The following is a 56,415-nucleotide window of genomic DNA, read 5'->3' as shown; positions in this document are numbered from 1 at the left end:
TCATGCAGTCCCGCCACCCTGCGGGCGGGTCAGTCCCGGGGCAGGTACCGGGCGACGAGCTCGGCCGCCAGGCCGGTGTAGCCGGCGGGGGTCAGCGCCAGCAGCCGCTCCCGCTCGGCGTCGGGCAGCCCGAGGCCGGCGACGAACTGGCGCATCGTCTCGCCGTCGACCCGCCGTCCCCGGGTGAGCTCCTTGACCCGCTCGTACGGCTCGTCCATCCCGGGGGTGCCGGCGATCCCAGCAGCGCGCATGACCGACTGCACGGCCTCCCCGAGCACCTCCCAGTTCGCGTCCAGGTCCCTGGCGGTGGCGGCCGGGTCGGCGTCCAGGCCGGCGAGCCCGCGACGGACGTTGTCGAGGGCCACCAGCGAGTGCCCGAACGCCGAGCCGATGTTGCGCTGCATCGAGGAGTCGCTGAGGTCCCGCTGCAGCCGCGAGGTGACCAGTGTCGAGGCCAGGACGTCGAGCAGGGCCGTGGACACCTCGAGGTTCGCCTCGGCGTTCTCGAACCGGATCGGGTTGACCTTGTGCGGCATCGTCGAGGAGCCGATGGAGCCCTGGCTCTGCTGATCGAGTACCTGGACGAAGTAGCCCAGGGAGATGTATGTCCACACGTCGGTGCAGAGGTTGTGCAGCACCCGGTTGAACCGGGCCACGTCCGCGTAGAGCTCGGCCTGCCAGTCGTGCGACTCGATCTGGGTGGTCAGCGGGTTCCACGTGAGTCCCAGGCCCTCGACGAAACGGCGCGACACCTCGGCCCAGTCCACCGCCGGGACGGCGACGACGTGTGCCGACCAGGTGCCGGTCGCGCCGTTGACCTTCCCGAGGTACTCGGCACGCTCCACCCGGCCCAGCTGGCGGCGGAGCCGGTGCGCCAGCACGGCAAGCTCCTTGCCGAGGGTCGTCGGCGTGGCCGGCTGCCCGTGGGTGCGGGCCAGCACCGGCAGGTCGGCGAGCTCGTGCGCCATCGCCGTGACGGAGTGGACGACGGCGCGGGCGGCGGGCAGCCAGACCTGCTGGACGGCGCCGCGCACCATGAGCGCGTACGCCAGGTTGTTGATGTCCTCGCTGGTGCAGCCGAAGTGCACGAGCTCGGTGAGGTCCTCCAGCGTCGTCCCGGCCATCCGGCGCTTGAGGAGGTACTCGACCGCCTTGACGTCGTGCACGGTGACCCGTTCGATCTCGGCGACCTCGGCGACGTCAGCGGGACCGAAGCCGGCGGCGAGGCCGCGCAGCCGGGCCGTCTCCGCCTCGGTGAGCCGCCGGGCGCCGGGGACGACCTGGTGCTCGGTGAGGTGGATGAGCCACTCCACCTCCACCCGCAGCCGTTCGCGGTTGAGCGCCGCCTCCGACAGGTGCTCGACGAGCGGGGCCACGACCGGGCGGTAGCGGCCGTCCAGCGGCCCGAGCGGGACGCCGGCGTCCGCCAGCGGTGTCGGCGGTGTCGGCGGTGTCGGCGAGGGCGGCGAGGGCTCGGTCTGCACGGTCCGCATCGTCCCAGACCCGGGACTGCGCACGGTGCCGGACCGGGACGCAGGACGCGCGGTGGGCCGGGCGCGGCACGCCCGGGACCTTGGACCCCCAGCGTCCGGCGTCGTCATCGCATAGGTTGCGCAGAGTGAGAGTCGCTGTCCCCGCCGAGACGCTGCCCGGCGAGCGCCGGGTAGCCGTCACCCCTGAAACCGTGGCCCAGCTCGTCGGCGCCGGGCTGGAGGTCGTCGTCCAGCGTGGCGCAGGCCGGCACGCGTTCGTCCCGGACGACGCGTACACCGGCGCCGGTGCCGTCGTCGTCGAGGCCGTGGACGCCGCGGCCGTCGACGTCCTGCTGCACGTGCGGCCGCTGCCCCCGGCGGTCCCGCCGCGGCTGCGCGAGGGGGCCATCACGATCGGCCTGTGCTCTCCGTCCACCGAGCTGCCCACCGTGGCGGCTCTGCGGGACGCGCGCACGACGTCGTTCGCGCTCGAGCTCGTGCCGCGGATCTCCCGCGCCCAGTCGATGGACGCGCTGACCTCGCAGGCCCTCGTCGCCGGTTACCGCTGCGTCCTGGAGGCGGCCACCCGGCTGCCCCGGTTCCTGCCGCTGTTCATGACCGCCGCCGGGACGGTGCCGCCCGCCCGGGTGCTCGTGCTGGGCGCCGGTGTCGCCGGGCTGCAGGCCATCGCCACCGCTCGGCGGCTCGGCGCCGTCGTGTCGGGCTACGACGTGCGGTCCTCCTCCGCGGACGAGGTCCGCTCGATGGGGGCGACGTTCGTCGACCTGGGCCTGGACGCCCTCGAGGGCGGCGGCGGGTACGCCCGGGAGATGACCGAGGAGCGGGCCCGTGCCCAGCGCGAGGCGCTGGCACCGCACGTCGCCGACGCGGACGTCGTGATCACTACCGCCGCGGTCCCGGGACGCTCGGCCCCGCTGCTCGTCACGACGCCGATGGTGGCCGCCATGAAGCCCGGCAGCGTCGTCGTCGACCTGGCGGCGGAGTCCGGCGGCAACGTCGAGGCGTCCGTGCCCGGGCAGGACGTCGCGGTGCCGGCCACGGCCGGCGGGGGCGACGTCGTCGTCGTCGGGATGCGGGACGCCGCCAGCACGATGCCGGTGGACGCCTCCCGCCTGTACGCGAAGAACGTCGCGAACCTGTTGCTGCTCATGACGACCGACGGCGAGGTGGTGCCCGACTTCGACGACGAGGTCGTCGCCGGGGCCTGCCTCACCCACGCCGGCGAGGTCCGGCACGAGCCCACCCGCATCCTGCTCGAGGGAGGCCAGTGATGGACGGCGTCGCGCTGCTCACCATCTTCGTGCTGTCGGTGTTCGTCGGGTTCGAGGTGGTGTCCAAGGTGTCCAGCACCCTGCACACCCCGCTGATGTCCGGTGCGAACGCCATCCACGGCATCGTCCTCGTCGGCGCCATCCTCGTCGCCGGGCACGCGGACGACACCCTCACCCTCGTCGTCGCGCTCGTCGCAGTGCTGATGGCGACGGTCAACCTCGTCGGAGGCTTCGTGGTGACCGACCGGATGCTCGAGATGTTCCGGGGTCGCCCCCGAGACGGCGCTGCCCGCGGCGGGGAGGTGCAGCGGTGAACCTGCTGCCCGAGACCTGGACGGCGCTGCTCTACCTCGCCGCTGCCGTCGCGTTCATCCTCGCCCTCAAGGGCCTGTCCTCGCCGCGGACCGCGCGCCGCGGCAACCTCATCGGCGCGGCCGGCGCGGCGCTCGCGCTGGTCACCGTGTTCCTGTCCTCGGACCTGGACAACATCCTGCCCATCCTCGCCGCGATCGCGGTCGGCACGGCGCTCGCCGTGCCCGCCGCCCGCCGGGTGCCGATGACGTCGATGCCGCAGCTCGTCGCCCTGTTCAACGGGGTCGGCGGCGGGGCCGCTGCCCTGGTCGCCCTGCTCGAGCTGCCGGCGATGACGGCGTGGGGCGGCCAGCTCGCGGTGGCGTTCACCGTCCCGGTCGGTGCGGTCGCGTTCTCCGGCTCGGTCGTGACGTTCCTCAAGTTGCAGGAGGTGATGACGACCCGGCCCGTCGTCCTGCCCGGCGCCCCGGTGCTCATGGTCGCCTCCGCCCTCGGGGTCGTCGTCCTGGCCGGTGTGCTCGCCGCGACCGGGTCCACCCCGGCAGCACTGGTCCTGCTCGCCCTCGGCCTCGTCGTGGGACTCCTGCTCGTCCTGCCGGTGGGCGGCGCGGACGTGCCGATCGTCATCTCCCTGCTCAACGCGATGACCGGTCTGGCCGTCGCGGCGTCCGGGCTCGTCCTGGACAACACCGTGCTGCTCGTCGGCGGCACGCTCGTCGGCGCCAGCGGCACCATCCTCACCCGGGCGATGGCCGCGGCGATGGGCCGCTCGGTGTCCGGAATCCTCTTCGGCGCCCTGCGCGGCGGCTCCACGGCCGGGTCGACCGCGGTGTCCGACCGGCCGGTCCGCTCGTCCTCGCCGGAGGACGTCGCGATCCTGCTCGCCTACGCCCACCGGGTCGTCGTCGTCCCCGGGTACGGGCTCGCGGTGGCCCAGGCCCAGCACACGATGGCCGAGCTGGCGCAGACCCTGGAGGCCAAGGGGATCGAGGTCCTCTACGGCATCCACCCGGTCGCCGGCCGGATGCCCGGGCACATGAACGTGCTGCTCGCCGAGGCGAACGTGCCGTACGAGGCGCTCAAGGAGATGGACGAGATCAACCCGGTGTTCAAGACGACCGACGTCGTCCTCGTCGTCGGCGCGAACGACGTCGTCAACCCGGCGGCCAAGACGACCCCGGGAGCGCCGATCTACGGGATGCCGATCCTTGAGGTCGCCGACGCCCAGCAGGTGGTGTTCCTCAAGCGGTCCATGCGGCCCGGGTTCGCCGGCATCGAGAACGAGCTGCTCTACGACCCCAAGACCACGCTGCTGTTCGGCGACGCCAAGGAGTCGCTGACCAAGGTGCTGTCCGCCGTCAAGGGGATGTGAGCCCCGCCGCGGCTCTGCAGGTCACGGGACGCTGAGCGCGGCCCGCTCCGCTGCCGCCCCGTAGGAGGGGCCGAACAGCACGGCGTGCACGAGCAGCGGGTGGAGCTGGTGCAGCCCGACCCGCTCCCGCCAGCCGTCGGTCAGCGGGGCGGCCTCGTCGTAGGCGGCGAGCACCCGGTCCAGGTGCGGCAGGCCGAACAGCTGGAGCATCGCCAGGTCCGTCTCCGGGTGCCCGCCGTGGGCGGCCGGGTCGACCAGGACGGCGCCGTCCGCGGTCCAGATGACGTTGCCGGACCACAGGTCACCGTGCAGGCGGGCCGGCGGGCGGCCGTCGTCCAGCTCGCCGGAGCGCAGCCGGTCGCAGACCGTGAGGACGGCGTCCAGGCCGCGGTCGGTGAGCGAGCCGAGGGTGTGGGCTCGGCGGGCGAACGGCTCGACCCGCAGGTCGGCGTAGAAGGCACCCCAGGACGCGGACGGCCGGTGCGCCAGGGGCAGCGGCCCGATGAAGCCGTCGCCGGCCCAGTCGGCGGGTGGGCTGCCGAACGCGGGGGCGCCGGCCGCGTGCGTGCGCGCCAGGCCCCGACCCAGCGTCTCGGCAGCGGCCGCCGTCGGCGGCGCCGGGTCCAGGTGGGGCAGCTCGATGTGGTCGGGGCCGACCGAGACCGGCCTGGGGACCGGGACGCCGCCGGCGTCGGCGAGCCAGCGCAGGCCGGCCGCCTCGACGGCGAAGAACCCGGGCGGGGCGTCCGCCCGGCGCTTGGTGAACGTGCGCCCGCTCAGCTCGGCGTCCCCGGCCGGCCGCCCGTCCCCGTCGCCCGCCGGACGTGGTCCAGGATCCCCGTCACCGCGGACTCGATCTGGTCGAGCACCTCGTCGAAGTGCTCGTCGTCGCCGTAGTACGGGTCTGCCACCTCGTCGTCGTCGGCGTCGGGGTCGAAGGAGCGCAGCAGCCGGATACGGGCCCGCTGCTCGGGAGTGCGGGCCATCGCCCGCAGCGCAGCCAGGTGCCCCCGGTCCAGGGCGACGACGAGGTCGTGCTCGTCGAGATCGGACTCGGTGACCTGCCTGGCCCGGTGACCCGACGCGTCGTACCCGCGGGCGGCGAGGGCGGCCACGGCCCGCCGGTCGGCGGGCTGGCCGACGTGCCAGTCCCCGGTCCCGCTGGACCGGACGTCGAGGACGTCGCCGAGGCCCTCGCGCTCGGCGCGGCGACGCAGCACGGTCTCGGCCATCGGCGAGCGGCAGATGTTGCCGGTGCAGACGAACGTCACGCGGTAGCGGTCGGGCACCGCTCCATGCTCGCCCACTGCACCTGTCCTGCACATCCCGGGTCCTGCCGGGCCGGGTCCACATCCGCGGGTGCGGGGTTCGCGGTGATCCGTTCCCGTGCTGGCGTCGGTGACCATCGCCGAGGGCGGGGTCGCGCCGTCCGGAGAGGCCGAACCGGCTAGACGTTGTCGAGCTCGACCGGTACGCCGAAGGACTCCTCCTGCAGAAGCCTCTCGCTCTCCCGCCCGTCGTCCCGGCTGCTGAACAGAATGAGTACCTGGGTGGCGTCCTGCCCGGGGCAGGGCTGGTGCGGGATCACCTCGACACCGTCTGCCACGGCCTCGATCCGATCGACGAGCGCCGCGTGCTGGGCGAGTGCAGCCTCCACCTCTCCGGGCGGCGGGAGGTCCTCGCACGCCACAGCCGAGGAACGGCTACCGCCCGTCCAGGTATCCGTTATCCGTGGGTACGCCCACAGTGCGCCGGCCGCGAGCACAAGCCCCGAGAGCAGGGCGGTGACCTTCAATCGGTTCATGACCTCACGTCGCTGCTCAGCAGGGGTGTGCCACCCGTCTACGGACGAGCCCCAGTTCCATCACGGCGACGTCCCGACACGTGACGCCCGACACACACTGTGTCGGAGGCACGGGACCCGTGGCAAGGAGGTGCACCTGTCCTGCACATCCCGGGTCCTGCTGGGTCGGGTCCACACCCGCGGCCGCGGCGCCGGGGCGCGGTGGGTCCACGTGCCTAGCGTCGCCGCGGACGACGAGGAGGGCGGACCAGTGGGAGGGCCGGCAGTGGGGGACGGGGTGATCGTGGACGGGGTGATCGTGGACGGGGCGGGGGCCGAGGCGGGGCAGTGGCTCGCGCGCAGGGCGCTGGCCGGGCTGGACGGCGCCGCCGCCCGGTCGGTTCACGACGCGGCCCAGGAGGTCCGGTTGTGCCTGGCCGCGGTCCGGGGCCTCCGGGAGGTCCCCTGGCGCTCGGTGGCGGCCGAGGCGTTTCGCGCCGAGGTCGAGGGGCTCACCGCCGCGCTGAGCCGGGCCGCCGGCGACGTCCAGGACGCCTCCAGCGCGCTGAGAGCGCACGCCGACGCGGTCGAGGACCGGGCCAGGGAGCTCCTCGCGGTCTCCGGCCGGCCGGGTCGGACGCCGTGAGCGCCGTGCCCCGGGCGCGGATGTCCGCTGCGGCCTTCGCCGCGGTCGTCACGGCCGTCGACCACCACGCGGCGCAGGCCCGCGGCGGCTGCGGCGCGGCCGGCGCCGGGGTTCCCGGGGACCTGCCGGCGGACGTCGTCCGGGAGCTGGTTCGCAGCCGCCTCCTCGTCCGCTCCGGTGACGTCGGTCTCGCCGTCGACCCGGTGCTGGCCGGTCTGCTCGCCGTCCACCGCACCGCACCGGTCGCGGCCACCGCCGCCGTGGCCCGGGGCGGCGCGACGGTGCGCGTCGACGCCGGCCTGTGCCCCCCGGTCGCGGTGTGCGTGGCCTCGGCGACCCGGGGCGGCGACCTGCTCGACGCCGTGGAGGTGTCCGCGCCCGGTGTGGACGGCGTCGTCCCGGAGATCACCGGGCTCCTCACCGACGCCTCCGGTGGGCCGGAGGCTGTCTGGCTCGACGTCCGGTCCCGGCGTCGCCGCTGGGCCGGCCTCTGCCCGGGGGAGCCACCAGGCCTGCCGGGCCGCCGGCTGGCCGCCGCGCTGCTGGCCGCCCTCGAGGACGGTGAGCGCCGGTGACCGCCGACACCGGCGGGATCGTCGTCAGCGGCGGCGCGGGCGGGACCGCCGCGGACCTCGACGCCATGCTGCGGGCCGCAGCAGTGCTCGGGGACTGCGCCGACCGGCTGACCGCCGCCGGCGGACGCCTCACCGTCGCCGCCGGGCAGGTCCTCGACCCGGCGGCGATCGCACTGGACCCGGGCGGCTGGGTGCGAGCCGAGCAGCGGGTCGTCGCGGCCGCCGCGGACCTGGCCCGCCTCTCCGTGCGCGCTGGCGCGCTGGGCGCGGCCGTCCGGACCGCGGCGACCGGCTACCAGCGGGCCGACCGCCTCGTCGCCGAGGCCCTCGCCGCGGCCCGGGACAGGGTCGCCGGGTCCCTCGGCGAGCAGCTGCCGCGACTGGCGCTGCGCTTCCCGCTCGGCGCATTCGTGGTCGCCGGGGCCGCGGTCGCGGTGCCGGTCGCCGTCAGCACCGCGGACGTGATGGTCCCGGCCACCGTGGACCTGGTGGGGGACGTCGTCCGGGACGAGGTCGGCCCCGGTGGGCTGTCGGCCCGGCTCGCGGTCCTCGGGGGGCTCGGTGTCCGGGAGCTGCAGGACGACGGTGCGGCGGCCGGCGCCAAGGCGCTCGGCTGGCTCGCCCGGCACCCCGAGACGGCCGAGCACCTCGTCGCCGCGGCCCCGTCGTTCGCGGCCGGGGTGCTCCTGCTGCGCCGCTCCGGCACCGACCCGCGGGTGACGCTGCCCCGGCCCGAGGCGCAGGGGGCGCTGCCGCCGCAGGACGTGCCCGACCTGGCGGCGCTCGCTGCGGCCATCGGGTACGGCACCGGGCTGCTCGGCCGCGGGCCGGTCACGGTGCGACCCGCCCGGACTCCGCCGCCGCAGCCGGTGCGACCCCCGGCCGGGGTCGCCGACCTGGTCCGCGGCGCGGTGGCCCTGGCGCCGTCCCGGGACGGCTCCCTGCCCGGCGAGCCCGGCCGGATCCGGGTGCAGCGGGTCGAGCACGCCGGCACCCGGCGCGCCATCGTCTACGTGCCGGCCACCCAGACCTGGGACCTCGGGCACGGCACGAACCCGATGGACGCCACGAGCAACCTCGACGCCGTCGCCGGCATCCCCTCGGCCGCTGCCGAGGGTGTCGTCGGGGCACTGCGGTCCGCCGGCGTGGACCGTAGCGAGCCGCTGCTGCTTGTCGGGTACAGCCAGGGCGGGCTCACCTCGATGTCGCTGGCCACCGACCCCGGCTTCCGCGCCGAGTTCACCCCGACCGCCGTGCTCACCGTCGGCTCCCCGGTGGGCGCCTTCCCCGCCCCGGCGGACGTCGCGGTGCTGAGCATCGAGCACGCCGAGGACCTCATCACCGTCCTGGACGGCGCCCCGAACCCGGACGTGCCGACGTGGACGACCGTCCGCCGGGAGGTCCTCGACCCCGCCGGCGGCGACGACGTCGTCCGGGCGGCCGCCGCGACGAACCCGATGGCCGCGCACGGCGCCGACCCGTACGTGCTGACGGCCGAGCTGGCCGAGCGGACCGACCACCCCTCGGTGCGGGCCTGGACCGAGCAGGCCGAGCCGTTCCTCGACCGGGCCGGAGCGGTGACGTCGGCGAGCGACTGGGTCGCGGAGCGTCAGCCGTGACCCGGGTCGGCGCCGGGCGTCCCCGCCAGCACCCGGCGGAACGCCGTCCGGCAGGTGGCCGGGTCGAACGGCAGACCGGCCGCGGCTCGGTCCAGGACGTCGTCCGGCACGGTCGCCGCTCCGGCGACCGGCCCCGTGGCCAGTCCCGCGGCCCGCCCCGTGGCCAACCCCGTGGCCAGCTCGGCGGCCAGCTCCGTGGCCCGATCCGCCAGCCGCTGCAGGTCCGCGCGCTGGTCGTCCGCGACCTCCGCGCCGACCACGTCGCCGTGCCCCGGCACGACCGTGCGCGGCGGCCGGCCAGCCGCCCCCGCGAGCGCCCGCGCCAGCGTGACCGGCCACTCCAACGGGTACGCGTCGTCCATCGCCGGGTCGGCGCAGACCTCGACGAGGTCACCGGCGACGAGCACGCCGGCGTCGGGCACCTCGACGAGCAGGTCGTGGTCGGTGTGACCCCGGCCGTGGTACACGAGCAGCACGTGCCGGCCGCCGAGCTCGAGCCGGGTCCGCGCCGCCACCCGGTCGGTCGGGGGGACCAGCGGGGTGCTCGCGGCCTGCGCCGCCGCGACCGGGTCGCCGTCGCCGCGCAGGTACGCCACCGCGTCGGCCCGGCCGGCGTCGTCGAACCGGCCGGCCTCGTGACCGAGCACCCGGACGCCGGGGCCGGCGAACGCAGCGTTGCCGTACCAGTGGTCGAAGTGGTCGTGGGTGCAGGCCACCGTCCACGGCGCCGCGGTCAGCCGGCGGACAGCGTCCGCGAGCCGGCGACCCTGGGCCAGGGTGGCGCGGGTGTCGACGACGAGGCAGGAGTCGTCCCCCAGGACGACGGTGGCGTTGAGGTCGAGACCGGCGTGCCGGCGCACGAGCACCCCGGCCGCCACCTCGAGCCAGCCGGTGGCGTCGTCCTCGGTCCCGGGCACGTGACTGGCCGGTCCCGCTCAGACCAGCGGGCGGCCCAGGGACCGGGATCGTCCGGTGAACAGGGCCACGAGCGCCCCGTCGGACTCCCGCGTCACCCGGACCCGGGTGACCCCGTTGCGCCCGAACCGGACCTCCTCGACGGCCTCGGCGACGAGCACGTCGCCCTCGTAGGCCGGGGTCACCCAGGTGATGTCGGCGCTGGCCCCGACGGTGACCACCCCGCTGGAGTTGCACGCGAACGCGAACGCGCTGTCGCACAGGGCGAACAGCACGCCACCGTGGCAGCTGCGGTGCCCCTGCACCATGTCGGCCCGCACGGTCATCCGCAGGACGGCGCGGCCCGGGCCGACGTCGAGCAGCTCCATCCCCAGCGCCCGGCTGGCGTCGTCCGCGGCCCACATCGTCTCGGCGCTGCGTCGTGCGGTCTGCTCGGCGTCGTCCGGGTGCGCCGGGTCGGGGCCGGTCGAGCCGGCCCGGTCCTCAGAGGTCACGTAGGTTCACCCCAGCCCTCACCGACCGCGTCAGCGCCAGCCCGGCCCGGTAGCGGCCGGTCGGGAACGCGTCGTGCAGTCGCTCGATGATGGTCGCCACGGTCAGCTGACCGAGACGGTCGCCCCACTCCAGCGGCCCGGAGGGGTAGCCGGTCCCGAGCAGCATCGCCACGTCGACGTCCTCCGCGCTCGCCTCCCCGCGGGCGACGAGCTCCACCGCCTCGTTGACGAGCATCGCGACGGTACGCGCGACGACGCCGCCGGGGGAGTCCCCGACGACGCTGACCGCGGCGCCGGCCGCCTGGCACAGTCCGATCGCGGCGTCCAGGGACTCCTGCGGGGTGTCGGGGGAGGGGCTGAGCGCCACCCGCGTGCACGTCGCCGGGTCGTGCGCCCAGTCGAGCAGCACGACCGCGCCTCCCTCGCCCCACGTGGTCGTCGCGGACTCGCCCTGCTGCTCCAGGAGCATGGCGCCGCCGGGCAGCCGGATGCCGGGGTCGACGGAGATCTCGTCGTCGGACTCGTCCACGACCTCGAAGGCCACGCCGGCGGCGGCCGCGCGCGCCAGGAACGGCTCCATCACCGAGAAGCCACGGTCCTCGCCGTGCACCACCCGCTCCAGCACGGCGGGAGCGCTACGCCGCGGCGCGGTGGCGGGCTCGGCGTCCACCGCCTTGCCGTCGGCGTAACGGAACACGCCGTGACCGGTCTTGCGGCCGAGCCGGCCGGCGTCGACGAGCCGCTGCTGGAACACGGTCGGGGCGTAGCGGGGGTCGCCGAACGTCTGCTCCCACACCGACCGGGAGACGGCGAGGTTGACGTCCTGGCCGACCAGGTCGGTGAGCTCGAACGGCCCCATCGGGAAGCCTCCGGCCTCACGGAGCACGGCGTCGACGGTGGCGGGGTCGGCAACCCCCTCCTCGACCATCCGCTGCGCCTCGCCGTAGTACGGGCGGGCCACCCGGTTGACGATGAACCCCGGGGTGGACGTGCACACGACCGGCGTCTTGCCCCAGGCCCGGGCCAGCTCGGCAACGGCCTCGACGACCGCCGGCGCACAGGCGTCCCCGCGGACCACCTCGACCAGCCGCATCCGCTGCGCCGGGTTGAAGAAGTGCAGGCCGACGACCCGCTCGGGGTGGTCCAGCCCGGCCGCGATCGCGGTCACCGACAGCGAGGAGGTGTTCGTCGCCAGGACGGCGGCCGGGTCGACGAGGCGCTCGAGTGCGGCGAACAGGTCCCGCTTGACCTCGAGCCGCTCCACCACCGCCTCGACGACGACCCGGCAGCCCGCCAGGTCCTCCACCGAGAGCCCGGGGGTGAGCCGGGCGGTGACCGCGTCCGCCTCCTGCCCGGACAGCCGGCCCCTCTCGACGTCGTGGGCCAGGCGGCGTCCGACCTCCGCGACGGCCCGCTCCGCCGCCCCCGCCGCGGCGTCCACGACGGTGACCGGGTGACCCGCCCGGGCCGCGACCTCCGCGATGCCGGCCCCCATCGTGCCCGCGCCTAGGACGCCGACCGCTGCGCCGGCCGGGATCGTGTACTCGGTCACGGTGGCCGATCCTGGCACAGGCAGGCTCACTCCCCGGTGCTCCCGTCGAGACGCTCGCGCAGCAGGTCAGCGTGGCCGTTGTGCCGCGCATACTCCTCGATCATGTGCACGTAGATCCACCGCAGCGAGACCGGCTCCCCGCGGCGGGAACCGGTGGCGTTCAGATCGGGGTAGCGGCTCGCGATTTCCCGGCACACCTCGGCCTCGACCCGGTAGGCGGCGATGTCGGCCGCCGGATCGGCGGTCTCGGCATCGTCGAAGTCCCCGTCGGGATTGGCCTGCGACCAGTACCGGGGCGGGGCCTCCTCACCGGCGAGCACGCGTCGGAACCAGTGACGCTCGACGTCGGTCATGTGTCGCACCAGCCCCAGCAGGCTGAGCGTCGACGGCTCCACCGCGCGCCGCCGCAGCTGATCGTCATCCAGTCCGCTGCACTTCCACAGCAGCGTGGCCCGGTGCCAGTCCAGCCAGGCCTCCAGCATCGGCCGCTCGGCGGCCACGTACGGCGGGTCGGTACGGCTGTCGGTCGGGGGAATCACGGGCACGAGCCCGCACGCTACCGTCCGAACGGTCGGCCGGTTCTGGCTACAGTTGTTCCGTGTCGACGATGACGAGCTCGGTGGAGTCCCTGATCGACAAGCACCGCGAGGTGCTCGACCGCGCCCTGACCGCGATCGGAACCCGGGAGTACTGGTCCCGCTACCCGGAGTCTCCGTCGCCGCGGGTCTACGGGCAGGAGGCCGGTCCGGCCGGTGAGCGCGCCTACCGCGCCCACCTCGGTCAGCGGTTCGCAGCCCTCGCGGACCAGCCCCTGCTCGACGGGCGGGACGACGCGTGGGCCGGTTACGAGGTCTCCCCGTACGGGCCCGAGCTGGGCATCACCTACCCGCACTACGGCGAGGCGCAGCTCGACGAGCTGCTCGCCGCGGCATCGGCCGGGATCCCAGCCTGGCGCGACGCCGGCCCCCTGGCCCGCGCAGCGGTCTGCGTGGAGATCCTCGACCGGATCAACGCGCGCTCCTTCGAGATGGCCCACGCCGTCATGCACACCAGCGGCCAGCCGTTCGTGATGGCGTTCCAGGCCGCTGGGCCGCACGCGCAGGACCGCGCCCTCGAGGCCGTCGCCTATGCACTGTTCGAGCAGCGGCGGGTGCCCGAGGAGGTCGTCTGGGAGAAGCCGGGCAAGGACCAGCCGCTGCGGATGCTCAAGCGCTTCCACGTCGTCCCGCGCGGCGTCGGGCTCGTCATCGGCTGCAACACGTTCCCGACGTGGAACTCCTACCCCGGCCTGTTCGCGTCCCTGGCCACCGGCAACGCGGTCGTCGTCAAGCCGCACCCGCGGGCGGTGCTGCCGCTGGCGATCAGCGTCGCCGTCGCCCGGGAGGTGCTCGCCGAGGCCGGCTTCGACCCGAACCTCGTCGTCCTCGCCGCCGAGACCGACGGGGAGGGCCTGGCCAAGCCGCTCGCCCTGCACCCGAGCGTGCGCGTCGTCGACTACACCGGCGGCCCGCGCTTCGGGGCCTGGCTGGAGGAGAACGCCCGGCAGGCCGTCGTCTACACCGAGAAGGCCGGTCTCAACACGGTCGTCGTGGACTCCACCGACGACCTGGCCGGGATGACCGCGAACCTGGCGTTCTCCTTCACCCTGTACTCCGGGCAGATGTGCACCGCCCCGCAGAACGTCTACGTCCCCCGCGACGGGATCGACACCGACACTGGGCACCGGTCCTTCGACGAGGTCGCGGAGGCGATCGCGGACGCCGTCCGCAGGCTCACCGGCGACGACGCCCGCGCCGTCCAGCTGCTGGGCGCGGCCGCCAACCGGGACGTGGTCGCCCGCGCCGACGGCGCCGGCTCGCTGGGCCGGGCCGTGCTGGAGTCGCGGGCGGTCACCCACCCCGACTTCCCGGAGGCGACGGTACGCACCCCGGCTCTGGTCGCCGTGGACGCCTCCGACGAGGCCTACCTGTCGGAGTGCTTCGGGCCGGTCGCGTTCCTCATCGCCACCGACTCGACGCAGGAGTCGCTCAAGCGGTTCGTCGAGACCGCGCGTGAGCACGGCGCGATGACCGCTTCGGTGTACTCGACTCAGGAGTCCGTGCTGCAGGCCGCGGAGCAGGCCGCCCTGGACGCCGGTGCCTCGCTGTCGATGAACCTCACCGGGGCGGTGTACGTCAACCAGTCGGCGGCGTTCAGCGACTTCCACGGCACCGGGGCGAACCCGGCTGCGAACGCGACCCTCACCGACGGCCACTACGTCAGCGGCCGGTTCCGCGTCGTCCAGTCCCGCCGCCACATCTGATCAGCCGCGCCCTCCGAGGAGCGGCGCCCTCCGAGGATCGGCTCGGGTCAGTCGCGGTCGGGGAGGACGAGGTTGAGCACCATGCTGACGAACGTGACGACCACCGCCCCCAGCACCGCGCTCCAGAAGAAGTCGTCGACGGTGAAGGTCAGCGGCGTCGCCTGGGAGATCCACGACGTCAGCTCGAGCATCAGCGCGTTGACGATGAACGAGAACAGTCCCAGGGTCAGGATGTAGAGCGGCAGGGCGAGCAGCGCGACCACCGGCTTCACCACCGCGTTCACCAGTCCGAAGATGAGCCCGATGACGAGGAAGGTCAGCACCTGGTTGGCTAGGTCGGTGCCGGGGCCGGTGGCGGTGATGCCGGGGACGACGAGGGTCGCCACCCAGATCGCCAGGGCGTTGACGACGACCTTGATCAGAAAGTTCTTCATGGGCTCCTAGCCTGGCATGTCCTCCAGCTCCATCCCCTTCGTCTCCCGGACTGCTCTGGCGACGAACACGAACGAGACCGCGGCCATCACCGCGTACAAGCCGTAGGCGAACGTCAGCCCGACGTCGGCGAGGGCCGGGATCGTCGTGCTGACGGTGAAGTTCGCCAGCCTCTGCGCGGCGGCGACGACGGTGAGCGCCGCGGCCCGGGGCTCCCGGGCGTCTGCCGAAGAATGCTGGATCTGGCACAGCTTTGCCGGCACGTCTCGCCACCAAACCGTCAATGTGGCTACGCGGGGATCGGGGTGGCGGGATTGCATGATCACGACAGGAGGATGGGGGGCTGTGCGGGGGTGGCGGGATTCCATGATCACGAACGTTCCGGGGCCGGCGGGAGCACGCCCGCTGGAGGTGGGCCGTCGTAGGCTCCGGCGTATGAGCCGACCGGGACCCCGCATCCGCTCCGCCCTCGACGCGCTGCCGGCCTACCGGCCGGGGCGCCCGCCGCAGCCGCGGGAAGGGCTGACGAGTTACAAGATCTCCTCGAACGAGAACCCGTACCCGCCGCTGCCGTCGGTGCTCGAGGTCGCGCAGAAGGCCCTCGGGTCGATGAACCGCTACCCGGACATGTTCGCGACCGGGCTCGTCGACGCCCTGGCCGAGCACCTCGACGTCCCGGTCGACCACCTGGCCACCGGGACCGGCAGCGTCGGCGTCCTGGGCCAGATCCTGCAGGCCACCTGCGCCGACGGAGACGAGGTCGTCTACGCGTGGCGGTCGTTCGAGGCGTACCCGATCGTCGTCGGGATCTCTGGCGCGACGTCGGTGCAGGTGCCGCTGACCGCCGACGCCCGCCACGACCTGGACGCCATGGCGGACGCGATCACCGACCGCACCCGCCTGGTCATCGTCTGCTCGCCCAACAACCCGACCGGTCCGGCCGTGCACGCCGACGAGATCGAGCGGTTCCTCGCCCGGGTGCCGGGCGACGTCCTGGTCGTCATCGACGAGGCCTACACCGAGTTCGTCCGCGACCCGCAGACCCTCGACGCGCTGGAGGTCTACCGGGACCGGCCGAACGTCGCCGTGCTGCGGACCTTCTCCAAGGCCTACGGCCTGGCCGGCCTGCGGGTCGGCTACGCGGTCGCCCACCCACCGGTCGCCGAGGCGCTGCGCAAGACCGCCGTGCCGTTCGGGGTCCCCGGCGTCGCCCAGGAGGCCGCCGTCGCCTCGCTGCGCGCGGAGAAAGAGCTGCTCGAGCGGGTTGACGCCCTCGTTGAGGAGCGGGACCGGGTGCTGTCGGGGCTGCGGTCGCAGGGCTGGGACGTCCCGGATGCCCAGGGCAACTTCGTCTGGCTCGCGCTCGGCGACCAGACCGTCGACTTCGCCGCGATGTGCGAGCAGGAGGGGCTGACCGTCCGACCGTTCGAGGGCGAGGGGTGCCGCTGCTCGATCGGCGAGACCGAGGCGAACGACCGCCTGCTCGCCCTGGCGGCACGGTGGCGGCAGCGCTGAGCCGCACCCGAGGCTGCGTCGCCGGCTGAGGAGCCCCGCCCGCTGACGAGCACCGCAGGCGGACGACGTCCCGCCGGGCTCGTCCCGATTGGTGCCGACGTGGGGCTCAAGTCCGGCCCGTGAGCGGCCGAGGAGCAGGGGGAGCGGGTCCATGCACACGGATCCGAGTGGACTCCGGCGCGCCAAGGGGGTGGTCATCGTGGACGACGAGACCAGGACGTCCCGCCCGGCGCCCGCACGCTCCGCTGCCCTGCCGACCACGCTGGCCGCCGCCATCGCCTCGGGGTGCGTCGTGGCGCTCGGCCTCCTGGGTGCCGTGGCCGTCGGCGGCGGGGACCTGCCGAGCGCGACCGGGAGCCAGGCGCTGGCCGCACCCGGCGACGTCCTGCTCTTCGAGCCGCCCGACCGCGACGACGTCCCGGCCGGACGCCCACCGGCCGAGGCGCCCCCCGCCCCCGCGCCGGCCCCCGCCCCCGTGCCGGCTGCCTCGGCGAGCGCACCGGTCGTGGCCGCTCCTGCCGCCGCGACCCCCGAGGCGGTCGACCCCACCGCGGCCCCACCCGTGGTGCGGGCCGTGCCCGCGCTGCTCACCCGGGTCGTCCCGCCCCCTGAGGCCGAGCCGGCAGCGGCCGAGCCCCCTGTGGCCGAGCCGGCAGCGGCCGAACGAGCCGCAGGCAGGGATGACCGGAGCCGGGACCGGGGCCGGGACGACGACCGCCGCGAGCGAGGCTCCAGCGGTGAGGAGCGGACGACGACCCCGGCGCCCTCCGGCGAGCTGCGGCTCGCCACCGCCGCCACCAGCTCCGACGCCGATGACGGCAAGCGCGGGGATGGCAGGCCCGGGGACGGCAGGCGCTGGCACGACCGGCGCGACGACGACAAGCGCTGGGACGCCAAGGGTTCCGGAGCATGGAAGCAGCCCGCCCCCCACCGCGCGTCCGCAGGCAAGCACGAGACCCGGGGCCGGTCCTGGTCGGTGCACCGCGAGCGCTCCGACCGCGGCCACTCCGACCGGGACGGGCGCGGCCGCCGCGGCTGACGCCGGGCCAGGCCGTCGCCACCGGTGCACGCTCGCCCAGCCCGGCGCCGTCCCGGTGGGTGACGGCGCACCGGCGTTCCGTCGTCCCCTCCCGGCCGATACGGTGGGCCTGGCGCCTGTGAGCGGCGCCACGCCCCGGCCCGGCCTACCCGGCGCAGGCACGGGGCGACCGGCAGCGCCGGCCGGTGGGCGATCCCCGGGGCCGGCACCGACGAAGGAGAGCACGTGACCGACAGCGTCGTCGGCACGAGGACGGTCCGCCACGACGGACCGGAGCTCGTGCAGCTCCTCACTCCCGAGGGCGAGAGGGTCGAGCACCCGGAGTACTCCGACTACGCCGCCCACCTCGGCCCCGAGGACCTGCGCGGTTTCTACCGCGACCTCGTCCTGGTCCGACGGGTGGACGCCGAGGCGACGGCGCTGCAGCGGCAGGGTGAGCTCGGGCTGTGGGCCAGTCTTCTCGGCCAGGAGGCCGCCCAGATCGGCTCGGGCCGGGCGACCCGCCCGCAGGACTACGTGTTCCCGACCTACCGCGAGCACGGCGTCGCCTGGTGCCGCGGGGTGGACCCGGTGACCCTGCTCGGGCTGTACCGGGGGGTGAACCTCGGCGGCTGGGACCCCCACCAGAACCACTTCCAGCTCTACACGATCGTCATCGGCGCGCAGACCCTGCACGCGACCGGGTACGCCATGGGGGTCCAGCGCGACGGCGCGGTGGGCACCGGCGACCCGGACCGCGACACCGCGGTCATCGCCTACTTCGGGGACGGCGCGACCTCCCAGGGCGACGTCAACGAGGCGTTCGTCTTCGCCGCCGTGACCAACGCGCCCGTGGTGTTCTTCTGCCAGAACAACCAGTGGGCGATCTCCGAGCCGAACGAGCGCCAGACGCGGGTACCGCTGTACCAGCGCGCCAGCGGCTTCGGGTTCCCCGGCGTCCGGGTCGACGGCAACGACGTGCTCGCCGTCTACGCGGTGACGAAGGCCGCGCTCGACCGCGCCCGCTCCGGCGACGGGCCGATGTTCATCGAGGCCTTCACCTACCGGATGGGTGCCCACACGACGTCCGACGACCCGACCCGCTACCGGATCGCCGCCGAGGTCGAGGAGTGGAAGCTCAAGGACCCGATCGCCCGGCTCAAGGCGTACCTGTCCCGCGGCGGCCACGCCGACGCGGAGTTCTTCGACGCCGTCGACGCCGAGAGCGACGAGATCGCCACCCACGTGCGCAGCGGCTGCCTCGCGCTGCCCGACCCGGAGCCCGAGTCGATGTTCGACCACGTCTACGCCGACCCCCACCCCCTGCTCGAGGAGGAGCGGGAGTGGTTCCGCGGCTACCACGCCTCGTTCGCGGCCGGTGAGGAGGTGGCCCGGTGACCCAGATGACCATCGCCAAGGCCGTCAACAGCGGACTGCGCCGGGCGATGGAGGACGACCCGAAGGTGCTCGTCATGGGTGAGGACGTCGGCAAGCTCGGCGGCGTCTTCCGGGTCACCGACGGCCTGCAGAAGGACTTCGGGGAGGACCGGGTCATCGACACCCCGCTCGCCGAGTCCGGCATCGTCGGGACGGCGATCGGCCTGGCGCTGCGCGGATTCCGCCCCGTCGCCGAGATCCAGTTCGACGGCTTCATCTACCCGGCCTACGACCAGATCGTCTCCCAGCTGGCGAAGATGGGGTACCGCTCGGCCGGCTCGGTGCGGCTGCCCGTCGTCATCCGGGTCCCCTACGGCGGCGGCATCGGCGCCGTCGAGCACCACAGCGAGTCGCCCGAGGCGTACTTCGCGCACACCGCGGGCCTGCGGGTCGTGACGTGCTCCACCCCCGCCGACGCGTACTGGATGATCCAGGACGCCATCGCCAGCGACGACCCGGTGATGTTCTTCGAGCCCAAGCGGCGGTACTGGGACAAGGGCGACGTCGACGTCGACGGCGGCTCCGACCGGGCCCCCCTGCACCAGGCGCGCGTCGTCCGGCCGGGGTCACAGGTCACCGTCGCCGCCTACGGACCGATGGTGAAGACCGCGCTGCAGGCCGCGGAGGCCGCCGCGCAGGAGGGCAAGGACGTCGAGGTCATCGACCTGCGCTCGCTGTCCCCCCTGGACGTCGACGCGGTCGAGGAGTCGGTCCGGCGCACCGGCCGGCTGGTCACCGTGCACGAGGCCCCGGTGTTCCTCGGTCTCGGCGCCGAGCTCGCCGCCCGGGTCACCGAGCGCTGCTTCTACTCCCTGGAGGCCCCGGTGCTGCGCGTCGGCGGGTTCCACATCCCGTACCCGCCCAGCCGGGTCGAGGAGGAGTACCTGCCCGACCTGGACCGGGTGCTCGACGCCGTCGACCGCTCGCTGGCGTTCTGAGAGAGGGGGGACCGTGCCCGACATCAAGCAGTTCCGCCTCCCCGACGTCGGGGAGGGCCTGACCGAGGCCGAGATCGTCTCCTGGCGCGTCCGGCCCGGCGACACCATCAAGGTCAACCACCCCGTCGTGGAGATCGAGACCGCCAAGTCCCTCGTCGAGCTGCCCTCGCCGTACGCCGGGGTGGTCACCGACCTGCTCGTCGAGGAGGGGCAGACGGTCGAGGTCGGGACGCCGATCATCGCGATCGACGTCGACCCGGACGGCGCCCCGTCCGCCGGCAGCCCCGCCGGGATGCCGGCCGCGGCCGCCGAGACCGTCCCGTCGTCCCCGTCGCAGGTGGAGACCCCGCCGGCCGAGGGGGCGGTCGAGCCGGGCATGGTCGGTGGGCCGGTGTCCGGGGGGCGGCAGTCCGTGCTCGTCGGCTACGGCCCGCGCACCACCGAGGCGAAGCGTCGCCCGCGCAACGTCGCCGCCGTCCCCGCCGCGCCGACTGCGCCCGCTGCGCCGACTGGGCCGGCGGACGGCGAAGCACCCTTCTCCGAGCAGGTGGCCCCCGAGCAGGTCGAGCCGGCGCCGTCCGGGGGCTCCCGGGTGCTGGCCAAGCCCCCGGTCCGCAAGCTCGCCAAGGACCTCGGGATCGACCTGTCCGCCGTCCGGCCCACCGGCCCGGGCGGGATCGTGACCCGCGACGACGTGCTGGCCGCCGCCGACGGCGGCGCGCCGGCGCCGTCCGGGGGTACCTCGGCCGTCGAGGGCCGCCGGGAGACCCGGGTCCCGGTCAAGGGCGTGCGGCGGATGACCGCCCAGGCCGTCACCCGCAGCGCGTTCACCGCCCCGCACGTCACCGAGTTCGTCCAGGTCGACGTCACCCGGACGATGAAGCTCGTCGACCGGCTGCGCGCCGACCGCGAGTTCGACGGGGTGCGGGTGTCCCCCCTGCTCGTCGTCGCCAAGGCGCTGCTCATCGCCGTCCGTCGAAACCCGGACATCAACGCATCCTGGGACGAGGACGCCCAGGAGATCGTCCTGAAGCACTACGTCAACCTCGGCATCGCCGCCTCCACCCCGCGCGGCCTCGTCGTCCCGAACATCAAGGACGCCGACCGGATGTCGCTGCGCGAGCTGGCCGAGGCGCTCGGCGAGCTGACCCGGCGCGCCCGGGAGGGTCTCACCCAGCCGGCTGAGATGGCCGACGGGACGATCTCCATCACGAACGTCGGGGTGTTCGGTGTCGACACCGGGACGCCGATCCTCAACGCCGGGGAGGCCGCGATCCTGTGCTTCGGGCAGGTCCGGCAGATGCCGTGGGTGCACAAGGGCAAGGTCCGGCCGCGGTGGGTGACCCAGCTCGGGCTGTCCTTCGACCACCGGCTCGTGGACGGCGACCTGGGCTCCCGGGTGCTCGCCGACACCGCCGCCGTCCTCGAGGACCCCGCCCGGGCCCTCGTCTGGGGCTGACCCCCGGGCTCACCCTGCGCTAACCCTGCACTCTCCCCGTTGGTGATCATGCAATCCCGCCACCCCAGGGGCCACCCCCAGGGGCCACCCCCAGGCCCCACCTCCAGCCCGCAGAATGCTGGGTTGGTGGCGCGACACGCCGGCTGCGCCGCGCCAAAGCCAGCATTCTGTGGGTGCCGTGGGAGGTCTGTGGGCGCCGCGGGACGCGTCGCGGGAGGCGCCACGTCGGCGTCCCGGCAGGGTTACGGGGTCACGGCCATCGCCTCGAGCACCCGGCTGGCGAGCGCGGTGTCACCGTCGACCTCGACGGGCGTGCCAGCGCTAGGCCACCGGCCGCAGCTGCGTCGCATGAACGCCTCCGTGGTCAGGGTCAGCACCGCGTCCGGCGTGGGTGGCTCGTCCGGCAGCACGACTCCGGCCGGGCGGCCGTCGTCCCCCGCCGCGACGGTGACGGCGTCCCGGAACCCGCCGGCACCCTGGACGTCGAGGACGACCACGCGGCCGGGCTCGACCCGGGCACCGCGCGCGACGACCCGTGGCAGCCCGCGACGGATCCACTCCACCGCGACCGCGGCCGCCGCCGATTCGAGGTCCCCGGGCCGGTCGAGCGCCCGTCGGACGTCCTGCTCGTGGGTCCACACGTCGAAGGTCCGCATCCGCAGCACGTCGACAAGCGCCATGGTGCTGCCGAGCGGGCTGACGGTGGGGGCACGCGGGTCGACGTCCGGACGGTGCAGCGCCTCGAGTCGCGCGGCGCGCACGGTCTCCAGCTCGTCGACCACCTGGGGGCCCGGGACGCCGCGGCGCAGGTCCACCGCCACCTCCACGCGCCGTCCGAGCTCGCCGTGCACGTGCGGCAGGTCGGGCACCTCGTGGTGCGGCTCCGGCTCCCCCTGCATCCAGCGCTCAACGCCGACGACGTGACTCAGCTGGTCCTTCACGGTCCAGCCGGGGCACTCGGTGGCTTGCGTGAAGTCGTCGTCGGAGCACCGGCGGCCGAGGTCCACCAGTGCCTGCGTGGCCTGGGCCCAGGCGGCGACCACGTCGTCGTACTCGCTCACGCTGGGGACCATAGTGCGCCGGCGACGCTCACGGCGCCGTCCCGGCGCAGCGATACCACGCGAACCTCGAGCCCGGTGCGCTCACACCAGCTCGGCCACCAGCCGTACGGTGAGTGCCGTGAGGGAGGAGTGGCCGGACCAGCAGGTCCAGGACGCCGTGGACGTGGCAGTGAGCGCCGCCAGGGGCTCGGGCCGTTCGGGCGGCCGACTCGTTGCTGACGCGCGCGCAGCGGGCGGCTACCTGGGAGTGGTGACCTTGTCCCCCGTCTCTTGGTCCCCCGTCTCCCGCTGGGCGCTCGTCGTCCTTGTCACCCCGGTCGCGGGCGTGCCGACCCCGATGACGCTCCACACGGTCATTCCCATCGACCGCACCGAGTACTTCGCGCAGGGGGCGGGGTGGTGGCCCCAGCCCGGCATGCCGCACTGGTGCTGGGCGGTGGGCCGCCTGGGGGAGGCTCCCGAGACGGTTCACGTCAGAGCGCGCGTGGGTGAGCAGGTCAGCGCGGTAGAGAGCTCCCCTGACGGGTGGTTCGCACACCTCGCCACTCAGCCGTACCCGTCGGCCGCTGTGGAGGTCGAGGTCAGCGAGCGCGGCGGTTGGCGAGGCCTGTGAGTGGGCCGGTGCTAGCGGAGCGCGGCGTCGTAGCCTCGAGGCCATGCGCATCCGCGTGATCCAGCTGGCCTACACCGACGACGAGCCGGTCGACGAGCGCCGCGCGCGGGTCGCTGACCTGGTCCGCCAGCAGCGCGGCGCCGACCTCGTCGTGCTGCCCGAGCTGTGGGCGCCCGGCGGGTTCTCCTACCGGGAGTGGCCGGAGCGCGCCGAGCCCCTCGACGGGCCCACGGTCACCGCGGTCGCGGACGCGGCGCGGGAGATCGGCGCCGTCGTGCACGCCGGCTCGATCATCGAGCAGGCCGACGAACCCGGCCCCGAGGGCCGCGGCCGCTGGAACACCTCGGTGCTGCTCGGCCCGGACGGCAGCCGGCTGGCCGTCTACCGCAAGATCCACCGGTTCGGTTTCGGGGCCGGCGAACCGCACCTGCTCGAGGCCGGCCAGGACGTCGTGACGGTGCCGCTGCCCGGCCACGGCCCGGACGCCGTCCTGGGCCTGAGCACCTGCTACGACCTGCGGTTCCCCGAGCTGTACCGGGCGCTGCTCGACGCCGGCGCCACGGTGCTCGTCGTCCCCGCGGCCTGGCCGGCCGCCCGGGTCGGCCACTGGTCCGTGCTGGCCCGGGCCCGGGCGATCGAGAACCAGTGCGTCGTCGTCGCCGCCAACACCGCCGGCACCCACGCCGGCACCCCGATGGGTGGCGCCAGCGCCGTCATCGGACCCCGCGGTGAGGTCCTCGCCGAGGCCGGAGACGCCGAGGAGGTCCTCGACGTCGACGTCGACCTCACCGACGTCGTCCGGGCCCGCCGGTCCTTCCCGGTGCTCGAGGACCGCCGCCTACGCTGAGCGGGTGCCGAACCGCGCCGTCCTCACGGCAGCCGCCGCGCTCGTCGTCCTGCTGCTGACGCCGTCCGCGGCCGCTGCCTCGACCACGGTCGTCGAGGTGGAGCCGGCCAACGGCGCCACCCTCGACCATGCGCCGGGCGCGGTGACACTGACGTTCGACGCCGACCTGGACCCCGCCCGGTGCTCGGCGTCCCTCACCCCGCCCGGCCAGGACGACCGGGACGCCGTGGCAAGGGTCGACGGGCCACGGCTCGTCGTCGAGGTGCCCACCTCCGCCGAGGGGGACTACGTCGTCTCCTACACGGTGGCCGCTGCCGGGGCGGACGTCGGGGAGGGCGAGGTGAGCGGCTCGGTGGGGTTCACCGTCGCCGCGGACGGCGCGACCACACAGACCGGCGGGACGGCGCCGTGGACGCTCGCGGCCGTCGCCGTCGTCGCCGGGCTGATCGCGGTGCTGCTGCTCACCGTCCGCGGCTGGCGGACCTCCCGTGAGCGGGCCGAGGAGCCCCGTTCCGACGACACCGGCGGACGGCCGGACGACGACCCCCACCCGGACGACCGTCCCGGGGAGCGCACGTGACCAGTCTGCGGGGGCCCCTGCTCGCCCTGCCCGCCCTGCTCGTCACCGCGTTCGTCGCGATGGCCCTCACCGGGGCCACCGCCGAGCAGCTGCTCGCCGACCCGGGCGCCGCCGTCCGGTGGGGGCTGCCCGCCGCCCGCGGCGTCGCCGACCTCGCGCTCGCCGCCACCGTCGGGGCGTTCCTGCTCGTGGCCGCCGTCCTGCCGCCCCGTTCCCCGGCAGTGCCGCGGGCGCTCACCGTCGGCCGGGCCGCGGCGGTGACGTGGACGCTGGCCTCGGTCGCCGCGCTCGTCCTCGGCTACGCCGACGTCGCGGGCCGGCCGCTCGGCGTCGCCGGGTTCGGCTCCGAGCTCGGCTTCTACCTCACCGAGATCGACCTCGGCCGGATGCTGCTGCTGGCCACGGTGCTGGCGGCGGTCATCGCCACCGCCGCGATGGCGGTCTCCGGCCCGGTCGGCTCGGCGTGGCTGCTCGCCGGGATCGCGGTCGCGCTCGTGCCGATCGCCCTCACCGGCCACGCCGCGGGGGCCGCTGACCACGAGACGGCGGTCAGCGGCTGGTGGCTGCACCTGCTCGGCGTGTCGGCCTGGGCCGGTGGGCTCGGCGTCCTCGCGGCCCTCGCCGGCTCGCTCGGCCGCGACCTGCCCGCGGCGGCCCGCCGCTACTCGACCGTCGCCGGGTGGGCGTTCGTCGTCGTCGCGGTCTCCGGGCTCGCCAACGGCTCGCTGCGTCTCGACGGCCTCGCCGACCTGGCCACCCCGTACGGGCTGCTGCTCGTCACCAAGGTGGTCGCCACGGTCGCCCTCGGCGCAGCCGGCTGGTGGCACCGGCGCGCCCTGCTCGGACGCCTCGACCAGCCGGGGCCGCGGTCAGCGTTCTGGCGGCTCGTCACCGGTGAGGTGGTCCTCATGGCCGCCGCCGCCGGGCTCGGCGTCGCGCTGTCCCGGACGGCGCCGCCGGTGCCGCAGGCGCCGCCCACCGACCCCACCCCGGCCGAGCTGCTCACCGGTGCGCCGCTGCCCCCGCCGCTGACCGCGCAGCGCTGGCTGACCGAGTGGAACCCGGACATCCTGTGGGTCACGGTCGCCGGCGCCCTCGCCGTCGCCTACCTGGTCGGCGTCCGGCGGCTGCGGGCCCGGGGGGACCGGTGGCCGGTGCACCGCACCCTGCTCTGGCTCACCGGACTGCTCGCGCTGCTCTACGTCACCGGCGGCGCCCCCGCCGTCTACGGCCGCACCCTGTTCAGCATCCACATGGTCCAGCACATGGCGCTGAGCATGGTCGTGCCGCCGCTGCTCGTCGTCGGGGCCCCGGTCACGCTCGCGATGCGCGCGCTGCCGCGGCGGCGGGACGGCTCTCGCGGACCGCGGGAGTGGCTGCTCGCCGTCGTCGAGTCACGCTGGGTGAGGTTCGTGTCCCACCCCGTCGTGGCCGCCGTCGTGTTCGCCGGCAGCATCGTCGCCTTCTACTACTCCGAGCTGTTCGAGCTCGCGCTGTCCACCCACGTGGGGCACGAGCTGATGATGATCCACTTCCTGCTCGCCGGGTACCTGTTCGCCAACGCGCTCATCGGCGTCGACCCCGGCCCGTCCCGACCGCGCTACCCGCTGCGGATCCTGCTGCTGTTCGCGACGATGGCGTTCCACGCGTTCTTCGGCGTCTCCCTCCTCGGCAGCGAGACCCTGCTGGCCGCCGACTGGTTCTCCTCGACCGGGTGGGGCATCGACGCCCTGGCCGACCAGCAGGAGGGCGGTGCGATCGCGTGGGGGATCGGCGAGCTGCCGACCCTGCTGCTCGCCATGACCGTCGCGGTGCAGTGGGCCCGCAGCGACGAGCGCGAGGCCCGGCGCCGCGACCGCGCCGCCGACCGCGACCACGACCAGGACCTCGGGCAGTACAACGCCATGCTCGCCCGCCTCGCCGAGCGCGACACGGAGCGTGATAGGCAGTCCCTGTGAGTCCCGCAGAACACCCCTTCACCAGCCTCGACGACTACGTCGCCCTGCCTCGGGTCAGTGGCCTGGCGCTGTCACCGGACGGGCGACGCGTCGTCGTCGGCGTCGCCACCCTCGACCGCAAGCGGACCCGGTACGTCACCGGGCTGTGGGAGGTCGACCCGGACGGCGAGCGGCCGGCCCGCCGGCTCACCCGCAGCGCCAAGGGCGAGTCCGGGGCGGCGTTCACGCCGTCCGGGGACCTGCTGTTCGTCTCCGCCCGTCCGGACGCCGAACCGCAGGACGACGGGGACGACGAGGTGCCGGCCCTGTGGCTGCAGCCCGCCGGCGGCGGTGACGCCCGGGTGGTGGTGACCCGTCCCGGCGGGGTCGGCGGCGTCCGGGTGGCCCGCGAGGCCGGCACCGTCGTCCTGGCCTCCTCCACGCTGCCGTCGGCCACCGACGCCGAGTCGGAGCAGAAGGCCCGCAAGAACCGCAAGGACGCGAAGGTCTCCGCCGTCCTGCACGAGGAGTACCCGGTGCGGTACTGGGACCACGACCTCGGCCCCGACCGGCCCCGGCTGTTCACCGCGGACCTGCCCGCGGACCTTGCCACCGGTGACGAGCGGCTCGAGCTGCGCGACCTCACCGGCCACGCCGGCCGCGCCCTGCAGGCCGAGGCGTCCTGGGACGTCACCCCGGACGGCGCGACCGTCGTCAGCACGTGGACCGTCCCCGAGCCGCGTGGCTCGGAGCGGTCCACGGTCGTCGCTCTCGACGTGGCTACCGGGCAGCGGCGGGTGCTGTGCGACGACCCGGACGTCGAGTACTCCGACCCCGTGGTGTCCCCGGACGGCCGGCACGTCGCGGTGGTCGCGTTCCGCCGCTCGACACCGGACGTGCCGCCCGACAGCTGGCTCGCCGTCGTCCCGCTCGCCGGCGGCCAGGTGCGGGCGCTGACCCAGGACTGGGACCGCTGGCCGCACTCGGCGCAGTGGACGCCCGACGGCTCCGCGCTCGTCGCGGTCGCCGACGACCAGGGCCGCGCCCCGCTGTTCCGCGTCGACGTCGCCACCGGCGAGGTCACTCGGCTCACCGCGGACGACGGCGCGTACAGCGACGCGCGGGTCTCCCCCGACGGGCGGTGGGTGTACGCCCTGCGCTCCGCGGTCGACGCGCCGGCCGCGCCGGTCCGGGTCCCCCTGGACGCCGGCTCCGCGGCGCCGGCGCAGCCGGAGGCGCTGCGCGGCCCGGCACCGGCGCCCACGCTGCCAGGGCGGGTCGAGGAGGTCACCACGACCGCCGAGGACGGCACCGCGCTGCGGGCGTGGCTCGCCCTGCCGGACGGGGCGTCGGCGTCGGAGCCGGCACCGCTGCTGCTGTGGATCCACGGCGGCCCGCTCGGGTCGTGGAACGCGTGGTCCTGGCGGTGGAACCCGTGGCTCGCGGTCGCCCGCGGCTACGCCGTCCTGCTGCCCGACCCGGCGCTGTCCACCGGCTACGGCGTCGAGTTCGTCCGCCGCGGCTGGGGCGCCTGGGGCGCCGCCCCGTACACCGACCTGCTCGCCGTCACCGACGCCGCCGAGGCCCGCGACGACGTCGACGAGACTCGTACCGCGGCGATGGGCGGCTCCTTCGGCGGCTACATGGCGAACTGGGTCGCCGGCCACACCGACCGGTTCCGCGCGATCGTCACGCACGCGTCGCTGTGGGCCCTCGACCAGTTCGGACCGACCACGGACGCGGCCTACTACTGGAAGCGTGAGATGACCGAGGAGATGGCCCTGGCCAACTCCCCGCACCGGTTCGCCGACCAGATCACCACCCCCGTGCTCGTCGTCCACGGCGACAGGGACTACCGGGTCCCGATCGGTGAGGGCCTGCGGCTGTGGTGGGACCTGGTGTCCCGCTCCGAGGACCCGGAGGGCCGCAGCCCGCACAAGTTCCTGTACTTCCCCGACGAGAACCACTGGGTGCTCACGCCGAACCACGCCAAGGTCTGGTACGAGACGGTGTTCGCGTTCCTCGGCCACCACGTGCTCGGTCAGGAGTGGCAGCGGCCGGAGATGCTCGGCTGAGGCATCGCTGACCTCCCGCGGCAGGGACTGACCGATGAGGCTTCTGGTCACCGGAGGGGCGGGGTACATCGGCAGCGTCGTGGCCGCCCAGCTGCTCGAGGCCGGTCACGACGTCGTCGTGCTTGACGACCTGTCCACGGGGCATGCGGACGCCGTGCCGGCTGGTGCCGAGCTCGTCGTGGGCAGTGTCGCCGACCCCGGCGAGGCCCTCGGCCGGGGCGTCGACGCCGTCCTGCACTTCGCCGGCACGTCCCTGGTGGGGGAGTCCGTGCAGCGGCCAGAGCTCTACTGGCACACCAACGTCGTCGGCACCAGGCTGCTCCTGGACGCGATGCGCGTGCGCGGCGTCCGCAGGATCGTCTTCTCCTCCACGGCGGCCACGTACGGCGTCCCGCAGCACGTGCCGGTCGAGGAGACCGAGCCCGCCGCGCCGACAAACCCCTACGGCGCCTCCAAGCTCGCCGTGGACCACATGCTCAGCGGCGAGGCGGCCGCCTACGACCTCGCGGCGGTGAGCCTGCGGTACTTCAACGTCGCCGGGGCCTGGCGCGGGTTCGGCGAGCGCCACGCCACCGAGACGCACCTGATCCCGATCGCACTGCAGGTGGCCGCCGGGCGCCGGGAGCGACTGTCGATCTACGGCGACGACTACCCGACCCCGGACGGCACGTGCGTGCGGGACTACATCCACGTCGCCGACCTGTCCCAGGCGCACCTGCTCGCGCTGGAGGCCCCGCAGCCCGGGCAGCACCTGGTCTACAACCTCGGCAACGGGGCCGGGTTCTCGGTGCGCCAGGTCGTCGACGTGGTGCGCGAGGTCACCGGCCACCCGGTGCCGGTCGAGGTCGCGCCGAGACGACCGGGGGATCCGCCGGTCCTCGTCGCCTCCAGCCGGCGCGCCCAGCACGACCTCGGCTGGACGCCGCAGCGCCAGCTCGCGGCGATGGTGTCGGACGCGTGGGAGCTCGCCCGTTCGCTGCCCGACTGAGCTGGCCGCCGGCGGATCTGTCGGCGACGCCGGGGAGAATCGGGGGATGACCGCTGCTCGACGACCACGCGTCCGCGCCCCCGAGCTCACCGGCCGGGCCTGGCTCAACACCGGCGGCGAGCCGCTCACCCTCGCCGGGCTCCGCGGCCGGATCGTGCTGCTCGACTTCTGGACCTTCTGCTGCGTCAACTGCCTGCACGTCCTGGACGAGCTGCGTCCGCTGGAACGCGAGTACGCCGACGTCCTGGTGACCGTCGGGGTGCACTCCCCGAAGTTCGCCCACGAGGCCGACCCGGACGCCCTGGCCGCCGCTGTGGAGCGCTACGCCGTCCACCACCCGGTCCTCGACGACCCCGAGCTGGTCACCTGGCGGGCCTACGCCGCCCGGGCCTGGCCGACGCTGGCGGTCGTCGACCCGGAGGGCTACGTCGTCGCCCAGCTGTCCGGCGAGGGCCACGCGCACGGGCTGCGGGTGCTGCTCGACGAGCTCGTCGCCGAGCACGAGACGAAGGGGACCCTGCGCCGCGGCGACGCCCCCTACGTGCCGCCGCCGCCGGCGCGGACCGCGCTGCGGTTCCCGGGCAAGGTGGTCCGGCTGCCCGACGGTGGACTGCTCGTCTCCGACACCGCGCACCACCAGCTCGTCGAGCTCGACGACGACCTGGAGACCGAGCGGCGCCGGATCGGCTCGGGCCGGCGGGGCCTGGTCGACGGCGCCGTGGACGTCGCCGCGTTCAGCGAGCCGCAGGGGCTCGCCGTCCTGCCCCCGGACGTCGCCGGCCGGGTCGGCTACGACGTCGTGGTCGCCGACGCCGTGAACCACGCCCTGCGCGGCGTCCGGCTCGCCGACGGAACCGTCCGCACCGTCGCCGGCACCGGCGAGCAGCTGCGTCGTCGCGGCGGCGGCGGGCCCGCCCTCGAGCAGGACCTGTCGACCCCGTGGGACGTCGCGTGGTTCGACGGGCGCGTCGTCGTCGCCATGGCGGGAGTCCACCAGCTGTGGGCGTTCCACCCCGACGCCGGCACCGTCGAGGTGCTCGCCGGCACCACCGCCGAGGGACTGCGGGACGGCGCCGCCCACGACGCGTGGTTCGCCCAGACCTCCGGCCTGGCCGCGGATCCGGACGGCCGACGGCTGTGGCTCGCCGACTCCGAGACCTCGGCGCTGCGCTGGCTGGTCCGCGGCGACGACGGCCACGACGTCGGCACCGCGGTCGGCACCGGGCTGTTCGACTTCGGCCACCGCGACGGCCCCGCACAGGACGCGCTGCTGCAGCACCCGCTCGGCGTCGCGGTGCTGCCCGACGGCTCGGTCGCCGTCGCGGACACCTACAACGGCGCCGTCCGTCGCTACGACCCGGCCACCCGCACCGTCACCACGCTCGCCCGGGACCTCGCCGAGCCCAGCGACGTCCTCGTCGACCCGGACGGCGCGACCCTCGTCGTCGTCGAGTCCGCCGCCCACCGGCTGGTGCGCGTCGGCGTCCCGGCGCAGGCCCAGCAGGTGGACGGCGTCGCCCGGCGCACCGCCCGTCCCGAGCAGGACGTCGCACCCGGCCGGCTCGCGCTGCGGGTCGCCTTCACCCCGCCGACCGGGCAGAAGCTCGACGACCGGTGGGGCGACCCGACCCGCCTCGTCGTGTCGGCCAGCCCGCCCGGGCTGCTGCTGGCGGGCGCCGGCTCGGCGTCCGGACTGACCCGGGACCTCGAGCTCGCCGGCGACGTCCCGGCCGGGGTGCTGCACGTCAGCGTCCAGGCGGCCGCCTGCGACGGCGACCCGGAGACCGGGGAGGTGCCCGAGCACGCCGCCTGCCACCTGTACCAGCAGGACTGGGGGATCCCGGTGCGGGTCGTCGACGGTATCGACGGTCTGGACGACGAGCTCGTCCTCGACCTGCGCGGGGTCTGACGCCGGAGCACGATGGCCGCCATGGCCGCCACCGCGGAGGATCTGGACGTCGACGGGGTCGCCGTCCGGCTGACCAACCCCGACAAGGTGTACTTCCCGGTGCTGGGCTCCGCCGGCGGCACCAAGCGGCACCTCGCCGAGTACTACCGCGCGGTCGCGCAGCACGGCGCCATCGTCACTGCGTTGCGGGGCCGGCCGACGTACCTGCAGCGGTTCCCCGACGGCATCGACGGCGAGGAGATCTACCAGAAGCGGGTGCCGCGGCACGCCCCCGGCTACGTGCACACCTGCCGGGTGTCGTTCCCGTCCGGGCGGCATGCCGACGCCCTGGCCGTCGACTCGGCCGCTGCCGTGGTGTGGGCGGCCACGTCCGGCGCCGTGACCTTCCACCCGTGGCCGTCGCGGTGCGCCGACACCGAGCACCCCGACGAGCTGCGGATCGACCTCGACCCGCAGCCCGGGGCCGGGTTCAGCGAGGCCCGGCACGTCGCCCTCGAGCACGTGCGGCCGCTGCTCGACGAGCTCGGGATGGCGGGGTTCCCGAAGACGTCCGGGGGGCGCGGCGTCCACGTGTACGTGCGGATCCAGCCGCGCTGGGAGCACCAGGAGGTGCGGCGGGCGGCGCTGGCCCTGGCCCGCGAGATCGAGCGGCGGGAGCCGGCCGCGGTGACGACGCAGTGGTGGACGGCGGACCGTCCGGACGGCGTGGTGTTCGTGGACTACAACCAGAACGCGCGGGACCGGACGATCGCCAGCGCCTACTCGGTCCGCCGCACCCCGCGGGCCACCGTCTCCACCCCACTGACCTGGGCGGAGCTGGCCGACGCCGACCCCGACGACCTGACGATGGCCAGTGTCCCGGCCCTGCTGGCCCGGCGCGGTGACCCGATGGCCCGGCTGGACGACGTCCACCACGACCTGGGTCCGCTCGTCGAACGCGCAGACGCCGACGGGCTGTGAGGCTAGGCCGCCTCACAGCCCGTCGACGGTGCTGCCCCGGGTGCCTTCCCCCGGGTGCCGCTCTGGGTTCTTGTGGCCGCCGGTCAGACCGGCGGGCGGTCGTCGTACGTGCGGCGCTCCTCGACGACCTGCCCGCGGGTCTCGCGCCGGCGCGGGCCCCACACGAAGGCAGTCATGACGAGACCGACGAGGCCGACGACGACGAGGATCCAGCCGACGACCTGGATGTCGATGCCCGCGACCTCGATCTCGACCGCCAGGGCCAGGATGAGGCCCAGGGCGAGCAGGAAGATGCTGACGCCGATTCCCATGCCTACCTCCGGTGTCCACGGGCCCGGACGGCCCGTACGCGGTGGCCATTGACCCGCGGCCACCGCGGGACCGCAACTCGAGGTGGCGGGTCAGCCGCCCCGAGTCAGCAGGCGGGTCAGCCGCCCTGGGTCAGCAGGAAGGAGGGTCCGTCGGAGCCCTGCTGGGCGTCCAGGGTGCTGTCGGCGAGCAGCTCAGCGGTCTGCGGGTCGACGAAGACCCGCGCGCCGTCGTTGTCGACGACCTCGTCGCCGGGTTCTGGCGCAGGGGTGATGGAGACCTGGAGCTGGCCCGGCGTCGGGGCGGGCGCGATGCGCAGCCCGGCGCCGTCCGGCACCTCCGGCTGAGCAGTCAGGTCACGGACGAGGGTCTGGGCGCTCGGGGTGAGGGTGAGCATGGTCGCTCCGATTCGCAGTCGACGGGGCCTCTTGGGGCCGGTCCTTGCCCCTCCACCGTGCCACGCCCCCGCCCCTCCCCGTCAACCCCACCCCTCGAGCCCTCCAGCCCCCAACCCCTTCGTGATCATGCAATCCCGCCACCCTGCGCGCCCTGCCGCCCGGCCCCCAACCCCTTCGTGATCATGCAATCCCGCCACCCTGCGCGCCCTGCCGCCCGGCCCCCAACCCCTTCGTGATCATGCAATCCCGCCACCCGAGCCCACCTGCGCCCTGCTCGCAGAGTGCTGGGTTGGTGGCGAGACACGCCGCAAAGGGTGTGACGAACCCAGCATTCTGCGACACGCCCGTGATCATGCATTCCCGTCACCCGCGGCGAAGGTGGCGGGATTGCATGATCACGGACAGGAGGTATGACGAGGGTGGCGGGATTGCATGATCACCGACAGGTGGTGTGAGGGTGGCGGGATTGCATGATCACCGATTTAGGAGGGGTCAGAAGGCGGACTCGTCGACGTCCATGAGGAAGTTGTCGGTGGCCTCGGCGACGGCGCGGTCGGACGTGATCCGCGGCAGCACCGTCCGGGCGAAGAACCGGGCGGCGGCCACCTTGCCCTCGTAGAACTGCCGGTCCTGCGCCGACGCGCCCGGCAGCGCCGCGAGCGCCACCTCGGCCTGGCGCAGCAGCAGCCAGCCGACGACGACGTCGCCGGCGGCCATGAGCAGCCGGGTGGTGTTCTGACCGACCTTGTAGACGTTGCGCGGGTCGCCGCCCTCGGCCCGCGGGTCGGACGCCGTGAGCTGGCCGACCATGTAGCCGACGATGCCCTGGGTGTCCTCCAGTGCCTGGGCGAGCAGCTCGCGCTCGCGGGCCAGCTCGCCGCTGCCGCCGTCGCCCTTGATGAAGTCCTGGATCTGCCCGGCGAGGTGTCCGAGTGCGGTGCCCTTGTCCCGGACGATCTTCCGGAAGAAGAAGTCCATCCCCTGGATCGCGGTCGTGCCCTCGTACAGGGTGTCGATCTTGGCGTCCCGGACGTACTGCTCGATCGGGTAGTCCTGGAGGAAGCCCGAGCCGCCGAGGGTCTGCAGGCTCTCCGTGCCGAGCAGGACCCACGCCCGCTCGGACCCGACGCCCTTGACGACCGGCAGCAGCAGGTCGTTGACCCGCACTGCCATGTCCTCGGGACTGCCGGGCTCGAACGTCTCGTTGCCGGTCGTGTGCAGCGCCCGGTCGACGACGTCCTGCTGGGTGGCGGTGAACAGCACGAGGGCCCGTAGGCCTTCGGCGTACGCCTTCTGCAGCATGAGCGAGCGCCGGACGTCGGGGTGGTGGGTGATGGTGACCCGGGGCGCCGTCTTGTCCGTCATCTGGGTGAGGTCGGCGCCCTGGACGCGTTCCTTGGCGTACTCCAGGGCGTTGAGGTAGCCGGTGCTCAGCGTCGCGATCGCCTTGGTGCCGACCATCATCCGGGCGTACTCGATGATGCGGAACATCTGGGCGATGCCGTCGTGCGCGTCTCCGAGCAGGGTCCCGACCGCGGGGATGCCGTCGACCTCGCCGAAGCGCAGCTCGCAGGTGGTGGACACCTTGAGGCCCATCTTGTGCTCGACGTTGGTGACGAAGGCGCCGTTGCGGTCGCCGAGGGCACCGGTCTCGGGGTCGACGTGGTACTTCGGCACGATGAACAGGCTCAGGCCCTTCGTGCCCGGGCCGGCGCCCTCGGGGCGGGCCAGGACGAAGTGGACGATGTTGTCGAAGAAGGGCGCCTCCGCGCTGGTGATGAAGCGCTTGACGCCGGTGATGTGCCACGTGCCGTCGGGCTGCTGGACGGCCTTGGCGCGGCCGGCGCCGACGTCGGAGCCGGCGTCCGGCTCGGTGAGCACCATCGTCGCGCCCCAGCGGTTGTCCACCATGTGACCGGCGAGCTTCTTCTGCTCCGGGGTGCCGAGCATGTACAGCACCTTGGCGAAGGAGAACCCCGCGGAGAACATGTGGACGGCGGGGTTGGAGCCCAGGACGAGCTCGGCGGTCGCCCAGCGCAAGGACGGCGGGACGACGGTGCCGCCGATCTCCGCCGGGACGTCCATCCGCCACCACTCGGCGTCCAGGTAGGCGTGGTAGCTCTTGACGAAGGACTCCGGCATCTCGACCTCGTGCGTGGCGGGGTCGAACGTCGGGGGACGCCGGTCGGACTCGAGCAGAGACTCGGCGAGCTCGTTCTCGGCCAGCCGGCCGACCTCGGCGAGGATCTCACGGGCCGTCTCGGTGTCGACGTCCTCGTACGGCCCGGAGCCGAGCAGCTCCTGGCGGTTGAAGACCTCGAAGAGGTTGAACTCGATGTCGCGCAGGTTGCTCCTGTAGTGGCCCATGACCGCCGGTCCCTTCAACCAGACACACCCGTCCGCGGGCAGTTACCCGCCAGTAACACCATGATGCTACCCACGGGTAGTGAGGGCAAGACCCCGGGCCCGGCGGTGCTTGTCGATCTCGACGACGACCCAGGCGAGGACGGCGACGAGCGCGATCCGCAGCCAGGTCCCGGCGTCCAGCGGGGCGGTCTGGAACAGCCGGTTCATCACCGGCAGGTACGTCAGCGCGGCCTGCAGCAGGACCTGCACGGTGACGCCGACGACCAGCCAGCGGTTGCTCAGCAGGCCGACGGTGTGGGCCGGGCGGGTCAGCGACCGGCAGCTGAACAGGTAGAGGGTCTCGACGGCGACGAAGAGGTTGACTGCGGCGGTCCGGGCGGTCGCCGGGTCGGCGCCGGCGTTCAGCTCCCACTGGAACACCCACCACGAGCCGGCGACGAGCAGGGCGGAGACGAGCAGGATCCTGGTGACGAGGTCCCCGGTGAGCAGCGGACGACGAGGATCTCGCGGCGGACGGGTCATGATGCCCGGCTCCTTGGGCTCGAAGGCCAGCATGAGCCCGAGCGCGACCGCGGTCGTCATGTTGATCCACAGGATCTGGGTCGGCAGGATCGGCAGCAGCCCGCCGGCCACGATCGCGACGAGGATGACGAGCCCCTCACCCATGTTCGTGGGCAGCGTCCACACGATGAACTTGGTGAGGTTGTCGAAGACGCCGCGACCCTCCTCGACGGCGGCCTCGATGGTGGCGAACTCGTCGTCGGTGAGCACCATGTCGGCGGCCTCCTTGGCCACCTCGGTGCCTCCGCGGCCCATCGCGATCCCGATGTCGGCCTGCTGGAGCGCGGGCGCGTCGTTGACCCCGTCACCGGTCATCGCGACGACGTTGCGCCGTGCCTGCAGGCCGCGGACCAGGCGGAGCTTCTGCTCCGGCGTGACCCGGGCGAGCACGACGGCGCGGTCCACGGCGTCGGCGTACTCGTCGTCCGGCAGGGCCTCGAGGTCGGCGCCGGTCAGCACGTCGCCGGGCTGCGGCTGGCCCTCCAGCAGGCCCAGCTGGCCGGCGATCGCCGTCGCGGTGGCGGCGTGGTCGCCGGTGACCATCTTGACGTCGATGCCGGCGGTCCGGCAGGCGCGGACAGCCTCGACGGCGGCGGGCCGTGGCGGGTCGAGCATCGCCTGCAGTCCAGTCAGCACGAGCCGGCCGGCCAGCTCCTCCTCGGCCGGGGCCTCGGGCCCGTCGACCTCGGCGCCCGCGGTCGCCAGGACGCGCAGGCCGTCCGCGGCGAGCTCGTCGACGACCCCCAGCACCGCTTCGGCGTCCAGTGGCCGCTCGACGCCGTCCGCCCCCAGGGCGGCCCGGCACAGGGGGAGCACCCGCTCGGTCGCTCCCTTGCACAGCGCGACGTACCGGTCGTGCTCGACGTCCCGGTGCACGGTGACCATGTACTGGCGCTCGGAGCTGAACGGCGTCGTCGACGTGCGGGGCAGGCGCTCGGCGAGCTCGTCGACGTTTAGGCCGGCCTTGCTGGCCACGGTCAGCAGCGCCCCCTCGGTGGGGTCGCCGATGACCGTGGGCCGGTCGTCCTCACCGCGGCTGAGCCGGGCGTCGTTGCACGCGGCGCCAGCGACCAGGCTCCAGCGCAGGGCCTGGTCGGCGTGGTGGTCGACCGGTTCGCCGTCCGGGGTCTCGACCCGGCCGTGCGGGTCGTACCCGGAACCGGTCACCGCGAACCGGCGGTCCGGCGTCCACACCGTCCGTACCGTCATCTGGTTCTCGGTGAGGGTCCCGGTCTTGTCGGAGCAGATGACCGTCGTGCTGCCGAGGGTCTCGACCGCCGGCAGCCTGCGGACGACGGCCCGGCGCCGGGCCATCCGGGAGACCCCGATCGCCAGGGTGATGGTGACGGCGGCCGGCAGCCCCTCCGGGATCGCGCCGACGGCGAGAGCCACGGCCGCCACGAACATGTCGGCGACGTCGCGGCCCTGGGCGAGGCCGAGGGCGAACGTGCCTGCGGCCAGGCCGAGGATGACGACGGTGAGGACCTTGCTGAACTCGCCGAGCTGGCGGGTCAGGGGTGTGGCCAGGGACTCCGCCGAGCCGACCAGCCGGTGGATCTGGCCGAGCTCGGTGCTCGCGCCGGTGGCCACGACGACGCCGGTTCCGCTGCCGGAGGTCAGCAGCGTGCCGGAGTAGAGCATGTTGACCCGGTCGGCGACCGGGGTGCCGTCGGGCAGCGGCGGCACGGCCTTGGCGACAGGGACGGACTCCCCGGTCAGCGCCGACTCGTCGGCGGCGAGCTCGGTGACCTCGATCAGTCGCAGGTCGGCCGGCACCTTGTCGCCCGCCTCGACGAGCACCAGGTCGCCCGGGACGAGGTCGGCGGAGTCCACAGCGCGCTGGACCCCGTCGCGGACGACGCGCGCGCTGGTGCGGACCATCGACCTCAGCGCGTCGAGCGACGCCTCGGCGCGGGACTCCTGGATGAACCCGATGACGGCGTTGATGACGACGACGCCGAGGATGACGCCGGCGTCGACGTACTCGCGCAGCACGAGCGTCACGACGGCGGCCGCGAGCAGGACGTAGATCAGTGGGTGGTGGAACTGGCGCAGCAGGCGCAGCAGCGCCCCGCTACCGGTCGCGGCGGGCAGCTCGTTGGGTCCGAAGCGCTGCAGCCGGGCCGCGGCCTCCTGCTCGGTCAGCCCGGCGTGGTGGTCGGTCTCCAGCAGCAGGACGACCTCGTGGGCCGTCATGCCGTGGTGGGTCCCGGAGGTCGCCGTTGTCATGCCTCCAGGTTCGGCGTTCGGTGGCCGTAGGTGAAGGGACGATGGGCCTTCCCCGGACGACGGCGGCCGGGCGTTCGCTGGGACGACGACCGGTTGCACGCGGTCTGCCACGGGTGGGCTCGGCCGCACACAGACACGCCGCTCCGTGTCAGGGTGACCGCGTGTGCGACAGGTTCGACGGCGTACGCGTGTGGGCGCGGCGTGCCTGGCCTGACCAGGACTGGGGTCGGGCTGAGGCGAGGCACGGCGCTTTCCATGAGGTCCTGCTACTGCCCGGGGGCCCGGTGGCCCGGGTGGCTGAGGGTCTTGACCAGGAGCGTCGGGTCGCGCGCGAGACCCTTGTCATGTCTCTGATGGCGAATCTTGATCTTCCTGTGCCGGTACCCACGCCAGTATCAGTGCCCGTCACGCTGGCTGGTCGAACCGGCGTGCTGACGTCTCTCGTCCCGGGACAGCCGCTACACGATGCCGCGTGGCCGGATGTCTGTGACCAGCTCATGGTCCTTCTCGGCGCCCTTCAACAGACACGGCTGCGGGACCTCCACCGCTCGCTGCCCAAACCGCGTGAGTGGTGCGGTGGAGCGTCATGGCCGGACATCGTTCACGACCGGCTCATCTCACTACTGCCTACGTCCGCACAGGAAGAGGCTGCTCGCGTCGTCGCCGACCTGCTGGTGGCCGAGCAAGGTGCCGAACCCGGGTTGGTGCACGGCGACTTCGGTCTGCACAACGTGATGTGGTCCGGCTCCAACGTCAGCGGTCTGATCGACTTCGACCACTGCTGCTGGGGTGATCCCGCCATGGACATCGCGCCTCTGGTCGGAGCATTCCACGCAGGAGCGGTCACAGGCGTTGTAGATGCTGACACGGTGCGCCGGGCCATGTACCACCGAGCCACCCTGTCGCTCCAAGTCGCCGCCGCCGCAGAACTGGCCGGCAAGCGTGCTCTGCGCGACCACGCCCTCGGCAACTTTGCACAGCGACTGGCAGAGGGGACTCTCTATGACCCTGGCGGCGAGCTGCCGGCCACCTAGGGCTCCAGGGCTGGGTGGCGGGTGAGATCCGGCGGTGCCGACGCCTGAGGATGCTCTGGCGGCGCAGGCCGGGACATCGTGACCAGCGTTCCCCCGCTGTGATCGGGCGCCAGCTCGCGTCGGTGGAGACGCTCGACCGACTGCTCGCGGCGATGGGGGCGCGGTTGGAGCTGCGAGCCGCGGCTGCGCCGCGTCGCCTCGGTGGCGCGGGCTGAGACGGCCCGGACTCCGATGTCAACCTCGAGGTCCGCAAGGACCTCGGTTCGGCGCCCGTCGGTCATCGGACGTGCAGAACGTGAGGCCGGTCACTCCAGTCTGGCGGCGGCGAGGAACTCGCGAGACTTGCTGAGGTGGCTGAGCGCCTCGTCCCCGGCACCCACGTCAGGTCTCCTTGGGAGCGGGGACGAGGGAGATCGAGCCAAGGATCGCTCGTCCGTCGTGGCGGATTTCGCTCAGGACGCGCTCACCCGCGGCGGCCATGGCCCGAAGCTCCTCGCCAGAGCGGTCGAGGATCTCGCAGGGGTTGCCGGTCCAGCGGGTCACCCCCGCCGCGAGGTCGGTGACGTTCGCGTGCCAGTCGGTGTCGTCGGCGTCCACGTCGGTGGGGCGGATGACGAGGAGGTCGATGTCGCTGGCGGTGCCGCCGTCACCCCGTGCGGCGGACCCGAAGACCACGACCGCGTCCGGCGGCTTGGCCCATCCGCCTGCGTGCTCGGCGATTCGGCTCCAGAGCTCCTGTCGCAGGGAGGCGAGCGCCTCGACGGCCGACGCGGCGACGTGCTCGCGGTTGAGGCAGAAGAGCCACGCGGCTCCCGCGGGGGTCCGGTCGACGAGGCCGGTCTCGGTGAGCTCGGCGAGGATGCGCGCCACGCGTGGCTGGGAGACGCGCGGGTGTGTGAGCTCGGCGATCGCGCGGCCGGTGAGCGGTGTCGAGGTGGACGCCAGCACGGCAAGCACCGGGCCGTGGGCGGACGGCACCACATCGGCGATCGGGTTCGACAGGTCCATCATCCACTCCATGTGAGTCGTGAGATACTCACATGATAACTGTAGTACTCACGTGATAACTATAGTGCTCACGCGTCCTATTGCTGTGGCGGCGTCGGCCAGAGGACCTCGCCGCGGCGGACGGCGCGCAGGTAGTCGCGTTGCCGCGGCGGGCGACCAGCTCCGGACGGTTGGTCGGCACGGACGACGCCCCGGTCATGGAGCGGGTGACGGGAATCGAACCCGCACTGTCAGCTTGGGAAGCTGATGTTCTGCCATTGAACTACACCCGCGCGCCACGCCCTGGAACGTGGACCCCGGGCAGCATACCCGCTGTCGCCACGCCGTCCCACGACCCTCCGACCGAGCGTGAGCCACGCCACAGAATCCCCTCAGATTGGCAAAGTGACGGCCATCTCGCCTACGGTCGACAGCCGCGTGGCCACGGCTGTGCGATGCCGGGGCGCTGTCGCGGACGGCGGTGCGCAGTACCCGGCACATCGATCGAGGAGGTGTGACGGTGGCGGCGATCCGCGCCGACGGCGTCTACAAGGTCTTCGGCCGTCGGGCCGACGACGCGGTCCGGCGGCTCAGGGACGGAGCCACCCGCGACGACGTGCTGCCGATGGGTGTCACGCCCGCGGTCATCGACGTCAGCTTCGAGGTCCAGCCCGGCGAGATCTTCGTCGTCATGGGCCTGTCCGGCTCCGGCAAGTCGACCCTCATCCGGATGCTCAACGGGCTGCTCGAGCCCACCGCCGGCACCGTCGAGGTCGACGGGACCGACATCACCCGGGCCAACCCGGCCCAGCTCCGCGAGGTGCGGATGCGCCGGATGAGCATGGTGTTCCAGCACTTCGCGCTGCTGCCGCACCGGACCGTCCTGGAGAACGCCGCCTACGCCCTCGACGTCCAGGGCGTCCCGCCGGCCGAACGGGCCGAACGCGCCCGTGAGGCCCTCGACCTGGTCGGGCTCGCCGGCTGGGAGGACAAGTTCCCCTCCCAGCTCTCCGGCGGGATGAAGCAGCGCGTCGGACTGGCCCGCGCGCTCGCCGCCCAGACCGACATCCTGCTCATGGACGAGGCGTTCAGCGCCCTGGACCCGCTGATCCGGCGGGAGATGCAGACCCAGCTCGTCGACCTGCAGCAGCGGCTCGGCAAGACCGTCGTGTTCATCACCCACGACCTCAACGAGGCCATGTACATCGGCGACCGGATCGCCGTGATGCGCGACGGCCGCGTCGTCCAGGTCGGTACGGGGGAGGAGATACTCACCGACCCGGCCAACGACTACGTCGCCAAGTTCGTCGCGGACGTCGACAAGTCGCGGGTGCTCACCGCCGGGTCCGTGATGGAGCCGGCGCGTGCCGTGGTGTTCTCGAGCGCCGGGCCGCGCACCGCGCTCACCGTCATGCGCGAGCACCAGAGCGGCGGCGTGATCGTCGTCGACCGGGACCGGCGGCTACGCGGCCTGGTCCGGGACAGCGACGCCATGGCCGCCGTCCGCCGCAACGAGCAGTCCCTGCAGGCGATCATCACCCCGGACGTCGCGAGCGTGTCCGAGTCGAGCACCCTGGCCGAGCTGTTCGCGCCCTCGGCGGAGTCCGCCGTCCCGCTCGCCGTCGTGGACGACGACGGCCGGCTCGTCGGCGTCATCCCACGGGTGACGCTGCTGGCCGCCATGGCCGGCAGTGCCGAGGACGACGCCGTCGGTACCTCCACCGAACCGGTGGAGGTGGCCCCGTGAGCCTGCTGCTGGCCTTCGACCCCGCCAACCCGCGGCTCCCGCTCGGGGAGTGGGTCGCCGAGGCCACCGAGTGGCTGACGTCGACCTTCGAGGTCGCCTTCGACGCCGTCAAGGCGGGCCTGGCCCAGGTCTACGACGTGCTCAGCGGCGCCCTGGGTGCGCCGCCGTTCTGGCTGGTCATCATCGTCTTCGCCGCGCTGGCCTGGTGGCTGCGCAGCTGGCGGTTCGCGCTGTTCACCGCGGTCGGCTTCTACCTCATCCGGGCCCTCGACCAGTGGCTGACCGCGATGGACACCCTCGCACTGGTCATCATGGCGGCGACGGTGTCCGTCGTCCTGGCCATCCCCCTCGGCATCTGGGCGGCCCGCTCGGAGACGGTGAGTCACGTCGTCCGGCCGGTCCTCGACTTCATGCAGACGATGCCGGCGATGGTCTACCTCATCCCCAGCCTGGCCGCCTTCGGCATCGGCGCCGTCCCCGGCATGGTGGCCACGGTCGTCTTCGCCATGCCGCCCGGCGTCCGGCTCACCGAGCTGGCGATCCGTCAGGTCGACCCGGAGGTGGTCGAGGCCGGGCGGGCGTTCGGCTCGCCGCCGGGCCGGATCCTGCGGCAGATCCAGCTTCCGCTGGCCCTGCCGACCATCATGGCCGGCGTCAACCAGGTGATCATGCTGGCCCTGTCGATGGTCGTCCTCGCCTCGATGGTCGGCGCCGGCGGCCTGGGCAGCGAGGTGCTCAGCGCCCTCGGCCGGGTGGACGTCGCCCGCGGCGTCGAGGCGGGCCTCGCCGTCGTCATCCTCGCCATCTACCTCGACCGGCTGCTGTCCTCGCTCGGCGACCGGGCGCCCGTGGCCCGGGCCGCCCGGCTGCGCGACTGACCGGCGGCCCCCCTGAATGTCACACCCGAGGAAAGGAAGTGCTGTGCGTCAACCGACGAAGCTCATCCGCACGACCGGCCTGCTCACCGGCGCCCTGGTGCTGAGCGCCTGTGGGGCGTCCAACACCGGCTCCGGTGACACCGAGGAGACCACCGGCGCCGGCGGCGAGCAGACCGCAGCCGCCTCCCAGTGGGGCGACTGCGACATGACCGAGGGTCTCGCGCCCGTCCCGGACCCTGAGGGCACCGGTGAGGACGCCGACACCACCGTCGACATCGGGGTCTTCAGCGGCTGGGACGAGTCCTACGCCGCGTCGTACCTGTACGCCAACGTCCTCGAGGGCATGGGCTACACGGTGAACCTCACCGAGTACGAGGCCGCCCCGATGTACACCGGTCTGGCCGACGGCGACATCGACATCAGCCTGGACACCTGGCTGCCGCTCACCCACGAGGACTACCTCGAGCAGTACGGCGAGGACATGACGAGCCTCGGCTGCTGGTACGACAACGCCAAGCTGACCATCGCGGTCAACGAGGACGCGCCGGTGGAGTCACTGGCCGAGCTCAACGAGCACGCCGAGGAGTTCGGCGGGGTGCTGTACGGGATCGAGCCCGGCGCCGGCCTGACCCGCATCACCAAGGAGGAGGCGATCCCGACCTACGGGCTCGACGACTTCGAGTTCCGCGAGTCCTCCACCCCGGCGATGCTCTCCGAGCTGAAGTCGGCGACGGAGTCCGGCGAGAACATCGTCGTCACCCTGTGGCGCCCGCACTGGGCCTACGACGCGTTCCCGGTCAGGGACCTCGAGGACCCCGAGGGCGCCATGGGTGAGGCCGAGTTCATCTACTCCTTCGGCCGCGGCGACATCGAGGAGGAGATGCCGAACGTCGCTCAGCTGGTTCGCAACTTCGTCTTCACCGACGAGCAGCTGGCCGAGCTGGAGAACCTCATGTTCAGCGAGGAGCACTACGCCGGCGAGGACCACGAGGCCGCCGTCGCCGAGTGGCTGGAGGCGAACCCCGAGTTCGTCGACCAGCTCAAGGCCGGCGAGCTGGGCTGACGTCCGCGTCGTCGTCCGGCGCCTGAGGTACAACCGCCGACCGTGCCGCTCCTTGGGGTGGCACGGTCGGCGCGCACCGTGGACGGTCCGGTCAGGGGCTGACGGGACGCTCCCACCTCACCCCCGGGAACCGGCTGAAGTCGTTGTCGTAGGAGACGATCTCGGCGCGGTGCTCCACGGCGAGCGCGGCCAGGTGCGCGTCGGAGACGAGGTTTCCTCCGCTGCCCACCTGCGCCAGCAAGGACCCCATGACGTCCAGGTGGCGGGCGGTCGGGTGGACCACCTCGGCGCTCGGCTGGGACAGCCAGTCCTGGACGACGTCCACGGCCGCGCTCACGCTCAGCGGACGGGGAAACAGGTCCACCCGCGTGCTCAGACGCAGGAAGGCGAGTACCGGAACCCAGGCGAGGCCGACCGACGCGGCGCCGGACAGTGCGTCGTCCAGCCAGCCTCTGGCCTCCTCGTGGTGCTCGGCGTCCTCGTTGACGGCGTAGAGCAGGACGTTGGCGTCCACGAGCTTCACTTGCCGGCCCGCATCCGCCGCAGCAGCTCCTCGTCCTCGAGGTCCCCCGCCAGCTGCAGCGCCTTGTCGAGCGAGACCGTGGGGCGTCCCATCGGCGCTGTGCGCGTGCGGAACTGCCGTGGCGGGCGGCGACCCGCGAGCCCTTCACGCACCGCCTCGTTCAGGGCTTGCTTGAACGAGATGCCGCGTTCCTTCATCCGCTGCCGGAGCAGCTGCTCGGTGTCGGGGTCCAGGGTCACCGTCGTGCGCATGTGACAGCCTAGCATCATCGATCGTGATGCCATGTCATCATGTGTCGTCATCTGGGCGTCATCTAGCGTCACGCGTGCGTACCACCTCGCTCGGTCGACTGGGTAGGTTGTCGGCGTGCTGCTGTCCGACCGCGACATCCGGACCGAGATCGAGACCGGACGCGTCGTCCTCGACCCGTTCGACCCGGCGATGGTCCAGCCGAGCAGCATCGACGTCCGGCTCGACCGGTACTTCCGGCTGTTCGACAACCACAAGTACCCGGTGATCGACCCGGCTCTCGAGCAGCCGGACCTCACCCGGCTCGTCGAGGTGGGCCCGGACGAGGCGTTCGTGCTGCACCCCGGCGAGTTCGTCCTCGCCTCCACCTACGAGTACGTCACCCTCCCGGACGACCTGTCCTCGCGGCTCGAGGGCAAGAGCTCGCTCGGCCGGCTGGGGCTGCTCACGCACTCCACCGCCGGGTTCATCGACGCCGGCTTCTCCGGGCACGTGACCCTCGAGCTGTCGAACGTGGCCACCCTGCCGATCAAGCTGTGGCCGGGCATGAAGATCGGTCAGCTGTGCTTCTTCCGGCTCTCCACCCCGGTCGAGCACCCCTACGGCAGTGACCGGTACGGCTCGCGCTACCAGGGCCAGCGCGGTCCGACCGCGAGCCGGTCCTACCTGAGCTTCCACCGCACCCGGGTCTGACCCGTGCCGGCCGCGCGCCGCCGCCCCACGCCGTCCAGCCGTCCCGTCGGCGTGGACCGCAGCCGTGCCCACGTGCTCGTGCTCCCGGACGGCGCCGACGTCGAGGACGTCGAGCGGCTCGTCCGCCAGCGGGAGCCCGCGGTCGCCGCCGACCCGGGTCGCGGGCTGCGGATCGGGCGGCACACCCGGCTGATCGGCCCGTTCGCCGCGGACGACGTCCTGGCCGTGGGCGCCCACGGCGACTGGGCCCTCGCCTGGGTGCTGGACTGCCCCGCCGAACGCGGGGACCCACCGCTGCCCGGGGTCACCGACCCCGACGGCCTGTACCGCGCCTTCCCGCACGGGCTGCCGGTGCGGGCCGAAGGTCGGGCCGTGGGCCTGCTCGTCGCCCTCGCCCGCCGCTTGCGCGGCGCCGTCCGGGTCGCCGGCAGCGGGCTGCTGCTGCGTCCCGACCCGGGCGTCGCCGTCGACGTCGTCGTCCACGCAGCGCACCGGGTGGACCGGGACACTCTGCGCGCTGCCCTGGTCGCCGCCGGCGTCCCGGCGACGGAACCGGACCCGGGGGCGCCGTGGGCCGGCGCCCCGCCGGACCTCGTCGAGCACCCCCCGGACGAGGCGGTGGCCGCGCTGCCGATCGAGGAGCGCGCGGCGCTGCACGCCCGCGCCGACCGGCTGGACGCCGAGGTGCTCGCGGCCGAGCAGGCCGCCCGGATCGGTGCCGACGGGGTTCCTGGGACCGGGGACGCAGCGCCGTACGCCCTCGTCGTCGACCTGGCCCGTTCAGCGGACGACGTGGACTCCGGGATCGTCGAGGTGCTCGTGCACCCCGCCGAGGACCTGCCGCCGGTGGTGGCGGGTCATCCGTGGGCGGCGCGGGCGACGACGTACGAGGTGCGCTGGGCACCGGAGGATCCCGCCGTCGCCGCCCTCGAGGCGCCAGGAGGAGCGCTGGTGGCCGCCCGCCGGCGGGCGGCGGTCGTCGTCCGGACGGCGGCGCGGGTCGTCACCGAGGCGGCCGAGGGCGTCCCGGTGGACGCTGACGGGTTCCTGCTGGACCGCTACTCCCTCTGATCGCTCGACCCCCCGGGGGGCCGAGCCCGGACCTCCACCGCTCAGGAGTCTCGGCGCAGTGTCCACGGCAGGTCCGGGGTGGCGCCCTGGATCTCGAGCGCCTCGACGGTGATCCGCGCAAGGCCTTCGGCGTCGGACTGCGGCCACTCGAGGACCGTGTAGTCGGGCGCGTACGGCTCGAAGTGGCCGGGGTCGCCGGGACGCCGCCAGCCGAGGTCCCGGATCCGTCGATCCTGCTCCTCGGTGAGCTCCACGTGCCCGCCGGCGAGGGCGGCGCCCCCCAGGATGCCGAGAACCACCCCCTGCCCCTGGCCGGCGAACTGCGCGACGAAGCCGGAAGGGAGCCGGACGGGCGGTTTCGTGCCGAAGAGCCTCCGGCGCGGTTGGGACCAGCGCTGTTGCTCCGGTGGGACCTCGTGATCGAAGATCAGGAACTCGGTCTCGGTGAGGGTCGCGAGCTCGCTGGCGAGCCGCTCCCTCCATCTGTCCCAGCGCGGGTCTGGCATGACGCTGCTCTCCGGGAAGGCCTCGGGACGGGATGCTCAAGCTCGCGGCGCTATCCACCGCGACCCTACGCCAGCGGACTCCTTGCTGCTCGGCTTGCTCCTCGGCGTCCCCACAGCGGCTGAAGGTCGGCGAGGACAGCGCCGCCCAGGTCGGTAGTGCACTGAGAGCAAGGTCGGTGGTGCACCGGCTGGCGGTGCGCTCGGAATCGCCACCGTGCCAGGGGTCAGTACTGTCGTCCGAGACAGAGCGATGGCCGGAGGTGCCGTGGGCCAGTACATCGGCAAGCAGTGGGACGGGGTTGTGCGGACTGTGGCCGACGTCTTCGTCACGGGCCTCTCAGCGCTGGCGATCGTGGCGGCCCTGGCGCTGGCCGGCTACGCGATCGCCTGCCGCCGGGGTCGCACACCTGACCTTCGGGAGTGGGCGTTCGGCAGCGAGGAGACTGCGAGCACCACGATGCTGATGCTGCCCGGGGGTGCGGCCATGCTCGCGGCTGTTGGCTTGCTTGGCCTGACTCGGGTCACGTCCGCGGTCGGCCCCCTTGTCGTCGTCTGTGCCGTGATCGGCGTGGTGCTCGTCCTCTGGGCGGGCCTGCACCTGCCCGTGCCGCTGGCTCTGTACCCGTCGTGGGCCCGGGAGCAGCGGGCTCGCGTGCGGGCGCGCCGCAAGGGCTAGCCAGCAGAATGCTGGATTCGCCACGGCGTTGCCGGCGTGTCGCGCCACCAACCCAGCATTCTGCGAGGGGGCGAGGGGGCGAGGGGGCGAGGGGGCGGGTGGGTGGCTCTGCGAGCGGCGGGTGGGTGGTGGGGTGGCGGGATTGCATGATCACGGATGGGGGTGGCTGTGGGGTCGGTCAGGAGGCGGGCTGCGGCTCCGGGTCAGGAGTGCGCTCGCCGGCGTCGGCGCCGGACCCGGGCTCGCCGCCGCGCCTGACCGCGGCGAGCAGCATCTGCGCGACGTCCAGGACCTGGACCTCCTCGCGGGCCTCGCCCTTGCCCTGCGCCTCGGTCAGGCCGTCGGAGAGCATGACCCGGCAGAACGGGCAGCCGATGGCGATGGTGTCCGCTCCGGTGGCCACCGCCTCGGCGGTCCGGTTGGCGTTGATGCGGGTGCCGATCTTCTCCTCCATCCACATCCGTGCCCCGCCGGCGCCGCAGCAGAACGACCGCTCCTTGCTGCGCTCCATCTCCCGGTACTCCACGCCGGGCAGGGCGCCGAGGAGGTCGCGCGGCGGGGAGTACACGCCGTTGTGCCGACCGAGGTAGCACGGGTCGTGGTAGGTGACGCTGGGCGCCGACGCCCCGGCCTTGGACAGCCCGAGCCCCGACACCGGCTGCTCGGGCGGCGTGACCGGGACGAGCCGCTTGTCGCGCACCAGCCGGTTGAGCAGCTGGGTGTGGTGGACGACCTCGTAGTTCCCGCCGAGCTGCGGGTACTCGTTGGCGAGGGTGTTGAAGCAGTGCGCGCAGGAGACGACGACCTTGGTCGCCTTCATCTCGTTGAGCGCCTCGACGTTCGCCTGGGCGAGCATCTGGAAGAGGAACTCGTTGCCGGCGCGGCGGGCCGGGTCACCGGAGCAGGACTCGGCGTCGCCGAGGACGGCGAAGTCGACGCCCGCGGTGTGCAGCAGCTCGGCGACGGCCTGGGTGGTCTTCTTCGCGCGGTCCTCGAACGCCCCGGCGCACCCGACCCAGAACAGGTACTCGACCTCGGAGAGGTCCTCGACGTCCACGCCGACCTGCTTGACCTCGAACGGCAGGTCCTTCGCCCACTCCAACCGGGTCCGGGCGTTCATCCCCCACGGGTTCTGCTTGGTCTCCAGGTTCCGGAACAGCCCGCCGAGCTCGCTGGGGAACGCCGACTCGATGAGCACCTGGTTGCGGCGCATGTCGACGATGTGGTCGACGTGCTCGATGTCGACCGGGCACTGCTCGACGCAGGCGCCGCAGGTGGTGCACGCCCACAGCACGTCCGGGTCGATGACACCGCCGCCGGAGGGCCGCCACGGGTCGCCCTCGGTCGCCCCGACGAGCGGCCGCTCGGCCTCCGCCCGGGCCATCGCCAGCACGTCAAGCGGGCCCGACGTGCCGTCGGGCGCGGCACGCTCCTCCTCGGTGGCCAGCAGGTACGGCGCCTTGGCCCAGGCGTGGTCGCGCAGCGACAGGATCACCTGCTTGGGGCTCAGCGGCTTGTCCGTCGTCCATGCCGGGCACTGCGACTGGCAGCGGCCGCACTCGGTGCAGGTGCTGAAGTCCAGCAGGCCCTTCCAGGTGAAGTCCTCGACCTTGCCCACGCCGAGCGCGGTGTCCTCGTCGAGCTCCTCGAGGTTCTCGAAGTCCAGCGGGGCACCGCCGACGAGAACCGGCTGCAGCTCCCCGAGGGACGTCCGGCCGTCCGCGTGCCGCTTGAACCAGATGTTGGGGAACGCCAGGAACCGGTGCCACGCGACACCCATCGTCGGGTTCAGCGCGACGGTGACGAACCACGCCATCGAGATGAGGATCTTCACCGCCGCGATGACCACGATCGCGGTCTCGATCGCGCCCAGGCTCAGCCCAGTGAACAGCTCGCCCAGCCACGCCGTGAGCGGGAAGTGCACGAGCGTCGCGTACTGCCCGTCCGTGGCCGCGCTCTGGGCGTACTCCAGCCCGCGCAGGGCGATGACGGCCAGGACGACGCCGAGGATCGTGGCCTCGACGTAGTAGGCCTGCCAGAAGCTCGACAGGTAGAAGCGGGACCCGCGCTCGCCCGAGGCCCGCCGGCCGTCCCGCTGGCGTCCGGCGTACCGGCGGGGGTGCTGGCGCTGGCGGATGACGATGAGCACGACGATCCCCACCAGGGACAGCCAGGCCACCACCTCGGTCAGCCACTCCAGCGGCACGAAGTGCCCGATCAGCGGCAGGACGAACCCGGGGTCGAACAGCTGGCCGTAGGCGGTCAGCAGGCTGAAGAACAGCAGGCCGAAACTCACCATCACGAACCAGTGCGCCACCGCGACGACCGGCAACCTGGCCATCCGGGTGTGGCCGAGGAACTCGCGCACGAGCGTCGCGGTCCGCCGGCCCGGCTCGTCGGTGCGCCCGACGACGGGTTGCCCCAGGCGGATCGTCCGCACGATCTGCCCGACGGTTCGGGCGAACAGCGCGACGCCCACGGCGGTGGCGGCCAGGGACACGACGATCGCGATGACCTGCATGGGCGCGGAGTCTACGGACGGGCGACGTCCCCGGGAGGGTGACCTCGCCCACCGATCCTGCGGGTCAGCTCCGCGGCGGCCGCCCGCACCCGGACGACGAGCCCGGCCTCGGCGTCCGCAGTCACCTCGTCGGCCGGGAAGGTGAGGGCCACTCCCGCCACCGGGTGACCGGTGTGGTCGTAGACCGCCGAGGCCACGGACGCGAACCCCGGCGTGACCTCGCCGTCCTCGCGGGCGACGCCGTCGCGCCGGACCGTCACGAGCAGCTGGCGCAGCGCCGACGGCGAGCGCGGTCCGCGGCCGTGCCGGTCGACGAACGCGGCGGCGCCGGGGAACAGGGCGCGGACCTGCCCGGCCGGCAGGGCGGCCAGCACCGCCCGGCCGCTCGCGGTGAGCGGCGCGGGCAGCCGGACGCCGACGTCGGTGACCAGCGGCGGCCGTCCCGGGGCGCGCTCCTCGACGACGTAGACCATCTCGCGGCCGTGCAGCACGGCCAGGTGCGCGGAGTGCCCGGAGGCGTCGACGAGACGGGCGAGCACGGGGCGGGCCAGGCGCGCCAGCGGCTCCTGGCGCAGGTAGGCGGTGCCGATCTCGTACGCGGTCACCCCCAGCCCCCAGCGTCGTTCCTCGGGCAGGTGGACGACGAACCCGTCCCGGGCCAGGACGGTCAGCAGGTGGTACGTGGTCGAGCGCGGCAGCCCGAGGTCCCGCGCGATCGCCGCCGCAGGCACCGGGGCGGCCTGGCTGGCCAGGTGCCGCAGCACGGCCAGGGCCTGCTCGGCGGCCGGGACGCGGCTCGAGCGGCCCCGGGCGTCACGGTGCGCCCTGTCTGACATCCCAGACAGCATCCCACGTCGGCCGGTACCGGCGGGACGCCGCCGGGTGTGCGATGGGCAGGTGAGCGAGGACCAGGTCAGCGGGCACCAGACGAGCAGACACCAGGCGAGCGGACGGGTGGAGCCGCGGCGGGCGAGCGAGCAGGACGTCGTCCGGGTCGGTGTCGGGCCGGTGTCCCCGGCCGAGGTCGTCGCGGTGGCCCGCGGTGACGCCGGTGTGGGGCTGACCGCCGAGGCCGTCACCGCGATCACGCGCAGCCGGACCGTCGTCGAGGACCTCGCCGGCGACACCCGTGCGCACTACGGGGTGTCGACCGGGTTCGGCGCGCTGGCCACCCGGCACATCCCGGTCGAGCTGCGGGCGCAGCTGCAGCGCAGCCTCGTGCGCTCCCACGCCGCGGGGGCCGGCGAGCCGGTCGAGCGGGAGGTCGTCCGGGCGATGATGCTGCTGCGGCTGTCCACGCTGGCCACCGGCCGCACCGGCGTCCGGCTGCAGACCGCGCAGGCCTACGCCGCCCTGCTCACCGCCGGGCTGACCCCCGTCGTGCCCGAGCACGGGTCGCTCGGCTGCTCCGGTGACCTCGCGCCGCTGGCCGCCGTCGCCCTCGCCGTCATGGGTGAGGGAGAGGTCACCGACGCCGACGGCCGCACCCGCCCGGCCGCCGAGGCGCTGCCAGAGCACGGGATCGAGCCGGTCGCCCTCGCCGAGAAGGAAGGCCTGGCGCTCATCAACGGCACCGACGGGATGCTCGGCCAGCTGGTCCTGGCCGCCGAGGACCTGCGCCGGCTGCTGCGCACCGCGGACGTCGCCGCCGCGATGAGCGTCGAGGCGCTGCTGGGCACCGACGCGGTGTTCGCCGCGGACCTGCAGGCGCTGCGTCCGCACCCCGGCCAGGCGGACGCCGCGGCGAACCTGCGCGCCGTCCTCGCCGGGTCAGGGGTGATGGCCAGCCACCGGGACCCGTTCGAGTGCACCCGGGTGCAGGACGCGTACTCCCTGCGCTGCGCCCCCCAGGTGCACGGCGCCGCGCGGGACACCCTCGCCCACGCCGAGGCCGTCGCCGGCCGGGAACTGGCCAGCGCCGTCGACAACCCGGTCGTCACCGTCGACGGGCGGGTGGAGTCCAACGGCAACTTCCACGGCGCCCCCGTCGGGTACGTGCTGGACTTCCTCGCCGTCGCGGTCGCCGACGTCGCGAGCATGAGCGAGCGGCGCACCGACCGGTTCCTCGACCGGGCCCGCAACGGGGGCCTGCCGCCGTTCCTCGCCGACGACGCCGGGGTCGACTCGGGCCTCATGATCGCCCAGTACACGGCCGCCGGCGTCGTCAGCGAGCTCAAGCGGCTCGCCGTCCCGGCCAGCGTCGACTCCATCCCCTCCTCGGCGATGCAGGAGGACCACGTGTCGATGGGGTGGTCGGCGGCCCGCAAGCTGCGCCGGGCGCTCGACGGTCTCACCCAGGTGCTCGCCGTCGAGGTGCTCACCGCCGCCCGGGCCCTGGAGCTGCGCGCCCCGCTCGAGCCGGCCCCCGCGACCGCCGCCGTGCTGCGCGCCGTCCGGGCCGCCGGGGCCGGCGGACCTGGACCGGACCGCCACCTGGCGCCCGAGATCGCCGCCGTCGCCCGCGCCGTCCGGGACGGCACCGTCGTCGCCGCCGCCGAGACCGTCACCGGACCCCTCCACTGACCCGACCTCCTGCCCCACCGACCCGATCTCTGGAGGGTTTCCGGGCTCTCGAAGCCCGGCCAGACCCCGGAAAGCCTCCAGAGAACGCAAGCGAAAGGACCGTGAGCACGACATGGACGGAGCACGACCGGTCCGCGCGCCGCGCGGCACGACGCTGACCGCCCGCAGCTGGCAGACCGAGGCGCCGTTGCGGATGCTGATGAACAACCTCGACCCGGAGGTGGCCGAGCGCCCCGACGACCTCGTCGTCTACGGCGGCACCGGCCGCGCCGCCCGCGACTGGGCCAGCTTCGACGCGATGGTGCGCACCCTGACCACCCTCGCGGACGACGAGACGATGCTCGTGCAGTCCGGCCGGCCGGTCGGCGTCCTGCGCACCCACGAGTGGGCCCCGCGGGTGCTGATCGCCAACGCCAACCTGGTGGGCGACTGGGCGACCTGGCCGGAGTTCCGCCGGCTGGAGCACCTGGGCCTGACGATGTACGGCCAGATGACCGCGGGGTCGTGGATCTACATCGGCACCCAGGGCATCCTCCAGGGCACCTACGAGACGTTCGCCGCGGTCGCGGAGAAGAGGTTCGGCGGCACCCTGGCCGGCACCCTGACGCTGACCGGCGGCTGCGGCGGGATGGGCGGTGCGCAACCACTGGCCGTCACCCTGAACGGCGGCGTCTGCCTCGTCGTCGACGTCGACCCGGCGCGGCTTCGGCGCCGCGTCGAGCACCGCTACCTCGACGAGATGACCGACGACCTCGACGTCGCCGTCCAGCGGTGCCTGGCCGCCAAGCGCGAGCGGCGCGCCCTGTCCGTCGGGCTCGTCGGCAACGCCGCCACCGTGGTCCCGGAGCTGCTGCGCCGTGGGGTCGAGGTCGACATCGTCACCGACCAGACCAGCGCGCACGACCCGCTGAGCTACCTGCCCGAGGACGTCGACCTCGCCGACTGGCACGACTACGCCGAGGCCAAGCCCGAGGAGTTCACCGACCGGGCGCGCGCCTCGATGGCCAAGCACGTCGAGGCGATGGTCGGGTTCATGGACGCCGGCGCCGAGGTCTTCGACTACGGCAACTCGATCCGCGACGAGGCCCGCCTCGGCGGCTTCGAGCGCGCCTTCGCGTTCCCCGGTTTCGTCCCGGCGTACATCCGGCCGCTGTTCTGCGAGGGCAAGGGCCCGTTCCGGTGGGCGGCGCTGTCCGGTGACCCGGCCGACATCGCCGCCACCGACCGCGCCGTCCTGGACCTGTTCGGGGACGACGAGAAGCTGGCCCGGTGGATCCGCGCGGCCGGCGAGAAGGTCGCCTTCCAGGGCCTGCCGGCGCGGATCTGCTGGCTGGGCTACGGGGAGCGGCACCTGGCGGGTCTGCGGTTCAACGAGATGGTCGCCTCCGGGGAGCTGTCCGCCCCGGTCGTCATCGGCCGCGACCACCTCGACGCCGGCTCCGTCGCCTCCCCCTACCGGGAGACCGAGGCGATGGCCGACGGCTCCGACGCGATCGCGGACTGGCCGCTGCTCAACGCCCTGGTCAACACGGCGTCCGGGGCGACGTGGGTGTCGATCCACCACGGCGGCGGCGTCGGCATCGGACGGTCCATCCACGCCGGGCAGGTCACCGTCGCCGACGGCACCCCGCTCGCGGCGCTCAAGCTCGAGCGGGTGCTGACGAACGACCCGGGCACCGGTGTGCTCCGGCACGTCGACGCCGGGTACCAGGCCGCCGAGCGGGTCGCGGCCGAGCGGGGGGTGCGGGTGCCGATGCGGGAGACGCCGTGACCGGACCCGATCCCCTGGCCGCGATGTGGGCGGACCTCGAACCGGTGGGCCGCGACCGGCGGACCGGCGGCTACCGCCGGTTCGCCTGGACCGCCGAGGACGCCGAGCTGCGCGCGTGGTTCACCGACCAGGCCCGGCGCCGCGGCCTGGACGTCACCGGGGACCGGGCCGGCAACCTGTGGGCGTGGTGGGGTGACCCGGACGCCGCGGCGGACGCCGGCCGGCCCGGCGTCGTCCTCGGCTCGCACCTGGACTCGGTACCCGACGGCGGCGCGTTCGACGGCCCGCTCGGCGTCCTCAGCGCGTTCGCCGCGCTCGACCGGCTGCGCTCGGACGGCTGGACGCCGGACCGCCCGGTCGCGGTCGCGTGCTTCGCCGACGAGGAGGGCGCCCGGTTCGGCGTCGCCTGCGCCGGGTCCCGGGTGCTCACCGGGGCGCTGCACCCCGACCGGGCCCGGGGGCTCACCGACGCCGACGGCACGACCTGGGCGCAGGCCGCCGCCGCGCACGGCGTGGACGTCGCCGCCCTCGGCCGCGACGAGCAGGCCCTGCGGCGGGTCGGGGTGTTCGTCGAGCTGCACGTCGAGCAGGGCCGCCACCTCGCCGACCTGGACGACGCCCCGGTCGGGGTGGCCGGCGCGATCTGGCCGCACGGGCGGTGGCGGTTCGACCTGCCCGGCCGCGCCGACCACGCCGGCACCACCCGGCTCGCCGACCGGGACGACCCGATGCTGCGGCTTGCCGCCGCCGTCACCACGGCCCGGGCCGCCGCCGAGCGGCACGCGGCCCTGGCCACCGTCGCCCGGGTGCGGGTGGAGCCCAACGGGGTGAACGCGATCCCGTCGGCGGTCACCGCCTGGCTGGACGCCCGCGGCCCGGACGCCGACGCCGTCCGCCGGGTCGTCGCGGACGTCGCGAGCGCGGCCGGGGCCGGCCCGGTCGAGGAGTCCTGGACGCCGCCGACCACGTTCCCCGTCCGGCTGCGCGACGAGCTGGCCGCCGTCGTCGGCCGGACCCACGGGGACGGCCGGCCGGCCCCGGTGCTGGCCACCGGCGCCGGGCACGACGCCGGGATCCTCGCCGCCGCCGGGGTGCCCGCCGCGATGCTGTTCGTCCGCAACCCCACCGGTGTGTCCCACTCACCCGCCGAGCACGCCGAGCCGCAGGACTGCCGGGCGGGCGTGCAGGCCCTCGCCGCCGTCCTGCGCCACCTGGCCGGGGACAGTCACCTGGTCGGGGACAGCCACGCCGCCGGGCAGCGCGGCCGACCGGACGACGGTGGTGCCCGGTGACGGCGTTCTGGTGCGAGCGCGCCTGGCTCACCGACGGCGTCCGGGACGCCGTCCGGGTGCAGACGGACGCCGGCCGGGTCACGGCCGTCACCACCGGGGCACCCGCCCGCCCCGGCGACGTCCGGCTGACCGGGCTCGTCCTGCCCGGCCTGGCCAACGCGCACAGCCACGCGTTCCACCGGGCCCTGCGCGGACGCACCCACGACGGCGGCGGCACGTTCTGGACGTGGCGGGAGCGGATGTACGCGGTCGCCCGCCGGCTCGACCCGGACTCCTACCTCGCCCTCGCCCGCGCCGTCTACGCCGAGATGTCCCTGGCCGGGGTCACCGCGGTGGGGGAGTTCCACTACCTGCACCACCCCGGCGGCGGCCGCCGCTACGCCGACCCGAACGCGATGGGGGAGGCGCTGCGCCAGGCCGCCCGTGACGCCGGCGTCCGGCTCACCCTGCTCGACACCGTCTACCTCGCCGGCGGGCTGGGCGACGACGGGTACCTCCCCCTCGACGAGGTGCAGCAGCGGTTCTCCGACGGTGACGTCGACGCCTGGGCGGCCCGGGTCGCCGACCTGCCCGGCGACGAGGACACCGTCGTGGGGGCCGCCGTGCACTCGGTGCGCGCCGTCCCCGCCGACCGGCTCGCCGCCGTCGCCGAGGCGGCCGCCGGCCGCCCGCTGCACGTGCACCTGTCCGAGCAGCCGGCCGAGAACGACGCCTGCCGCGCCGCGCACGGCCGCACCCCGACCGCTCTGCTCGCCGACCACGGCGTCCTGGGCCCGCGGACCACGGCCGTGCACGCCACCCACCTGAGCGTCGCCGACGTCGCGGCCCTGGGGGCCAGCGGCACGGCCGTGTGCGTGTGCCCGAGCACGGAGGCCGACCTCGCCGACGGGATCGGCCCGGCCCGCCGGCTCGCC

51 protein-coding genes, 1 tRNA gene and 1 pseudogene (1 of these 53 only partly in view) are annotated in these 56,415 nt (G+C 74.0%); 31 read left to right on the top strand and 22 right to left on the bottom strand.

Annotated features, from left to right (window positions below; translation table 11 throughout):
* Nucleotides 1–29: 29 nt before the first annotated feature.
* Entirely contained in the window at nucleotides 30–1,493 is a 1,464-nt protein-coding gene (gene purB, locus ACFP6A_RS08495) for an adenylosuccinate lyase (protein ID WP_379603064.1), read from the bottom strand.
* A 125-nt stretch (nucleotides 1,494–1,618) separates the two neighbouring features.
* Between purB and ACFP6A_RS08490 the strand changes: the two genes are divergently transcribed.
* The 3 genes from ACFP6A_RS08490 to ACFP6A_RS08480 are packed head-to-tail and all read left to right on the top strand — an operon-like array spanning nucleotide 1,619 to nucleotide 4,448.
* Entirely contained in the window at nucleotides 1,619–2,764 is a 1,146-nt protein-coding gene (locus ACFP6A_RS08490) for an NAD(P) transhydrogenase subunit alpha (RefSeq protein WP_379603063.1), read from the top strand.
* Nucleotides 2,764–3,078, top strand: coding sequence for an NAD(P) transhydrogenase subunit alpha (locus ACFP6A_RS08485; RefSeq protein WP_379603062.1), 315 nt, complete (start codon nucleotides 2,764–2,766; stop codon nucleotides 3,076–3,078). The genes ACFP6A_RS08490 and ACFP6A_RS08485 overlap by 1 nt, the downstream gene beginning before the upstream one ends.
* The gene (locus tag ACFP6A_RS08480; RefSeq protein ID WP_379603061.1) at nucleotides 3,075–4,448 is read left to right on the top strand and encodes an NAD(P)(+) transhydrogenase (Re/Si-specific) subunit beta; all 1,374 of its coding nucleotides are present in this window, start codon (nucleotides 3,075–3,077) and stop codon (nucleotides 4,446–4,448) included. The genes ACFP6A_RS08485 and ACFP6A_RS08480 overlap by 4 nt, the downstream gene beginning before the upstream one ends.
* Before the next feature lie 21 nt (nucleotides 4,449–4,469).
* On the opposite strand, the gene ACFP6A_RS08475 is transcribed toward ACFP6A_RS08480, so the two are convergent.
* The 3 genes from ACFP6A_RS08475 to ACFP6A_RS08465 all read right to left on the bottom strand — a co-directional run bounded on the left by ACFP6A_RS08475 (nucleotide 4,470) and on the right by ACFP6A_RS08465 (nucleotide 6,252).
* Entirely contained in the window at nucleotides 4,470–5,228 is a 759-nt protein-coding gene (locus ACFP6A_RS08475) for a fructosamine kinase family protein (protein WP_379603238.1), read from the bottom strand.
* Nucleotides 5,225–5,737 carry a low molecular weight protein-tyrosine-phosphatase gene (locus ACFP6A_RS08470; RefSeq protein WP_379603060.1) on the bottom strand — a complete coding sequence of 171 codons (513 nt, stop codon included), beginning with the start codon at nucleotides 5,735–5,737 and terminating at the stop codon, nucleotides 5,225–5,227. The genes ACFP6A_RS08475 and ACFP6A_RS08470 overlap by 4 nt, the downstream gene beginning before the upstream one ends.
* Before the next feature lie 158 nt (nucleotides 5,738–5,895).
* On the bottom strand, nucleotides 5,896–6,252 hold the full coding sequence (locus ACFP6A_RS08465; RefSeq protein WP_379603059.1) for a hypothetical protein: 357 nt from the start codon (nucleotides 6,250–6,252) through the stop codon (nucleotides 5,896–5,898).
* Nucleotides 6,253–6,463: 211 nt separating this feature from the next.
* Between ACFP6A_RS08465 and ACFP6A_RS08460 the strand changes: the two genes are divergently transcribed.
* The 3 genes from ACFP6A_RS08460 to ACFP6A_RS08450 are packed head-to-tail and all read left to right on the top strand — an operon-like array spanning nucleotide 6,464 to nucleotide 9,071.
* A complete protein-coding gene (locus ACFP6A_RS08460; RefSeq protein ID WP_379603058.1) occupies nucleotides 6,464–6,877 on the top strand; it encodes a hypothetical protein in 414 nt (137 codons plus the stop codon).
* Nucleotides 6,874–7,452, top strand: a complete 579-nt coding sequence (locus ACFP6A_RS08455) for a hypothetical protein (protein ID WP_379603057.1) — start codon at nucleotides 6,874–6,876, stop codon at nucleotides 7,450–7,452. Before ACFP6A_RS08460 ends, ACFP6A_RS08455 begins: the two co-directional genes overlap by 4 nt.
* Entirely contained in the window at nucleotides 7,449–9,071 is a 1,623-nt protein-coding gene (locus ACFP6A_RS08450) for a hypothetical protein (protein ID WP_379603056.1), read from the top strand. Before ACFP6A_RS08455 ends, ACFP6A_RS08450 begins: the two co-directional genes overlap by 4 nt.
* Here the strand turns inward: ACFP6A_RS08450 and ACFP6A_RS08445 are convergent.
* The 4 genes from ACFP6A_RS08445 to ACFP6A_RS08430 all read right to left on the bottom strand — a co-directional run bounded on the left by ACFP6A_RS08445 (nucleotide 9,062) and on the right by ACFP6A_RS08430 (nucleotide 12,514).
* Nucleotides 9,062–9,988, bottom strand: a complete 927-nt coding sequence (locus ACFP6A_RS08445; RefSeq protein WP_379603055.1) for an MBL fold metallo-hydrolase — start codon at nucleotides 9,986–9,988, stop codon at nucleotides 9,062–9,064. The genes ACFP6A_RS08450 and ACFP6A_RS08445 overlap by 10 nt on opposite strands.
* 18 nt (nucleotides 9,989–10,006) lie before the next feature.
* Nucleotides 10,007–10,390 (bottom strand): hydroxyphenylacetyl-CoA thioesterase PaaI, encoded by a 384-nt coding sequence (paaI, locus tag ACFP6A_RS08440; RefSeq protein WP_379603237.1) that lies wholly within the window; start codon nucleotides 10,388–10,390, stop codon nucleotides 10,007–10,009.
* Between the two features lie 79 nt (nucleotides 10,391–10,469).
* Nucleotides 10,470–12,032 (bottom strand): 3-hydroxyacyl-CoA dehydrogenase, encoded by a 1,563-nt coding sequence (locus tag ACFP6A_RS08435; protein WP_379603054.1) that lies wholly within the window; start codon nucleotides 12,030–12,032, stop codon nucleotides 10,470–10,472.
* A 26-nt stretch (nucleotides 12,033–12,058) separates the two neighbouring features.
* Nucleotides 12,059–12,514 (bottom strand): DinB family protein, encoded by a 456-nt coding sequence (locus tag ACFP6A_RS08430; protein ID WP_379603236.1) that lies wholly within the window; start codon nucleotides 12,512–12,514, stop codon nucleotides 12,059–12,061.
* Between the two features lie 125 nt (nucleotides 12,515–12,639).
* Between ACFP6A_RS08430 and paaN the strand changes: the two genes are divergently transcribed.
* Entirely contained in the window at nucleotides 12,640–14,334 is a 1,695-nt protein-coding gene (gene paaN, locus ACFP6A_RS08425; RefSeq protein WP_379603235.1) for a phenylacetic acid degradation protein PaaN, read from the top strand.
* A gap of 47 nt (nucleotides 14,335–14,381) precedes the next feature.
* On the opposite strand, the gene ACFP6A_RS08420 is transcribed toward paaN, so the two are convergent.
* Together ACFP6A_RS08420 and ACFP6A_RS08415 are read right to left on the bottom strand one after the other, a co-directional pair.
* Nucleotides 14,382–14,768 carry a phage holin family protein gene (locus ACFP6A_RS08420; RefSeq protein ID WP_379603053.1) on the bottom strand — a complete coding sequence of 129 codons (387 nt, stop codon included), beginning with the start codon at nucleotides 14,766–14,768 and terminating at the stop codon, nucleotides 14,382–14,384.
* A 6-nt stretch (nucleotides 14,769–14,774) separates the two neighbouring features.
* Nucleotides 14,775–15,086, bottom strand: coding sequence for an MFS transporter (locus ACFP6A_RS08415; RefSeq protein WP_379603234.1), 312 nt, complete (start codon nucleotides 15,084–15,086; stop codon nucleotides 14,775–14,777).
* A gap of 115 nt (nucleotides 15,087–15,201) precedes the next feature.
* Here ACFP6A_RS08415 and hisC point away from each other — a divergent pair, with 115 nt between their 5' ends.
* The 5 genes from hisC to ACFP6A_RS08390 all read left to right on the top strand — a co-directional run bounded on the left by hisC (nucleotide 15,202) and on the right by ACFP6A_RS08390 (nucleotide 21,133).
* A complete protein-coding gene (gene hisC / locus ACFP6A_RS08410) occupies nucleotides 15,202–16,281 on the top strand; it encodes a histidinol-phosphate transaminase (protein ID WP_379603052.1) in 1,080 nt (359 codons plus the stop codon).
* 199 nt (nucleotides 16,282–16,480) lie between these two features.
* The gene (locus ACFP6A_RS08405; RefSeq protein WP_379603051.1) at nucleotides 16,481–17,320 is read left to right on the top strand and encodes a hypothetical protein; all 840 of its coding nucleotides are present in this window, start codon (nucleotides 16,481–16,483) and stop codon (nucleotides 17,318–17,320) included.
* 225 nt (nucleotides 17,321–17,545) lie between these two features.
* Nucleotides 17,546–18,697, top strand: a complete 1,152-nt coding sequence (pdhA, locus tag ACFP6A_RS08400; protein WP_379603050.1) for a pyruvate dehydrogenase (acetyl-transferring) E1 component subunit alpha — start codon at nucleotides 17,546–17,548, stop codon at nucleotides 18,695–18,697.
* Nucleotides 18,698–18,702: 5 nt separating this feature from the next.
* A complete protein-coding gene (locus tag ACFP6A_RS08395) occupies nucleotides 18,703–19,674 on the top strand; it encodes an alpha-ketoacid dehydrogenase subunit beta (protein ID WP_379603233.1) in 972 nt (323 codons plus the stop codon).
* 13 nt (nucleotides 19,675–19,687) lie between these two features.
* The gene (locus ACFP6A_RS08390; RefSeq protein WP_379603049.1) at nucleotides 19,688–21,133 is read left to right on the top strand and encodes a dihydrolipoamide acetyltransferase family protein; all 1,446 of its coding nucleotides are present in this window, start codon (nucleotides 19,688–19,690) and stop codon (nucleotides 21,131–21,133) included.
* 242 nt (nucleotides 21,134–21,375) lie between these two features.
* Here the strand turns inward: ACFP6A_RS08390 and ACFP6A_RS08385 are convergent, their stop codons facing one another.
* Entirely contained in the window at nucleotides 21,376–22,194 is an 819-nt protein-coding gene (locus ACFP6A_RS08385; protein WP_379603048.1) for a maleylpyruvate isomerase family mycothiol-dependent enzyme, read from the bottom strand.
* Nucleotides 22,195–22,312: 118 nt separating this feature from the next.
* On the opposite strand from ACFP6A_RS08385, the gene ACFP6A_RS08380 reads away from it, so the two are divergent.
* The 8 genes and pseudogenes from ACFP6A_RS08380 to ligD form a co-directional block, all read left to right on the top strand.
* Complete coding sequence (locus tag ACFP6A_RS08380; RefSeq protein WP_379603047.1) at nucleotides 22,313–22,807, top strand: hypothetical protein; 495 nt, start codon at nucleotides 22,313–22,315, stop codon at nucleotides 22,805–22,807.
* A 43-nt stretch (nucleotides 22,808–22,850) separates the two neighbouring features.
* Nucleotides 22,851–23,654, top strand: a complete 804-nt coding sequence (locus ACFP6A_RS08375; protein ID WP_379603046.1) for a carbon-nitrogen family hydrolase — start codon at nucleotides 22,851–22,853, stop codon at nucleotides 23,652–23,654.
* Between the two features lie 4 nt (nucleotides 23,655–23,658).
* On the top strand, nucleotides 23,659–24,234 hold the full coding sequence (locus ACFP6A_RS08370; RefSeq protein ID WP_379603045.1) for a copper resistance protein CopC: 576 nt from the start codon (nucleotides 23,659–23,661) through the stop codon (nucleotides 24,232–24,234).
* Entirely contained in the window at nucleotides 24,231–26,192 is a 1,962-nt protein-coding gene (locus tag ACFP6A_RS08365; RefSeq protein WP_379603044.1) for a cytochrome c oxidase assembly protein, read from the top strand. Before ACFP6A_RS08370 ends, ACFP6A_RS08365 begins: the two co-directional genes overlap by 4 nt.
* Entirely contained in the window at nucleotides 26,189–28,246 is a 2,058-nt protein-coding gene (locus tag ACFP6A_RS08360; RefSeq protein WP_379603043.1) for a S9 family peptidase, read from the top strand. The genes ACFP6A_RS08365 and ACFP6A_RS08360 overlap by 4 nt, the downstream gene beginning before the upstream one ends.
* A gap of 34 nt (nucleotides 28,247–28,280) precedes the next feature.
* On the top strand, nucleotides 28,281–29,234 hold the full coding sequence (galE, locus tag ACFP6A_RS08355) for a UDP-glucose 4-epimerase GalE (protein WP_379603042.1): 954 nt from the start codon (nucleotides 28,281–28,283) through the stop codon (nucleotides 29,232–29,234).
* Nucleotides 29,235–29,280: 46 nt separating this feature from the next.
* The gene (locus ACFP6A_RS08350) at nucleotides 29,281–31,143 is read left to right on the top strand and encodes an NHL domain-containing thioredoxin family protein (RefSeq protein WP_379603041.1); all 1,863 of its coding nucleotides are present in this window, start codon (nucleotides 29,281–29,283) and stop codon (nucleotides 31,141–31,143) included.
* A gap of 21 nt (nucleotides 31,144–31,164) precedes the next feature.
* Nucleotides 31,165–32,094: pseudogene (gene ligD / locus ACFP6A_RS08345) on the top strand (non-homologous end-joining DNA ligase); the annotation flags it as partial.
* A gap of 92 nt (nucleotides 32,095–32,186) precedes the next feature.
* Here the strand turns inward: ligD and ACFP6A_RS08340 are convergent.
* The 4 genes from ACFP6A_RS08340 to ACFP6A_RS08325 all read right to left on the bottom strand — a co-directional run bounded on the left by ACFP6A_RS08340 (nucleotide 32,187) and on the right by ACFP6A_RS08325 (nucleotide 37,967).
* Complete coding sequence (locus ACFP6A_RS08340; RefSeq protein ID WP_379603040.1) at nucleotides 32,187–32,414, bottom strand: DUF6458 family protein; 228 nt, start codon at nucleotides 32,412–32,414, stop codon at nucleotides 32,187–32,189.
* A 116-nt stretch (nucleotides 32,415–32,530) separates the two neighbouring features.
* Nucleotides 32,531–32,809 carry a HesB/IscA family protein gene (locus tag ACFP6A_RS08335; protein WP_379603039.1) on the bottom strand — a complete coding sequence of 93 codons (279 nt, stop codon included), beginning with the start codon at nucleotides 32,807–32,809 and terminating at the stop codon, nucleotides 32,531–32,533.
* A 493-nt stretch (nucleotides 32,810–33,302) separates the two neighbouring features.
* Nucleotides 33,303–35,177 carry an acyl-CoA dehydrogenase gene (locus tag ACFP6A_RS08330; RefSeq protein WP_379603038.1) on the bottom strand — a complete coding sequence of 625 codons (1,875 nt, stop codon included), beginning with the start codon at nucleotides 35,175–35,177 and terminating at the stop codon, nucleotides 33,303–33,305.
* Nucleotides 35,178–35,243: 66 nt separating this feature from the next.
* Nucleotides 35,244–37,967: an HAD-IC family P-type ATPase gene (locus ACFP6A_RS08325; protein WP_379603037.1), complete on the bottom strand. Its 2,724-nt coding sequence runs from the start codon at nucleotides 37,965–37,967 to the stop codon at nucleotides 35,244–35,246.
* A gap of 41 nt (nucleotides 37,968–38,008) precedes the next feature.
* Here ACFP6A_RS08325 and ACFP6A_RS08320 point away from each other — a divergent pair, with 41 nt between their 5' ends.
* Complete coding sequence (locus tag ACFP6A_RS08320; RefSeq protein WP_379603036.1) at nucleotides 38,009–39,001, top strand: phosphotransferase; 993 nt, start codon at nucleotides 38,009–38,011, stop codon at nucleotides 38,999–39,001.
* Nucleotides 39,002–39,382: 381 nt separating this feature from the next.
* Here ACFP6A_RS08320 and ACFP6A_RS08315 read toward each other — a convergent pair whose 3' ends face one another.
* Complete coding sequence (locus ACFP6A_RS08315) at nucleotides 39,383–40,009, bottom strand: nucleotidyltransferase domain-containing protein (protein ID WP_379603035.1); 627 nt, start codon at nucleotides 40,007–40,009, stop codon at nucleotides 39,383–39,385.
* A 198-nt stretch (nucleotides 40,010–40,207) separates the two neighbouring features.
* Nucleotides 40,208–40,281 (bottom strand) — tRNA-Gly (locus ACFP6A_RS08310).
* 227 nt (nucleotides 40,282–40,508) lie between these two features.
* Here ACFP6A_RS08310 and ACFP6A_RS08305 point away from each other — a divergent pair.
* The 3 genes from ACFP6A_RS08305 to ACFP6A_RS08295 are packed head-to-tail and all read left to right on the top strand — an operon-like array spanning nucleotide 40,509 to nucleotide 43,676.
* Nucleotides 40,509–41,735: a glycine betaine/L-proline ABC transporter ATP-binding protein gene (locus tag ACFP6A_RS08305; protein WP_379603034.1), complete on the top strand. Its 1,227-nt coding sequence runs from the start codon at nucleotides 40,509–40,511 to the stop codon at nucleotides 41,733–41,735.
* A gap of 2 nt (nucleotides 41,736–41,737) precedes the next feature.
* Nucleotides 41,738–42,613 carry an ABC transporter permease gene (locus ACFP6A_RS08300; RefSeq protein WP_379603232.1) on the top strand — a complete coding sequence of 292 codons (876 nt, stop codon included), beginning with the start codon at nucleotides 41,738–41,740 and terminating at the stop codon, nucleotides 42,611–42,613.
* Nucleotides 42,614–42,629: 16 nt separating this feature from the next.
* Nucleotides 42,630–43,676 (top strand): glycine betaine ABC transporter substrate-binding protein, encoded by a 1,047-nt coding sequence (locus ACFP6A_RS08295; protein WP_379603033.1) that lies wholly within the window; start codon nucleotides 42,630–42,632, stop codon nucleotides 43,674–43,676.
* Nucleotides 43,677–43,767: 91 nt separating this feature from the next.
* Here ACFP6A_RS08295 and ACFP6A_RS08290 read toward each other — a convergent pair whose 3' ends face one another.
* Together ACFP6A_RS08290 and ACFP6A_RS08285 are read right to left on the bottom strand one after the other, a co-directional pair.
* On the bottom strand, nucleotides 43,768–44,199 hold the full coding sequence (locus ACFP6A_RS08290; RefSeq protein WP_379603032.1) for a type II toxin-antitoxin system VapC family toxin: 432 nt from the start codon (nucleotides 44,197–44,199) through the stop codon (nucleotides 43,768–43,770).
* Nucleotides 44,196–44,450: an antitoxin gene (locus ACFP6A_RS08285; RefSeq protein ID WP_379603031.1), complete on the bottom strand. Its 255-nt coding sequence runs from the start codon at nucleotides 44,448–44,450 to the stop codon at nucleotides 44,196–44,198. The genes ACFP6A_RS08290 and ACFP6A_RS08285 overlap by 4 nt, the downstream gene beginning before the upstream one ends.
* A gap of 115 nt (nucleotides 44,451–44,565) precedes the next feature.
* Between ACFP6A_RS08285 and dcd the strand changes: the two genes are divergently transcribed.
* Complete coding sequence (gene dcd / locus ACFP6A_RS08280; RefSeq protein WP_379603030.1) at nucleotides 44,566–45,141, top strand: dCTP deaminase; 576 nt, start codon at nucleotides 44,566–44,568, stop codon at nucleotides 45,139–45,141.
* Nucleotides 45,142–45,144: 3 nt separating this feature from the next.
* Nucleotides 45,145–46,212: a hypothetical protein gene (locus ACFP6A_RS08275; RefSeq protein WP_379603029.1), complete on the top strand. Its 1,068-nt coding sequence runs from the start codon at nucleotides 45,145–45,147 to the stop codon at nucleotides 46,210–46,212.
* Nucleotides 46,213–46,253: 41 nt separating this feature from the next.
* On the opposite strand, the gene ACFP6A_RS08270 is transcribed toward ACFP6A_RS08275, so the two are convergent.
* Nucleotides 46,254–46,718 (bottom strand): hypothetical protein, encoded by a 465-nt coding sequence (locus ACFP6A_RS08270; RefSeq protein ID WP_379603028.1) that lies wholly within the window; start codon nucleotides 46,716–46,718, stop codon nucleotides 46,254–46,256.
* A gap of 265 nt (nucleotides 46,719–46,983) precedes the next feature.
* On the opposite strand from ACFP6A_RS08270, the gene ACFP6A_RS08265 reads away from it, so the two are divergent.
* Nucleotides 46,984–47,394 (top strand): hypothetical protein, encoded by a 411-nt coding sequence (locus tag ACFP6A_RS08265; protein WP_379603027.1) that lies wholly within the window; start codon nucleotides 46,984–46,986, stop codon nucleotides 47,392–47,394.
* A 178-nt stretch (nucleotides 47,395–47,572) separates the two neighbouring features.
* Here ACFP6A_RS08265 and ACFP6A_RS08260 read toward each other — a convergent pair whose 3' ends face one another.
* Both ACFP6A_RS08260 and ACFP6A_RS08255 read right to left on the bottom strand, forming a co-directional pair.
* A complete protein-coding gene (locus ACFP6A_RS08260; protein ID WP_379603026.1) occupies nucleotides 47,573–49,915 on the bottom strand; it encodes a heterodisulfide reductase-related iron-sulfur binding cluster in 2,343 nt (780 codons plus the stop codon).
* An 11-nt stretch (nucleotides 49,916–49,926) separates the two neighbouring features.
* Nucleotides 49,927–50,751: an IclR family transcriptional regulator gene (locus ACFP6A_RS08255; RefSeq protein WP_379603025.1), complete on the bottom strand. Its 825-nt coding sequence runs from the start codon at nucleotides 50,749–50,751 to the stop codon at nucleotides 49,927–49,929.
* A gap of 118 nt (nucleotides 50,752–50,869) precedes the next feature.
* Between ACFP6A_RS08255 and hutH the strand changes: the two genes are divergently transcribed.
* The 4 genes from hutH to ACFP6A_RS08235 all read left to right on the top strand — a co-directional run.
* On the top strand, nucleotides 50,870–52,438 hold the full coding sequence (gene hutH, locus ACFP6A_RS08250) for a histidine ammonia-lyase (protein WP_379603231.1): 1,569 nt from the start codon (nucleotides 50,870–50,872) through the stop codon (nucleotides 52,436–52,438).
* A gap of 112 nt (nucleotides 52,439–52,550) precedes the next feature.
* Complete coding sequence (gene hutU, locus ACFP6A_RS08245; RefSeq protein WP_379603024.1) at nucleotides 52,551–54,209, top strand: urocanate hydratase; 1,659 nt, start codon at nucleotides 52,551–52,553, stop codon at nucleotides 54,207–54,209.
* 23 nt (nucleotides 54,210–54,232) lie between these two features.
* Complete coding sequence (locus ACFP6A_RS08240) at nucleotides 54,233–55,501, top strand: allantoate amidohydrolase (RefSeq protein WP_379603230.1); 1,269 nt, start codon at nucleotides 54,233–54,235, stop codon at nucleotides 55,499–55,501.
* A protein-coding gene (locus tag ACFP6A_RS08235) for a formimidoylglutamate deiminase (RefSeq protein WP_379603023.1) crosses the window boundary here: on the top strand, nucleotides 55,498–56,415 show its 5' portion. Its footprint extends 408 nt past the window's final position; the window shows 918 of its 1,326 coding nt (coding positions 1–918); it begins with the start codon at nucleotides 55,498–55,500; the stop codon falls past the right edge of the window. The genes ACFP6A_RS08240 and ACFP6A_RS08235 overlap by 4 nt, the downstream gene beginning before the upstream one ends.

Source organism: Quadrisphaera sp. GCM10027208 (genome assembly GCF_042658805.1).
Taxonomy (GTDB): Bacteria; Actinomycetota; Actinomycetes; order Actinomycetales; family SCSIO-59966; genus SCSIO-59966.
The sequence above is the reverse complement of the archived record's forward strand: the minus strand, read 5'-3'. Positions and strand labels throughout refer to the sequence as shown.

Coding starts and splice junctions, on each gene's coding strand:
- ACFP6A_RS08335 (WP_379603039.1), bottom strand. CDS start 32,809: ATGCTCACCCTCACCCCGAGCGCCCAGACCCTCGTCCGTGACCTGACT.
- ACFP6A_RS08330 (WP_379603038.1), bottom strand. CDS start 35,177: ATGGGCCACTACAGGAGCAACCTGCGCGACATCGAGTTCAACCTCTTC.
- paaI (WP_379603237.1), bottom strand. CDS start 10,390: ATGTGGGCCGCGGACGACGCCAGCCGGGCGCTGGGGATGGAGCTGCTC.
- purB (WP_379603064.1), bottom strand. CDS start 1,493: ATGCGGACCGTGCAGACCGAGCCCTCGCCGCCCTCGCCGACACCGCCG.
- ACFP6A_RS08340 (WP_379603040.1), bottom strand. CDS start 32,414: ATGGGAATCGGCGTCAGCATCTTCCTGCTCGCCCTGGGCCTCATCCTG.
- ACFP6A_RS08285 (WP_379603031.1), bottom strand. CDS start 44,450: ATGCGCACGACGGTGACCCTGGACCCCGACACCGAGCAGCTGCTCCGG.
- ACFP6A_RS08325 (WP_379603037.1), bottom strand. CDS start 37,967: ATGACAACGGCGACCTCCGGGACCCACCACGGCATGACGGCCCACGAG.
- hutU (WP_379603024.1), top strand. CDS start 52,551: ATGGACGGAGCACGACCGGTCCGCGCGCCGCGCGGCACGACGCTGACC.
- galE (WP_379603042.1), top strand. CDS start 28,281: ATGAGGCTTCTGGTCACCGGAGGGGCGGGGTACATCGGCAGCGTCGTG.
- ACFP6A_RS08255 (WP_379603025.1), bottom strand. CDS start 50,751: ATGTCAGACAGGGCGCACCGTGACGCCCGGGGCCGCTCGAGCCGCGTC.
- ACFP6A_RS08295 (WP_379603033.1), top strand. CDS start 42,630: ATGTCACACCCGAGGAAAGGAAGTGCTGTGCGTCAACCGACGAAGCTC.
- ACFP6A_RS08395 (WP_379603233.1), top strand. CDS start 18,703: ATGACCATCGCCAAGGCCGTCAACAGCGGACTGCGCCGGGCGATGGAG.
- ACFP6A_RS08240 (WP_379603230.1), top strand. CDS start 54,233: ATGTGGGCGGACCTCGAACCGGTGGGCCGCGACCGGCGGACCGGCGGC.
- ACFP6A_RS08465 (WP_379603059.1), bottom strand. CDS start 6,252: ATGAACCGATTGAAGGTCACCGCCCTGCTCTCGGGGCTTGTGCTCGCG.
- ACFP6A_RS08430 (WP_379603236.1), bottom strand. CDS start 12,514: ATGCTGGAGGCCTGGCTGGACTGGCACCGGGCCACGCTGCTGTGGAAG.
- ACFP6A_RS08415 (WP_379603234.1), bottom strand. CDS start 15,086: ATGCAATCCCGCCACCCCGATCCCCGCGTAGCCACATTGACGGTTTGG.
- hisC (WP_379603052.1), top strand. CDS start 15,202: ATGAGCCGACCGGGACCCCGCATCCGCTCCGCCCTCGACGCGCTGCCG.
- paaN (WP_379603235.1), top strand. CDS start 12,640: ATGACGAGCTCGGTGGAGTCCCTGATCGACAAGCACCGCGAGGTGCTC.
- ACFP6A_RS08350 (WP_379603041.1), top strand. CDS start 29,281: ATGACCGCTGCTCGACGACCACGCGTCCGCGCCCCCGAGCTCACCGGC.
- ACFP6A_RS08320 (WP_379603036.1), top strand. CDS start 38,009: ATGGGCCTTCCCCGGACGACGGCGGCCGGGCGTTCGCTGGGACGACGA.
- ACFP6A_RS08315 (WP_379603035.1), bottom strand. CDS start 40,009: ATGGACCTGTCGAACCCGATCGCCGATGTGGTGCCGTCCGCCCACGGC.
- ACFP6A_RS08485 (WP_379603062.1), top strand. CDS start 2,764: ATGGACGGCGTCGCGCTGCTCACCATCTTCGTGCTGTCGGTGTTCGTC.
- ACFP6A_RS08420 (WP_379603053.1), bottom strand. CDS start 14,768: ATGAAGAACTTTCTGATCAAGGTCGTCGTCAACGCCCTGGCGATCTGG.
- ACFP6A_RS08270 (WP_379603028.1), bottom strand. CDS start 46,718: ATGCCAGACCCGCGCTGGGACAGATGGAGGGAGCGGCTCGCCAGCGAG.
- ACFP6A_RS08375 (WP_379603046.1), top strand. CDS start 22,851: ATGCGCATCCGCGTGATCCAGCTGGCCTACACCGACGACGAGCCGGTC.
- ACFP6A_RS08260 (WP_379603026.1), bottom strand. CDS start 49,915: ATGCAGGTCATCGCGATCGTCGTGTCCCTGGCCGCCACCGCCGTGGGC.